General features: G+C 64.1%; 39 protein-coding genes and 1 tRNA gene (1 of these 40 only partly in view). 22 read left to right on the top strand and 18 right to left on the bottom strand.

Translation table 11 applies throughout. The features are described from left to right. Nucleotides 1-238: 238 nt before the first annotated feature. The 5 genes from IAE34_RS20830 to plsB form a co-directional block, all read right to left on the bottom strand. Nucleotides 239-312 (bottom strand) — tRNA-Gly (locus IAE34_RS20830). Between the two features lie 190 nt (nucleotides 313-502). Beyond that, nucleotides 503-1384: an alpha/beta fold hydrolase gene (locus IAE34_RS20825; protein WP_200140835.1), complete on the bottom strand. Its 882-nt coding sequence runs from the start codon at nucleotides 1382-1384 to the stop codon at nucleotides 503-505. A gap of 209 nt (nucleotides 1385-1593) precedes the next feature. Continuing rightward, nucleotides 1594-2280 (bottom strand): DUF4197 domain-containing protein, encoded by a 687-nt coding sequence (locus tag IAE34_RS20820; protein ID WP_200140834.1) that lies wholly within the window; start codon nucleotides 2278-2280, stop codon nucleotides 1594-1596. A 32-nt stretch (nucleotides 2281-2312) separates the two neighbouring features. Beyond that, nucleotides 2313-2711: a YbaY family lipoprotein gene (locus IAE34_RS20815; RefSeq protein ID WP_200140833.1), complete on the bottom strand. Its 399-nt coding sequence runs from the start codon at nucleotides 2709-2711 to the stop codon at nucleotides 2313-2315. A 126-nt stretch (nucleotides 2712-2837) separates the two neighbouring features. Beyond that, nucleotides 2838-5324 carry a glycerol-3-phosphate 1-O-acyltransferase PlsB gene (gene plsB, locus IAE34_RS20810; RefSeq protein ID WP_200140832.1) on the bottom strand — a complete coding sequence of 829 codons (2487 nt, stop codon included), beginning with the start codon at nucleotides 5322-5324 and terminating at the stop codon, nucleotides 2838-2840. A gap of 230 nt (nucleotides 5325-5554) precedes the next feature. On the opposite strand from plsB, the gene IAE34_RS20805 reads away from it, so the two are divergent. Then, nucleotides 5555-5764 (top strand): cold-shock protein, encoded by a 210-nt coding sequence (locus tag IAE34_RS20805; RefSeq protein WP_200140831.1) that lies wholly within the window; start codon nucleotides 5555-5557, stop codon nucleotides 5762-5764. A 57-nt stretch (nucleotides 5765-5821) separates the two neighbouring features. Here IAE34_RS20805 and IAE34_RS20800 read toward each other — a convergent pair whose 3' ends face one another. The 4 genes from IAE34_RS20800 to IAE34_RS20785 all read right to left on the bottom strand — a co-directional run bounded on the left by IAE34_RS20800 (nucleotide 5822) and on the right by IAE34_RS20785 (nucleotide 10906). After that, nucleotides 5822-6196 carry a hypothetical protein gene (locus tag IAE34_RS20800; RefSeq protein WP_200140830.1) on the bottom strand — a complete coding sequence of 125 codons (375 nt, stop codon included), beginning with the start codon at nucleotides 6194-6196 and terminating at the stop codon, nucleotides 5822-5824. Nucleotide 6197: 1 nt separating this feature from the next. After that, on the bottom strand, nucleotides 6198-7028 hold the full coding sequence (locus IAE34_RS20795) for a putative RNA methyltransferase (RefSeq protein WP_200140829.1): 831 nt from the start codon (nucleotides 7026-7028) through the stop codon (nucleotides 6198-6200). Continuing rightward, on the bottom strand, nucleotides 7028-8179 hold the full coding sequence (dapE, locus tag IAE34_RS20790) for a succinyl-diaminopimelate desuccinylase (RefSeq protein ID WP_200140828.1): 1152 nt from the start codon (nucleotides 8177-8179) through the stop codon (nucleotides 7028-7030). The genes IAE34_RS20795 and dapE overlap by 1 nt, the downstream gene beginning before the upstream one ends. Nucleotides 8180-8314: 135 nt before the next feature. Next, nucleotides 8315-10906, bottom strand: coding sequence for a glycosyltransferase (locus IAE34_RS20785; RefSeq protein WP_200140827.1), 2592 nt, complete (start codon nucleotides 10904-10906; stop codon nucleotides 8315-8317). A 276-nt stretch (nucleotides 10907-11182) separates the two neighbouring features. On the opposite strand from IAE34_RS20785, the gene tcdA reads away from it, so the two are divergent. Next, a complete protein-coding gene (gene tcdA, locus IAE34_RS20780; protein ID WP_200140826.1) occupies nucleotides 11183-11992 on the top strand; it encodes a tRNA cyclic N6-threonylcarbamoyladenosine(37) synthase TcdA in 810 nt (269 codons plus the stop codon). Between the two features lie 39 nt (nucleotides 11993-12031). On the opposite strand, the gene IAE34_RS20775 is transcribed toward tcdA, so the two are convergent. From IAE34_RS20775 to IAE34_RS20750, 6 genes are all read right to left on the bottom strand, one after another. Continuing rightward, nucleotides 12032-12442 carry a SufE family protein gene (locus tag IAE34_RS20775; RefSeq protein WP_200140825.1) on the bottom strand — a complete coding sequence of 137 codons (411 nt, stop codon included), beginning with the start codon at nucleotides 12440-12442 and terminating at the stop codon, nucleotides 12032-12034. Then, nucleotides 12439-13644: an aminotransferase class V-fold PLP-dependent enzyme gene (locus tag IAE34_RS20770; RefSeq protein WP_200140824.1), complete on the bottom strand. Its 1206-nt coding sequence runs from the start codon at nucleotides 13642-13644 to the stop codon at nucleotides 12439-12441. Before IAE34_RS20770 ends, IAE34_RS20775 begins: the two co-directional genes overlap by 4 nt. Before the next feature lie 105 nt (nucleotides 13645-13749). Further along, a complete protein-coding gene (dapD, locus tag IAE34_RS20765) occupies nucleotides 13750-14784 on the bottom strand; it encodes a 2,3,4,5-tetrahydropyridine-2,6-dicarboxylate N-succinyltransferase (RefSeq protein ID WP_200140823.1) in 1035 nt (344 codons plus the stop codon). Nucleotides 14785-14820: 36 nt separating this feature from the next. Next, nucleotides 14821-15168 (bottom strand): ArsC family reductase, encoded by a 348-nt coding sequence (locus IAE34_RS20760; protein ID WP_200140822.1) that lies wholly within the window; start codon nucleotides 15166-15168, stop codon nucleotides 14821-14823. Nucleotides 15169-15396: 228 nt separating this feature from the next. After that, nucleotides 15397-15702, bottom strand: a complete 306-nt coding sequence (locus tag IAE34_RS20755; protein WP_200140821.1) for an ArsR/SmtB family transcription factor — start codon at nucleotides 15700-15702, stop codon at nucleotides 15397-15399. A gap of 251 nt (nucleotides 15703-15953) precedes the next feature. Next, entirely contained in the window at nucleotides 15954-17078 is a 1125-nt protein-coding gene (locus IAE34_RS20750) for an alkene reductase (RefSeq protein WP_200140820.1), read from the bottom strand. A 381-nt stretch (nucleotides 17079-17459) separates the two neighbouring features. On the opposite strand from IAE34_RS20750, the gene IAE34_RS20745 reads away from it, so the two are divergent. After that, a complete protein-coding gene (locus tag IAE34_RS20745) occupies nucleotides 17460-19106 on the top strand; it encodes a Na+/H+ antiporter (protein ID WP_200140819.1) in 1647 nt (548 codons plus the stop codon). 6 nt (nucleotides 19107-19112) lie between these two features. Here IAE34_RS20745 and dapC read toward each other — a convergent pair whose 3' ends face one another. From dapC to map, 3 genes are read right to left on the bottom strand one after another with little or no spacing between them, the layout of a single operon-like run. Beyond that, the gene (gene dapC / locus IAE34_RS20740; protein ID WP_200140818.1) at nucleotides 19113-20312 is read right to left on the bottom strand and encodes a succinyldiaminopimelate transaminase; all 1200 of its coding nucleotides are present in this window, start codon (nucleotides 20310-20312) and stop codon (nucleotides 19113-19115) included. Between the two features lie 21 nt (nucleotides 20313-20333). Next, the gene (locus IAE34_RS20735) at nucleotides 20334-23033 is read right to left on the bottom strand and encodes a [protein-PII] uridylyltransferase (RefSeq protein WP_200140817.1); all 2700 of its coding nucleotides are present in this window, start codon (nucleotides 23031-23033) and stop codon (nucleotides 20334-20336) included. A 23-nt stretch (nucleotides 23034-23056) separates the two neighbouring features. After that, complete coding sequence (gene map, locus IAE34_RS20730; protein WP_200140816.1) at nucleotides 23057-23839, bottom strand: type I methionyl aminopeptidase; 783 nt, start codon at nucleotides 23837-23839, stop codon at nucleotides 23057-23059. 272 nt (nucleotides 23840-24111) lie between these two features. Here map and rpsB point away from each other — a divergent pair, with 272 nt between their 5' ends. The 19 genes from rpsB to IAE34_RS20635 all read left to right on the top strand — a co-directional run. Continuing rightward, nucleotides 24112-24849: a 30S ribosomal protein S2 gene (gene rpsB, locus IAE34_RS20725; RefSeq protein WP_039579597.1), complete on the top strand. Its 738-nt coding sequence runs from the start codon at nucleotides 24112-24114 to the stop codon at nucleotides 24847-24849. Between the two features lie 184 nt (nucleotides 24850-25033). Continuing rightward, the gene (gene tsf, locus IAE34_RS20720; protein ID WP_200140815.1) at nucleotides 25034-25897 is read left to right on the top strand and encodes a translation elongation factor Ts; all 864 of its coding nucleotides are present in this window, start codon (nucleotides 25034-25036) and stop codon (nucleotides 25895-25897) included. 178 nt (nucleotides 25898-26075) lie between these two features. Next, nucleotides 26076-26819 (top strand): UMP kinase, encoded by a 744-nt coding sequence (gene pyrH / locus IAE34_RS20715; RefSeq protein ID WP_200140814.1) that lies wholly within the window; start codon nucleotides 26076-26078, stop codon nucleotides 26817-26819. Beyond that, entirely contained in the window at nucleotides 26816-27373 is a 558-nt protein-coding gene (frr, locus tag IAE34_RS20710; RefSeq protein WP_200140813.1) for a ribosome recycling factor, read from the top strand. Before pyrH ends, frr begins: the two co-directional genes overlap by 4 nt. A 16-nt stretch (nucleotides 27374-27389) precedes the next feature. Beyond that, nucleotides 27390-28145 (top strand): polyprenyl diphosphate synthase, encoded by a 756-nt coding sequence (gene uppS, locus IAE34_RS20705; RefSeq protein WP_200140812.1) that lies wholly within the window; start codon nucleotides 27390-27392, stop codon nucleotides 28143-28145. After that, entirely contained in the window at nucleotides 28145-28960 is an 816-nt protein-coding gene (locus tag IAE34_RS20700; protein ID WP_200140811.1) for a phosphatidate cytidylyltransferase, read from the top strand. The genes uppS and IAE34_RS20700 overlap by 1 nt, the downstream gene beginning before the upstream one ends. Further along, nucleotides 28957-30147: a 1-deoxy-D-xylulose-5-phosphate reductoisomerase gene (ispC, locus tag IAE34_RS20695; protein WP_200140810.1), complete on the top strand. Its 1191-nt coding sequence runs from the start codon at nucleotides 28957-28959 to the stop codon at nucleotides 30145-30147. The genes IAE34_RS20700 and ispC overlap by 4 nt, the downstream gene beginning before the upstream one ends. Nucleotides 30148-30192: 45 nt before the next feature. Beyond that, entirely contained in the window at nucleotides 30193-31545 is a 1353-nt protein-coding gene (gene rseP / locus IAE34_RS20690; protein WP_200140809.1) for an RIP metalloprotease RseP, read from the top strand. A 76-nt stretch (nucleotides 31546-31621) separates the two neighbouring features. Beyond that, a complete protein-coding gene (gene bamA / locus IAE34_RS20685) occupies nucleotides 31622-33970 on the top strand; it encodes an outer membrane protein assembly factor BamA (RefSeq protein ID WP_200140808.1) in 2349 nt (782 codons plus the stop codon). Between the two features lie 44 nt (nucleotides 33971-34014). Then, nucleotides 34015-34518: an OmpH family outer membrane protein gene (locus IAE34_RS20680; protein WP_200140807.1), complete on the top strand. Its 504-nt coding sequence runs from the start codon at nucleotides 34015-34017 to the stop codon at nucleotides 34516-34518. Between the two features lies 1 nt (nucleotide 34519). Further along, nucleotides 34520-35575 (top strand): UDP-3-O-(3-hydroxymyristoyl)glucosamine N-acyltransferase, encoded by a 1056-nt coding sequence (gene lpxD, locus IAE34_RS20675; RefSeq protein ID WP_200140806.1) that lies wholly within the window; start codon nucleotides 34520-34522, stop codon nucleotides 35573-35575. Nucleotides 35576-35689: 114 nt separating this feature from the next. Next, on the top strand, nucleotides 35690-36130 hold the full coding sequence (gene fabZ / locus IAE34_RS20670) for a 3-hydroxyacyl-ACP dehydratase FabZ (RefSeq protein ID WP_200140805.1): 441 nt from the start codon (nucleotides 35690-35692) through the stop codon (nucleotides 36128-36130). Next, the gene (lpxA, locus tag IAE34_RS20665; RefSeq protein ID WP_200140804.1) at nucleotides 36127-36903 is read left to right on the top strand and encodes an acyl-ACP--UDP-N-acetylglucosamine O-acyltransferase; all 777 of its coding nucleotides are present in this window, start codon (nucleotides 36127-36129) and stop codon (nucleotides 36901-36903) included. Before fabZ ends, lpxA begins: the two co-directional genes overlap by 4 nt. A 1-nt stretch (nucleotide 36904) precedes the next feature. After that, nucleotides 36905-38032, top strand: coding sequence for a lipid-A-disaccharide synthase (gene lpxB / locus IAE34_RS20660; protein WP_200140803.1), 1128 nt, complete (start codon nucleotides 36905-36907; stop codon nucleotides 38030-38032). 1 nt (nucleotide 38033) lies between these two features. Next, nucleotides 38034-38657 carry a ribonuclease HII gene (gene rnhB / locus IAE34_RS20655; protein ID WP_200140802.1) on the top strand — a complete coding sequence of 208 codons (624 nt, stop codon included), beginning with the start codon at nucleotides 38034-38036 and terminating at the stop codon, nucleotides 38655-38657. A gap of 101 nt (nucleotides 38658-38758) precedes the next feature. Further along, on the top strand, nucleotides 38759-42283 hold the full coding sequence (dnaE, locus tag IAE34_RS20650) for a DNA polymerase III subunit alpha (protein WP_200140801.1): 3525 nt from the start codon (nucleotides 38759-38761) through the stop codon (nucleotides 42281-42283). Nucleotides 42284-42387: 104 nt separating this feature from the next. Beyond that, complete coding sequence (gene accA / locus IAE34_RS20645) at nucleotides 42388-43338, top strand: acetyl-CoA carboxylase carboxyl transferase subunit alpha (RefSeq protein WP_200140800.1); 951 nt, start codon at nucleotides 42388-42390, stop codon at nucleotides 43336-43338. 124 nt (nucleotides 43339-43462) lie between these two features. Beyond that, nucleotides 43463-44746, top strand: coding sequence for a tRNA lysidine(34) synthetase TilS (gene tilS / locus IAE34_RS20640; RefSeq protein ID WP_200140799.1), 1284 nt, complete (start codon nucleotides 43463-43465; stop codon nucleotides 44744-44746). A 269-nt stretch (nucleotides 44747-45015) separates the two neighbouring features. After that, nucleotides 45016-46409, top strand: the 5' portion of a protein-coding gene (locus tag IAE34_RS20635) for a CTP synthase (protein WP_200140798.1). It continues 235 nt past the right edge of the window; the window shows 1394 of its 1629 coding nt (coding positions 1-1394); it begins with the start codon at nucleotides 45016-45018; its stop codon lies beyond the right edge, outside the window.

Here is a 46409-nt window from a genome sequence, read left to right as displayed (position 1 = left end):
CGGAGGGAGTGGCAGGGGTATCGGATGAGCTTTTTGGGATTTATTGGGCGGCAGCAAGCTGGAGGTCTGCTCATCGATTCGTCATTTCGGACAACGTCGACGGTGCACCAAAATTTGGTGACTCTAGGTGGCTTCTGGTGAGGTTTGGGTAGGGATTTGGATGCTGGGGGAAGAGATTGTGATGGGGGGCTGGGATCGGGGAAATCCCCTAGAGGGCCCGGAAATACTGGCTAGAAGCTGGAGCGGGTAGAGGGAATCGAACCCTCACCGATTGCTTGGGAAGCAATAGTTGTACCATTCAACTATACCCGCTTATCTCGTCTCGGCGGTGCACCAAAGTGGCGTGTCCAATAAGAACCCTCAACTAAAGCTTGGGAAGCTTTCGTTTTGCCACTAAACTATACCCGCTTCGCAGCCCAACTTTTTACCAGAAGCCAAGGCTCATTGAAAGGCCGAACGTTAAAAACTTTGCGGATATCTGGCTGCAGGGTGTTCCGGCTGCTCACCCCGCCAGCGCCCGATGCTCCGCCATCCCCCATTCGCACTGCCAGCGCCCAGTGGCAGGCTCGAGAAAATCCAGCATCGCCCTGCGGGTGTCATCGCACGCCGCCTTGTGCTCCATGTCCAGAAAATGTCCGGCATTGCTGATTACGCTGAACTGACTCCTGCGCACATGTCGGGCGAATTGTCGCGCATCCTCGGCCGTGGTGTACTCGTCGCGCTCGCCGTTGACGAACAGCACGGGAATGGCGATGTTGCGCGCGCGCTCCAGCGCCCGTGGCAGGTCGTGACCGATCACCTGTTCGATATGAAAGTGCATCTGCGCGTACTCGTGACTGTCCAGGCTGCTGACGTGACGATAATTGAAGCGCTTGACCAGCGATGGCAGGTGTTTGCCGATGGTCTCGTTGACCAGATTGCCCACCCGCGGGCGATCGCAGGCCGACAGGTGCAGGCTGCCGCGCTCCAGGTAGTCACGCATCGGTCCGTTGATCACCGGCGAGAACGAACCGATGATCGCCCGGCTCACCCGCTGCGGCTGGTAGGCCAGGGCCAGCAGCGTGCAGGCCCCACCCCAGGAAAACGACAGGACGTGATCGGCCTGGAAGTGCTCGATCAGCTCCAGCAGGATGTGCGCCTCGGTTTCCTTGCTGATCAGCCGCTCATGGCGATTATGCGGCTTGGACTTGCCGGCGTAGGGCTGGTCGTACAGCACCACGTTGAGCTGCGGATGCAGGTTGCGCACCGTCTGCGCGAACGACGCCGTCGTCGCCAGGGATCCATTGACCAGCACGACCGTGTGCTGCGCCGAGGCTGCGCGATGGAACTGCGTGTACACCCGGTACTGACCTTGAATATCGAGTACGGCGATTTCTGGCCTCATGTCATCGACTCCTGGCCCTAAGAAGGGCATTCGCGTTGTCACCAGCGCTGTCGAACAGGCTGCGCGGACCCTCAGGATGCAGATGCGATGTGACAGCCAGGCGTTCGCCTGTGGAGGCGGTATCCTCCCGGACAAGCCTCCATGGCGAAGGCCCTGTCGCACCGAAGCCCACACCCGACGGCAGGGCAAGGGCTTCGGCCGCTAGGGCGTCAGAGCGCGCCGAAGACTTTCTTGGCCAGGCTGGTGGCCGCCTGTGCAGGATTTTCGCGAATGCTCTGCTCCTGCTTGGCGATCATCTCGAACAGACCGTCCAGGGCTTTCTCGGTCACGTAGTTCTCGAGGTTGGCGTCATCCTTGATCAGGCCCAGCCCCTTGGCCTGGCCGGCGAAGCTGTTGTACTGCTGGGCCAGGCCGACCTTGTCGGTGGCCTGCTTGACGATGGGCAGGAACTTGGCGCGGATCTGCTCGCGGCTGCTCTTGTCCAGGTATTGGGTCGCGGCCTCCTGGCCACCGCTCAAGATGCCCTTGGCGTCGGTCACGGTCATCTTCTTCACCGCGTCCACCAGAATGGCCTGTGCCTGGGGCACCGCCGCTTCGGCCGCCTTGTTCATGCTGGTCTCGAGCGCCTGGACCTGATCGCCCTTGCCGAACATCTTCATGGCCTGGGCGGCCTTGCCCAGCTTGCCGGGCAGCTCGATGCGCACGTCGGGGTTGTCGCTGAAACCGCCCGGCGTGCTCAGTTGCTTGACGGCGATCTGCGCGCCCTGGGTCAGGGCATCCTTGAGGCCGCCGGCGGCGTCCTTCTGGGACAGGTCGCCTAGCGACAGGGCGAAGGCACTGGCCGACAGCACCAGGCCGGCGCACAGGGTGGTCAAGCGCAGGGAATGACGGGTCATGGGAAATTCCTTGTGGGCAGAGTGAATCGGAGTCAGCGAACCGGATCGACCTTGATCCGCACGGGCTGCGGATCCTTGCCGTCGAGGTTGACGCCGTGGTGCTCGGTGTTGATGAACAGCAGCCGGCCATCGAGTTCGATGCGTGCGCTCACGGCGTAGCGATGGCCGGGCTGCAGCTCGCGGGGGTCGTACTGGAGGTGGAAGGGCAAGGGCACGTTGCCCTGTACCGGACCCGATTGCCTGGCCAGGATGCGCGCCGGGGCATCGGCCAGCGATACGTCCTGCAGGCTCACCTCGAGGGTGGCGGCAGGCGGCAGTGCCATGCGTTGCAGGTAGAACACTTCACCGTCCAGATGCGCGGGGGTGGGTGTCGTCGAGTGGCTGCAGGCCGCGAGCAGCATGGAGGCGCACAGTGTGGCGAGGGTTTTCATGGCGGTTTCGCTATCCTAGGCGTGGCACAGGGCCGATTTCACGACTTTAGCGCAATGCCCGGGCGAGAAGGAAACCCAGGCCGTAGGCCTTTTCGCGAACTTGCTCGGCGAAAAGGCCACACTGGCTCAGACGATGGCCATCTCGCCGGTCTCGTCCTGATGCAGCGCAACCTGGCGGATCGACAAGCGCAGCTCGGCCGACAGCACCCGCTTGGCGACACCTTCGGACAGCTCGCCAAGCTTGTCGTGGTAACCCAGCTTGCCGCGTTCGTCGGGGTGCAGCACGCCTTCGCTGATCAGCGTCTGGATGAAGTGGCGGAACAGGGTCTTGTCGAAGAACTCCGGGGCATTGAGGCCATGCAGGATCGACAGGCGCTGGGCCATGGTCACGCACAAGCCTTCCAGTTCCTCGGCATCCAGGCTGTGCTGCCCACTGTTGAGCAGCAGGGAGGTGGCCATGTAGAACCGTTGCAAGGTCTGGGTGATGGCCCGGGCCAGCAGGGTGAGCATGACGAACTGGCGCGAGCTGGGCGCCGGACGCAGGTACACCCCGTCCTCCTGACGCAGTAAACCTTGCTCCACCAGCGCCGCCAGCCACTGGTCGATCGCCTCGTCGAGCTGCTCGGGCGTCCAGCGCAGGAACAGTTCGGCCTGCAGGTACGGGTACAATGCCATCACGTACTGGCCCAGCAGCTCGCGGTTCATCCGCGCACTGCTCATGAAGAAGCTCGCCAGCAGCGCCGGCAAGGCGAAGATGTGCAGGATGTTGTTGCGGTAGTAGGTCATCAGCACCGCATTGGCTTCGTCCAGATACAGGATGCGGCCCAGTGCGTCCTTCTGCTCGGCGAGCAGTTCCATGCCCCGCACGTGCTCGATCAAGGTGCGACCGTCGCCCTCGGGCAGGGTGATGTGCGAGGAGTAGGGCACCTGGCGCAACAGCGTCAGGTACAGGTCCAGCACGCGGATCAGCGCCCGCTCGTCCAGCGCCAGGCGGCTGGTGGACAGCAGCGCCAGGGCCACCAGGTTGACCGGATTGATCGCCGCCGCGCCGTTCAGGTGGCGGGCCACCGTCGCCCCAAGGCGGCTGGTGGTTTCGTTGAGCCAGGCCGGCCGGAATTGCGGTGCCAGTGCCTGTTCGCGCCAGTCCGGCTGCTGCTGGTCGAGGAAGGCCGCCAGGTGGATGGGTTCGCCGAAGTTGACGTACACCTCGCCGAAGCGCTGACGCAGCGCGCCGATGACCTTGAAGATGTCGAAGATCGACTCTTTCTTCTTGCTCGCACCGCGCAGCTCGCCCAGGTAGGTGCGGCCCTCCAGCACCCGCTCGTAGCCGATATACACCGGCACGAAGACGATCGGGGTGCGCGAGGAACGCAGGAAGCTGCGCAAGGTGATGGCCAGCATGCCCGGACGCGGTTGCAGCATGCGTCCGGTGCGCGAGCGTCCACCCTCCACGAAGTACTCCACCGGGAAACCCTTGGTGAACAGGGTGTGCAGGTACTCGTTGAACACGGCGGTGTACAACGGGTTGCCCTTGAACGTGCGGCGCATGAAGAACGCGCCGCCACGGCGCAGCAGGCCGCCGATCACTGGCATGTTGAGGTTGATGCCAGCGGCGATGTGCGGGGGTGTCAGGCCGTTGCGAAACAGCAGGTAGGACAGCAGCAGGTAATCGATGTGGCTGCGATGGCACGGCACGTAGATCACTTCGTGACCCGGGGCGATTTCCTGCACCTGCTCGATGTGGTTGACCTTGATGCCGTCGTAGATCTTGTTCCAGAACCAGCTGAGCACCACTTCCAGGAAGCGGATCGCGGTGTAGGTGTAGTCCGAGGCGATCTCGTTACCGTAGTGCAGGGCCTTGGCTTCGGCCTTGGCATAGGGGATCTTCTCGCGGTCGGCTTCCTCGCTGATGGCCTGGCGCACCAGCGGATCGTGGACCAGACCCTTGACCAGGTTGCGGCGGTGCGAGATGTCCGGCCCGATCACGGCGGTGCGCAGGTTGCGAAAATGTACGCGCATCACCCGCTGGGCCATGCGCACGGTGCGCTCCTGGCCTTTGTTGTGCTGCACCAGCTCACGCAGGTGGATCGGCGCGGAAAACTGCACACGGGTCTTGCGGCCCAGGATCAGTACGGTCAGCAGGCGGCGCAGGCGTCCGGTGACGGCCCAGCTGTCGGCGAACAGCAGCTTCCACGGGCTGTTCTCGCTGGCCGGGGTCTGGCCCCAGAACACGCTCACCGGAATGATCTGCGCGTCTTCCTCGGCGTGCTGGCCGAGCGTAGCCACCAGACGCTCCAGAGTAGGCGGCGCGCCGCTTTTGTCCTGGCGCCCGAGCCAGTCCGGATCGGGAGTGAGGTAGAAGAAGGCCGCCGGCTCGTGCAGGGGGCCTACGGCCACGGGCAGTACGGGACGCGGCAGCCCCGCCTTGGTGCATTCGCGGTCGAGCACCGCCAGGTCGGTGAGCGAGGGCGAGGGCAGGGCATAGAACACCGGCCTGCCACGATCGAGGTTGAGGGTCAACGACGACTGGTTGATGGTTTCGGAGCGCACCCACAGGTACAGGACGCGACGCAGGGCACCGAAGATCAGGCGGCGCAGGGGAGAACGGGTCATGGGGTGTTTGCCCTGGAAAGAAGAATCAGGAGATAGACCAGCACGTTAGGCTGCCGTATCGGCATAAGTTCAGCTAAAAGCATCGTCGAGGCGCTGTCATCATATTTTTTTGTCGCCCGTCATGGAGTCGGTCCGCACCTTGCAGGAAATTTCCGCGAGCTGCGTAGGTAGAGGCTGGAGATCCTCTGCCTTCACAGTGAATTCGAAAATAAAAACCTGGAGTGCTGCAGATGTCGTCTCGTGAGACTGGGAACGTGAAGTGGTTCAACGATGCCAAGGGTTTTGGCTTCATACAGCGTGACGGTGGGGCGGATGTGTTCGTTCACTACCGCGCGATCCGTGGCGAGGGCCATCGTACCCTGGCCGAAGGACAGCAGGTGGAGTACTCCCTGATAGAGGGTCAGAAGGGCTTGCAGGCCGAGGATGTGGTCGGGCTCTGAGCAGGGGATTGAGTGACTAGCTACTAGAGGCTAGTAGCTAGCGGCTCGCGCCTGCGCTCAGGTGCGCCAGGTGATTTCCTCTTCACCGTCGGCGCTGATGCGGATCCAGCGGTCGGCGTCTTCTTCGCCGTCTTCCTCTACCCAGCTACCCGGCGCGCAGCGCACTTCCACGTTCAGTGCGGCGAACGCGGCCCTGGCGCAGGCGACGTCATCGGCCCAGGGCGTCTGGTCGCTTTCCAGGTACAGGCTGTTCCATTTCCCTACAGCCTTGGGTAACCAGGTGACCGGAATGTTACCGGCCGTGCATTTGTAGGTCTGGCCCTTCTGTGCCCATTCGCTGCACGGGCCCAGGGCCTGGGTCAGCCAGGCGGCGATCCGCTGGTGATCGACGTCGGCGTCTTTGAGGTAGATCTCGATATCGGGTTGGCGCATCTCAGGTCTCCGGGTGCGCGTCATCGTGGCGCACGAAATAGTCATAGCGCATGGAAACCGTGACTTCGAGCGCGGCTGCCTGTTCGACGACCCGCGCGCGCTTCTCGGCGCTGGCGCGCCAGCCGTGCGGGGTCATGGCCAGCAGGTCCGCGCGAGCCTGGGCTTCGCGCAACGTCAGGGTGAATTCCAGCACCTCGCCGTGGGCATGCTGCATGCCCTGCGGTACCAGGGCCAGGTGCTTGTCGTCGGCATAGGGACGTACCTCGTCGTACAGCAGGCGGCGAAGCTCCATCAGGTGGCCGCTGGTAGGACCGACGCGCATCAGACCGCCCCCTGGCGCCAACAGGCGTCTGGCTTCCTGCCAGTCCAGTGGGCTGAACACGCTGGCGATGAAGCCGCAACTGGCATCGGCCATGGGCACCCGTGCCATGCTGGCGACCATCCAGGTCAACTGCGGCGCGCGGCGGCAGGCGCGCTTGACCGCTTCGCGCGAAATATCCAGGGCATAGCCGTCGGCGGCAGGCAGGGCCTGACCGATCTGCGCGGTGTAGTAGCCTTCACCGCAGCCGATGTCCAGCCACGTCCGGGGTGAGTGTTCGGCCGCCAGCTGCGCCAGGCGCGCGGCCACCGGCGCGTAGTGCCCGGCGTCGAGGAAGTCGCGGCGCGCCTGGACCATCGCCTGGTTGTCGCCAGGATCGCGGCTGTTCTTGTGCTGCACCGGCAGCAGGTTCAGGTAGCCCTGGCGGGCGCGGTCGAAGCGATGACCGGCCGGGCAGGCCACGCCTGTGTCGAGCGGCGCCAGGGGCGCCTGGCAGAGAGGGCAGGCGAGCATCAGGCGAGCAACCGCACCAGGGTCTGGTAGTAGATTTCGGTCAGCAGGTCCAGGTCGCTGGCCAGGATGCGCTCGTCCACCTGGTGGATGGTGGCGTTGACCGGACCGAGTTCCACCACCTGGGTGCCCAGGGTGGCGATGAAGCGGCCATCGGAAGTGCCGCCACTGGTGGAGGGCCGGGTTTCACGCCCGGTGACCGCCAGGATGCTCGACGACACGGCGTCGAGCAGCTCGCCCGGTTCGGTGAGAAACGGCAAGCCCGACAGGGCCCAGTCGATCGACCAGTCCAGCTGGTGCTTGTCTAGGATGGCCGCGACTCTACCCTGCAGGCCCTCGACCGTCGACTCGGTGGAGAAACGGAAGTTGAACAGGGCGGTCAGCTCGCCGGGTACCACGTTGGTGGCACCGGTACCGGCATTGAGGTTGGAGATCTGGAAGCTGGTCGGCGGGAAGAAGGCGTTGCCCTCATCCCAGTGCTCGGCGGCCAGTTCCGCCAACGCCGGTGCCGCCAGGTGAATCGGGTTGCGCGCCAGGTGCGGGTAGGCCACATGACCCTGCTTGCCGCGCACGGTCAGCTGGGCGCCGAGCGAGCCGCGTCGGCCGTTCTTGACCACATCGCCCAGCAGGTCGGTGCTCGAGGGTTCGCCGACGATGCACCAGTCCAGGCGTTCGTTGCGCGCCTTGAGCCGTTCGATCACCGCCTTGGTGCCATGGTGGGCCGGGCCTTCTTCGTCGCTGGTGATGAGGAAGGCGACCTTGCCGCGGTGGTCGGGGTGATCGGCCACGAAGCGTTCGCAGGCGACCACCATCGAGGCCAGGCTGCCTTTCATGTCGGCAGCGCCTCGACCGCAGAGCATGCCGTCGGCATCGATCAGCGCATCGAACGGTTCATGCTGCCACTTCTGCACGGGACCGGTGGGCACCACGTCGGTATGTCCGGCGAAGCACAGCACCGGCCCATCCTGGTTGCCATGGGTGGCCCAGAAGTTGTCGACGTCCTCGATGCGCATTGGCTCGAGCTGGAAGCCCACGGCGCCCAGGCGCTTCATCATCTGGGTCTGGCAGTCGGCGTCGAGCGGGGTCACCGAGGGGCGACGGATCAGGTCGCAGGCCAGTTGAAGGGTAGGCGAGAGCTCGGCTGGGGCCGTCATGGGGTACTCCGGGCAAGGCAGGGCGGAAAATGCGAGGGGCGTTATCTTATATCAAGTTGCGGGTTCGGGCATGGCGGATTGGGCCGATCGCCGGACCGCCCTGCCTTACGGCAGGGCTCGTCCAGCCACCTTCGCTCAGGCCGCCTGGGTCTGCACGCCCGTTCCGACCGGTTTGGGCCGCGACGACAGCAGGGCCATCACCAGCGCCGCCAGGTAGGGGAGTGACTGCACCAGCAGCATCGCCACCCAGAAGCGCATGTCCGAACTGGGCAGGCCCTGCACCAGGCAGATGCCCGCCGCAGCGCTCCACAGCAACAGCATGATGAAGAGCTCCTCCCGGGCTTCGGAGAGCGCCACCAGCAGGCCATGGCTGTCGGCGTTCTTCGGTGTGCGGAAGAATGGCATACTGCTGGTGAAGAAGCCGTACAGCACCGCCTTGGCGATGGTGTGCGACAGCGCCAGGCCCGCCAGGGCCGCCGCGAAGGCATCGCGCAGGTCCACGCCCACTGCCCGACGATAGAGGAACACGATCTTGCCGACCTTGAAGAAGAACAGCGCCAGTGGTGGGATGGCGAAGATCATCAGTGGCGGATCGACGCGGTGCGGCACGATGATCATCGCCGCCGACCAGAGCAGTGCGCCGACGGTGAAGAAGATGTTCATGCCATCGGCGATCCACGGCAGCCAGCCCGCCAGGAAGTGATAGCGCTGGCCACGGGTCAGTTCGCTGCCCTTGCCGCTGAGCAGGGCGCTGGCATGGTGCTTGATGATCTGGATGGCGCCATAGGCCCAGCGGAAGCGCTGCTTCTTGAAGTCGATGAAGGTGTCGGGCATCAGGCCCTTGCCGTAGCTGTTGTGGGCGTAGGCGGCCGACAGGCCTTTCTCGAACACCCGCAGACCCAGCTCGGCGTCTTCGCAGATGCACCACTCGGCCCAGCCCAGCTCCTCCAGCACACTGCGCCGGGTCATGGTCATGGTGCCATGCTGGATGATCGCATCACGGTCGTTGCGGGTGACCATGCCGATGTGGAAGAAGCCCTTGTACTCGCTGTAGCACAGTTTCTTGAAGGCGCTTTCGTGCTGGTCGCGGTAATCCTGGGGCGATTGCACCACGGCGATCTTCGGATCGGCGAAGTGCGGCACCATGTGCTTGAGCCAGTTGCGGTCCACGCAGTAGTCCGAGTCGATCACCGCGATCACCTCGGCGTCCTTGGCCGTGTGCGGAATCAGGTAGTTCAGGGCGCCGCCCTTGAACCCGGCCAGGGGCGCGACGTGGAAGAAACGAAAGCGCTCGCCGAGCTTTTCGCAATGGGCCTTGAGCGGCTCCCAGACGGCCGGGTCCTTGGTGTTGTTGTCGATCACCAGCACTTCGTAGTCGGGATAGTCCAGGGCCGCGAGCGCGTCCAGGGTCTGTTTGACCATCTCGGGCGGCTCGTTGTAGCAGGGTACGTGCACCGACACCTTCGGCCTGTAGGCCGTGTCGCCTTGCACTGGCAGGAATTCGCGTCGACGCTTGTGGGTCCACACCGCTTCAGCCAGCTCATGGGCTTCGGTGAGCAACACGATGAACACCCCCAGCGCGCCCAAGGCCAGCAGCACGCCCACGGTGAGGCTGAACCAGGTGCTGTACTGCTGACTATAGTCATAGGCGATCCACACCAGGACCGAACCGCACAGGAACGTGATGAAGGTCAGGAAGGTCCGGCCACGCTGGCGCAGCGCCGAGCCATCGATCAGCAGCACCGTCAGGGCGATCATCGCCAGCACCACCGAGGCCACCGCCAGGGCGCGCCACTGTGGAATGGCCACCACCGGGCCTTCGAAGTTGAATTTTTGCTGGCGTTCGGCATTGAACACGCCCCAGTAGGCGCCCACCGAACCTTCGTCACTGGCCTTCCAGGGTTGGTCGTAGGCTTCGATCACGAAGTAGTTGAAGCCGCGACGGTTCAAGGTATTGACCAGCGTGCGCAGGTAGATCGCCTGATCGGCCTGGGTCGCATCGGCGCCGCCACGCATGCGGCCATTGCTCGGCCAGCCGACCTCGGACAGCAACAGCGGCTTGCGCGGGAACTGGTGACGCAGGTCGCGGGCGCGGTCCAGCACGAATTGCACCGAGTCGCCCACAGGCACGAATTCCCAGTAGGGCAGGATGTGCGCGGCGATCAGATCGACGTGCTTGGCCAGCTCCGGGTGGGCTTTCCAGATGTGCCACTGCTCACTGGTGGTCACCGGCACCTTCACCGCCGCGCGGACCCGATCCAGGTACTGGATCATGGCTTCGGGGGTGACCTCCTCGCGGAACAGCGCTTCGTTGCCCACCACCACGCGCACCACACTGCGCGAACTGTTGGCCAGGCCGATGGCCTTTTCGATTTCGCGCTCGTTGCGTTCCAGGTCGTTGCTGATCCAGATACCGAGCGTGAGCCGCAGGCCCAGCTCCTCGGCCAGGTGCGGAATTTCCGCCTGGGTGCCTTCGACGGTGTAGATGCGAATGTTGTCGGTGAGCTTGCTCAGTTGCTCCAGGTCCTGACGCATTTCGTCTTCACTGGGGTACTGACCCTTTTGCGGACTTTCGCCCAGCCGAAACGGCGAATAGGAAAAACCGGAGATCTGCTCCGGCCAGGCGGGCGCCGACACCGGGCGATTGATCAGCGCCCAGAAGCCGGTGAACAGCGCGGCGATGGCCAGGACCACTACCAGGTTGAGGCCGAGTTTGCGTGAGGACATAGGTGCTAAAGCTTCCAAGCGTGAGGCCGGCCAATGCCGGGGCGATTCCAGGTTCGGGCGATGAGCGTCAGTGCCCGAGTCACAATTTGACATTAAAGCAGGGTCGATAGTTATGCCAGTCGAGTGAGTGTCTTTGCTGGCAAGACGCACCAGGGCGGGGTCACCAAGTCACCTTCGAGGGACTGCGCAGCTGCTCAGCAGGCCCGGACGTCAACCGGCGCCCACCCTTGGCTGTGCTTGCCCTATAATATGGCCCGGTTTTTTCGGGGCAACAGCATGAGTACAGAAGATCCACGCTTCGCCGGCGTCGCCCGGCTGTACGGCGACCTGGGCCTGCAACGCCTGCGCCAGGCCCACGTCGCCGTGGTCGGTATCGGTGGCGTGGGTTCCTGGGCAGCGGAAGCCCTGGCTCGCAGCGGCGTGGGCGAAATCAGCCTGTTCGACCTGGACGATGTGTGCGTCAGCAACACCAACCGCCAGGCCCATGCCCTGGAGGGGCAGGTCGGGCGGCCCAAGGTCGAGGTCATGGCCGAGCGCTTGCGCGCGATAAATCCAGCCTGCAGCGTGCATGCGGTCGCCGATTTCGTCACCCGCGATACGTTGGCCGAGCTGATCACCGAGGAGATGGACTGCGTCATCGACTGCATCGACAGCGTCCAGGCCAAGGCCGCGCTGATCGCCTGGTGCCGTCGCCGCAAGATCGCCATCGTCACCACCGGTGGTGCCGGTGGGCAGATCGACCCGACTCGAGTCCAGATCGCCGACCTGAACAAGACCTTCAACGACCCGCTCGCCTCGCGGGTGCGCTCCACCCTGCGCCGCGACTACAACTTCTCGCGCAACGTGAGCCGCAACTACGCGGTGCCGTGCGTCTTCTCCAGCGAGCAACTGCGGTATCCCAAGGGGGACGGCAGCGTGTGCCTGCAAAAGAGTTTCGTCGGCGATGGCGTACGGCTGGACTGTTCGGGTGGCTTCGGTGCGGTGATGATGGTGACCGCCACTTTCGCCATGGCGGCGGTCAGCAAGGCGGTGGAAAAGCTGGTCGCGGGCGCGCGACGCCCGTCGGAGCGGGTCAAGCCGGAGTGATGGCTTGCCGGACCTGCCGTGTAAAGCAGGCCCGGCGTATCACGGCTGGCGGATAAGCTCGGCCATGCGCTGCAACACAGCGTGCAAGCCGTTGCTGCGCGAAGGCGATAGCTGTCGCTCCAAGCCCAGCTGGGTGAACCATTCGCGCAGGTCCAGCCCGGCTAGCTGCTCCGCAGTGAGGTCCTGCACGCGTGCCAACAGCAGCGCCAGCAGCCCGCGCAACACGCGCGCATCGCTGCTGGCCCTGAACTGCCAGTGGTCGCCGACGCGCTTGGCCACCAGCCATACCCGACTTTCGCAGCCATGCACCCGATTGGCCTCGCACTGGTCGGCCTCATCCAGCGGCTGAAGCCGTTCGCCCCACTGCATCAGCAGGCGCGCACGCTGTTCCCAGCCCTTGGTCTCGGCGAAGCTGGACAGTGCCTCCTGGGCGGATACCGGCAGGCTCATCGCAGCAGCTCCAGGCCCTGGTCCAGTGCATCGAAGAAACGCTGCAGATCGTCACTGTCGTTGTACAGGCCTAGCGACACCCGCAATGCGCCCTCCAGCCCCAGCCCGTTCAACAGCGGCATGGCGCAGTGATGACCGGCGCGCACGGCGATGCCCTGTTCAGTGAGCAGATGGGCCAGGTCGGCGTTGTGCACGCCCTCGACGACGAAGCTGGCCAGCGCCGCCTGCGGTGCGCCGAGCACGCGCACACCCGCGCGCGCTTCCAGGCCTTGCAGCAGTTGACGATGCAGCAGCGCTTCATGGGCCGAGATCGCGGCCGGGTCGAGACTGGCGAGGTAGTCCAGGGTCGCCCCCAGGCCGATCACGCCGGCGATCGGCGGGGTACCGGCTTCGAATCCCAGCGGGGCCGGACGAAAGCTGGCTTCGTGATAGTCGGCCAGGTGCAGCATTTCTCCGCCGAATTGCCAGTGGCGCAGTTGCCGCAAGGCGTTGCTACGGCCGTAGAGCACGCCGACGCCATCAGGCCCGTAGAGCTTGTGGCTGGAAAATACGTAGAAATCGCAGCCCAGATGCTGCACGTCGGGGCGGCCATGAACCACCCCTTGGGCGCCATCCACCACACTGAGGGCACCCTGGGCCCGAGCATGGGCGAGCAGCCCCGCCAGCGGCTGCCAGGTGCCGAGCACGTTGGACAGTTGGCTGACGGCTAGCAGGCGGGTGCGCGGACCGATCAGTTGCATGGCCTGATTCAGGTCGATCTGCCCCTGGGCGTTCACGGGCAGGATCACCAGGCGCAGTTGGCGGCGCTGGGCCAGTTGCTGCCACGGCAAGAGGTTGGCATGGTGCTCCAGTGCGCTGACGGCGATCTCGTCGCCGGCTTCGAAGCCGTGCTCGAGCCCGTAGGCCAGCAGGTTCAGCGCCGAGGTGGCGCCCTGGGTGAAGATGATCTGTGCACTGTCAGCTGCGTTGATCCAGGCGCCGACCTTCGCCCGACTGGATTCGAAGGCCTGGGTCGCCAGCGCGCCTGGCAGATGCTGGGCACGGTGCACATTGGCGGCCCCGCTGAGGTAGTACTGGTTCAGCGCGTCGAGCATTGCCTTGGGCTTCTGCGTGGTAGCAGCGCTGTCCAGGTAGGTCTGGTGCTGACGTTGCAGCGCGTCGATGGCAGGAAAGTCGGCGCGCCAGGGAGAAGGCTGGAACATGAGTGCGAGGCCTGGAATGAAAAACGGGTCTGGCAGTGACTGCCAGACCCGATCTTAGCATTTCGAACCCATCGGGTTCGCTGGTGTGGGCCTGTCGCCCGTCACTCAGTTGTGGGCATGCAGCGCCTCGTTCAGCTCGATGGCAGACTTGTGGGTCTTGCACTCCACGGCGCCGTTGAGCGAATTGCGGCGGAACAGCAGGTCGGTCTGGCCTGCCAGGTCCCGGGCCTTGACCACCTTGACCAACGCATTGTTCTCGTCGAGCAGGTTCACCTTGGTGCCCGCAGTGATGTACAGGCCTGCTTCGACGGTGTTGCGGTCGCCCAGCGGAATACCGATGCCGGCGTTGGCGCCGATCAGGCAGCCTTCGCCGACCTTGATGACGATGTTGCCACCGCCGGACAGGGTGCCCATGGTCGAGCAGCCGCCGCCCAGGTCCGAACCCTTGCCGACGAACACGCCGGCCGAGACGCGGCCCTCGATCATGCCCGGGCCTTCGGTACCGGCGTTAAAGTTGACGAAGCCCTCGTGCATGATGGTGGTGCCTTCGCCGATGTAGGCGCCCAGGCGCACCCGCGCGGTGTCGGCGATGCGCACGCCGCTCGGTACCACGTAGTCGGTCATCTTCGGGAACTTGTCCACGGAAATGACTTCCAGCAGCTCGCCCTTGAGGCGAGCTTCGAGCTGCTGTTCGGCGAGTTCGGCCAGGTCGATGGCGCCATGGTTGGTCCAGGCGACATTGGGCAGCAGCGGGAAGATGCCGGCCAGGGAGACACCGTGCGGCTTCACCAGGCGGTGCGACAGCAGGTGCAGCTTGAGGTAGGCCTCGGGCGTGGAGGCGAGCGCGGTGTCCTCGGCGATCAGCGTGGCGACCAGCGGCTTGTGGCTCTCGGCCAGGCGGGTCAGCAGCGCGTGCTGGGCCACGTCGATGCTGCGCACGGCGTCGGCCAGCTGGGCGGCCTGGGCCGGGCTGAAGGCGAGGGCCTGGTTGCCGCCTTGGTAGCCGAGGATCGGGCTGATCGCGGCGACCAGTTCGGCGCTCGGGACGATCAGGGGTTGAGCGTAGAAAACTTCCAGCCAGGTGCCTTGGCGGTTCTGGGTGCCGACACCGAAGGCCAGGCTGAACAGGGTGGTGGACATGGGATTACCTCGTGCAGAAAGGGGTATGGAGCGAATTCAGGTGAGCGCCGCGGCGTACTGGTCCGGCTTGAAGCCGACCAGCGTGCGGTCGCCCAGATCCAGCACCGGGCGCTTGATCATCGACGGCTGGGCCAGCATCAGTTCGATGGCCTTGGCCTGATCCAGGTCGGCCTTGCTGGCCTCGTCGAGTTTGCGGAAGGTGGTGCCAGTGCGGTTGAGCACGACCTGCCAGCCATGCTCGTCGCACCAGCGTGTCAGGCTGTCACGGTCGATGGCCTGGGTCTTGTAGTCGTGGAAGGCGTAGCCGATGGCGTGGTCATCCAGCCAGGTACGGGCCTTCTTCATGGTGTCGCAGGCTTTGATGCCGTAGAGCGTATATGCCATTGAATGCCAGGGCCGTCGGCGGTGCCGTGCCGACCCTCTACTCCTTGAGGAATGGGTTGGCCGATTATGCGGCAACGCTGCCCTTGGCGCCACGGCTGGCTGCCCACCGGATTGGAACGCTTTGTGTCATACCCGCATCAGTGACATGCGCCGCGTCGACCCGACGGTGTGCGCCGCTAACTGAGCGACACGGCTGGCGCACACCCCGCGCCGTGCCCACGGCGAGCTTCAGATGGTGCCGGACAATCGCTCCAGGAATGCGGCGATGTTACCTTCGTCCCGCTTGTAGTAGGTCCAGGGCCCGATTCGCTGCGATGTCACCAGGCGAGCTCGCTGAAGGGCGGTGAGATAGAGTGAAATGGTCGACTGGGAAAGCCCTACGCGCGCCTGAATGATGCTGACGCACACACCCACCTCATCGGGGTCGACTTCTTGCTCGGGGAAACTTTTGCGAGGCTCTCGGAGCATCGACAGAATCTGCAGACGCTTGGGGTTGTCGAGCGCTTTCAGGGCTTCGCTCAGTTCTACGCTCATCTTGCACACTCCAGGGTTCATCCAGGCTGGTCGATTCGATCCGTGACCCGCCTCGATGAAGAGCTAGCCCACGGGCTTTTCACGCGACGGTCTCGCATCCTCATCGGCAGCGACCGTGGTCGAAAAGGCGGTTATGAAATCCATGCTATAGCAATATTTAGATATGTCATGTTTTCGCTGCCGCCTGCCGTGAGCAGCCTGAGAAGTGGCCTGGCCTTCACGGCCTCGTGCAGGCACCCCTGGGCACTGCTTCAGGCGTTGTAGGTGGGGTAGTCGGTATAGCCCTCGTCGGTGCCTCCGTACATGCTGGGGGGGTCGACGGGGTTGAGCGGCCAGCCATTGGCGATGCGCTCGGGGAGGTCTGGGTTGGCAATGAAGGGACGACCGAACGCGATCAGGTCGCCCCACCCTGAGTCGATGACTCGCACCGCACGCTCGGCGGTGTATTTGCCCGCGTACAGGATGCGACCTTCGAAGGCGCGACGAACATCATCACGGAACGCTTCGGGCAGTTCGGGCGCATTTTCCCAGTCCGCCTCGGCGAGGGACAGGTAAGCGATGCCGATTTCCTGCAGCACCTTCACTGCTTCGAGGTAGGTCTGGTGAGGGTCGTCTTCCACAAGGCCCAGGTACACGCGGTCTTCGTCGGTGGTCTCGAACAGCGGCGCGAAGCGAACACCGGTGCGGTTCTTTCCCACCACATCGGCGACGGCCTGGGTGACCTCACGCAGGAAGCGCAGGCGATTGCTCAGGGAACCACCGTATTCGTCCTCACGCCGATTGGAGTGCGCCGAGATGAACTGGTTGACCAGGTAGCCGTTCGCGCAGTGGATCTCCACACCATCGAAGCCCGCATCGAGCGCGTTACGTGCCGCCTGGGCGTAAAGCTTCACCAGCTCCTTGACTTCAGCCGTGGTGAGCGCACGGGGCATGGAGGGGGCGGCCAGCGTCCCTGCGCCTGGGCCGGTTTCGATGAACACCTTGACGCTGTCGGCAGCGATGGCCGAGGGCGCTACCGGCGCCTGTGCATTGGGCTGCAGCGAAGTGTGGGAAACCCGACCGACATGCCACAGCTGGGCGAAAATGATGCCACCCTGCGCATGCACGGCATCGGTGACTTTTCGCCAGCCCTGGATTTGCTCAGGGCTGTGAATACCTGGCGTCCACGCATAACCCTGGCCCCGCGGCTCGATTTGAGTTCCCTCGGTGACCATGAAGCCTGCTCCGGCGCGTTGCCGATAATAAGTTGCCATCAGGTCGTTCGGAATGTTGCCCGGCTGACTGCTGCGAGAGCGAGTCAGAGGCGGCAGCACGATGCGGTTCTTCAGGGTGTAGGGGCCTAGGTCGGTGGGGGTGAACAACACGGAGTCTTTCAATTTGAAATACCTATATATCTAGAAAAACAGATTCAAAGCGGCCTGTTGCGCGTGAGGTGACGCCCAGCAGCTGCGTCATCTGGCGCTCGCCAAGCTACGTCCCTGTGCCTCATTCGCGATGGACGGACCCGCCGCAGCGCCTGTCTGGCGTCAGGTGTGAAGGGCTGAAGAATAATTTCAATATCGAGATATGTCAATATCGTGATTTTTATATGTTGACTTAGTCATCGTGGTTTTGGCTGAGCGGCTATGTATCAACCCACGCCCCACATTCCAGGATCGTACGCTCGCGCGATTTCGCTTTAACATATTGTTTCAAAGGGCGACATCGCTCTATGCGATCTCGCCACGCTGTACTTCAATCCCGAGGAGCCCTGTCGTATGCAGTCAGCCTATACCGTCCTGATCCTGCTGATGCTCGTGAGCGTCTCCAAGCTGGTCGGACGGGTGCTCCCTGTTCCGTTGCCACTGGTACAGATTGGCGCAGGTGCGCTGCTGGCCTGGCCGACCCTGGGCCTGCACGTGGCGCTGGACCCGGAACTGTTTCTTTTCCTGTTCCTGCCGCCGCTACTGTTCGCCGACGGCTGGCGCATGCCCAAGCGCGAGCTGTGGCGGCTGCGCGGTCCGGTCGTGGGCCTGGCGGTGGGCCTGGTGCTGTTCACCGTGGTCGGCGCGGGCTACTTCATCCACTGGATCCTGCCGAGCATTCCATTGCCGGTCGCCTTCGCCCTGGCGGCGGTGCTGTCGCCGACCGATGCGGTCGCGGTCTCGGCGATCACTCAGGATCGCCTGCCCAAGCCGCTGATGCACATGCTCCAGGGTGAGGCGCTGATGAACGACGCCTCGGGCCTGGTGACTTTCAAGTTCGCCCTGGCGGCGGCTATCACCGGGGTATTTTCCCTGGCCGACGCCAGCCTGAGCTTCGCCTTGGTGGCCATCGGCGGCCTGGCCGCAGGTGTGGCGCTGAGCTGGCTGGTCGGGCGCCTGCGCGCCTGGATGATCGCCCGCGGCTGGGACGATCCGGCTACCCACGTGGTGTTCATGCTGCTGCTGCCATTCGCCGCCTACGTGCTCGCCGAGCGCCTGGGCGTGTCGGGCATTCTCTCGGCCGTGGCAGCAGGGATGATGCAGAGCTGGCTGGACTTGCTGCCGCGCCAGACCAGCACGCGACTGCTCAACCGCAGCGTGTGGTCGCTGCTGGAATTCGCCTTCAACGGGCTGATCTTTCTGCTGCTGGGTCTGCAACTGCCGGACATCGTCAAGGCGGTGGTCAGTCACGAGACGTCCCTGTGGCCCACGTTGGCCTGGCGCTGCCTGGACGTGATCGCGATTTTCGTGGCCTTGGTGCTGCTGCGGTTCATCTGGGTGCAGAGCGTGTGGCGTGCGATCGGCGCGCTGCGGCGCTGGCGCGGCAAGCCCGCCTTGGTGATGGTGCCCAGCGCACGCTCCTGCTGGCTACTGACCCTGGGTGGCGTACGCGGCGCGGTGACACTGGCCGGCGTCATGTCGGTACCCTTGCTGATCAGCGCCGGTCATGCCTTTCCCGAGCGCGACCTGCTGATCTTCATCGCGGCCGGGGTGATCCTGTTGTCGTTGATCAGCGCCTGCATCGCCCTGCCGCTGTTGCTGCGCGGGGTCACCCTGAGCCCGGACGAGCGCCTGCACGAGGAGGTGAAGGAGGCGTGGCGCCGCACGGCCGAAGCCGCCGTGCACGCGCTGGAAGCGGAGGACGTAGTGGATGCCGATGCTGCCCAGGATGCTGCCCTGGCCACTCAGGCGGTCGAGCTAAAGGCGCGGCTCATGGCCGAATACCGCGACCAGTTGCAACGCTACAACGACAGCGCGGAAGCGCGCGCCCTGGCCGAGCAGATGAACCTGCTGGAGCGGCGCCTGCGCCTGCGTGCGCTGCGCGCCCAGCGCCTGGAACTGTACAGCCTGCATCGCCAGCACCTGGTGGGCGATGACGTGGTGCGTCAGGTGCTGGGTGAGCTGGACATGAACGAGGCGAACCTGGGCGCAGTGCGCTGATGGTGCTCAGCCATGCGCCTGGAGGAAGCCGCGAATCCGCTCGGCCGCCTCGATGCACTCGGCCAGCGATGCCACCAGCGCCATGCGCACGCGCCCGGCGCCGGGGTTGACGCCCTCCACTTCGCGCGACAGGTACGAGCCCGGCACCACGGTGACGTGCTCGGCCTGGAACAGGTCGCGGGTGAACTGGGCATCGCAGCCCGGCACCTTGGCCCACAGGTAGAAGCTGCCGTCCGGGCGCTGCACGTCCATGACCGGTTGCAGGATCTGCAACACGGCATCGTACTTGGCACGGTACTGGTCGCGGTTGGCCCGCACGTGGGCTTCGTCCTGCCACGCGGCGATGCTGGCCAGCTGGGTCTGCAGGGGCATCGCGCAGCCATGATAGGTGCGATACAGCAGGAACGGCTTGATGATCTCGGCGTCGCCGGCGACGAAGCCCGAGCGCAGGCCCGGCAGGTTGGAGCGCTTGGACAGGCTGTGGAACACCACGCAGCGCTTGAAGTCGCTGCGGCCCAGCTCGGCGCAGGCGCTCAGCAGTCCTGGAGGTGGCGCGTCCTCGTCGAAGTACAGCTCGCTGTAGCATTCGTCGGCGGCGATGACGAAATCGTACTGGTCAGCGAGCGCGATCAGTTGCTTGAGGGTTTCCATCGGCACCAGCGCGCCGGTCGGGTTACCTGGCGAGCACAGGAACAGGATCTGGCAGCGCTTCCACACCTCGGTCGGCACGGCAGCGAAGTCGGGGTTGAAACCGTTGTCTTCCAGGCAAGGCAGGTAATGCGGGGTGGCGCCGGCCAGCAGGGCCGCGCCTTCGTAGATCTGGTAGAAGGGATTGGGGCTGACCACCAGCCCGTCGTCGCTGCGCTGCACCACGGCCTGGGTGAAGGCGAACAAGGCTTCGCGGGTGCCGTTGACCGGCAGGATGTGGCGCTCGGCATCCAGCCACCCCTGTGGCACGCCGAAACGACGTTCGCACCAGTGTCCAATCGCCTGGCGCAGGGCGGGAAGCCCCAGGGTGCTGGGGTAGACCGCCAGCTTGTCGAGGTTGTCGGCCAGGGCCTGGGCGACGAACGCCGGGGATGGGTGCTTCGGCTCACCGATCGACAGGGCGATGGCGCGCTTGCCCGACGGCGGCTCGACACCGCCCAGCAGGGCGCGGAGCTTTTCGAAAGGGTAGGGCTGAAGCTGGGTCAAGGCATGGTTCATCGGCGCAAGGTCTCGTAATCGTCAGAAGGTCACGCGGGTGGCGCTGGTGTCGTTGGCCTGGCCGGCCTGCAACTGCTGGACGATGGCCTCTTGCAGGCGGCGACACAGGTTGGGGTCGGACAACGGCTGGTTGTCGGCGTCGGTGATGAAGAACACGTCTTCCACGCGCTCGCCCAGGGTGGCGATCTTGGCGTTCTGCAGCGACAGGTCGAACTCCAGGAAGATCCGCCCCAGGCGTGCCAGCAGGCCGGGACGGTCCGGAGCGGTGATCTCGAGGATGGTCACCGGACGCTGTGCATCGTTGTGGATGGTCACCTGGGGCGGGAAGTTGAAGTGCTTCAGTTGGCGCGCAACGCGGCGCTGGATGATGGTCGGGTAGTCTTCGGGGTTGCGCAGCGCTTCGGTCAGGCCCTGGCGGATCTGCTTGACGCGCTGCGGATCGTCACCGATCGAGCCGCCATCGTTATCCAGCACGATGTAGGTGTCGAGAGTGAACTGGCTGCTGGAGGTGATGATGCGCGCGTCGTGGATGTTCAGGTTCAGCTGCGCCATCGCCGCCACGGTCACGGCGAAGAAGTCATGCTGGTCGGGTGCATAGATGAAGATCTGCGTCCCGCCTTCGAATTCGCGCTGGGTGGTTTCCTTGATCAGCACCAGCGGCCCGCCGTCGGCCGGCTGCTGCAGGATCGCGTCGCTGTGCCAGGCCACGTCGGCGGCGGTGTGCTTGAGGAAGTAGTCATCGCCCAGTTGCGACCAGAGCTGCTCGACGTCGTCCGGGTCGGTGCCCTCGCGCACCAGGATGTCCAGCGCAGCGCTCTGGGTCTGGCGAATCTGCTCTTCGCGGTCCAGCGGGTTTTCCAGGCCACGGCGCAGGGCACGCTTGGTCTCGGTGTACAGCTGACGCAGCAGGCTGGCGCGCCAGGAATTCCACAGGCTGGGATTGGTGGCGTTGATGTCGGCCACGGTCAGCACGTAGAGATAGTCCAGGCGCGTCTCGTCACCGACGTGCAGGGCGAAATCGTGGATCACCTGCGGGTCGGAGAGGTCCTTGCGCTGGGCCGTGGTGGACATCACCAGATGATTCTGCACCAGCCAGACGATCAGTCGCGAATCCCAGGCCGGCAGCTGGTGGCGCTCGCAGAAGGCGCGGGCATCCACGGCGCCGATATCGGAATGGTCGCCCTGGCGGCCCTTGCCGATGTCGTGATAGAGGCCGGCCAGGTAGATCAGCTCGGGTTTGGGCAGGCGGCCCATGAGCTTGCTGGCCAGCGGGAATTTCTCCGACACCGGTGTGTACTGCAGCTTGCGCAGGTGCTTGATCAGGTTGAGGGTGTGCGCATCGACCGTATAGATGTGGAACAGGTCGTGCTGCATCTGCCCCACGATCAGGCCGAACTCCGGCAGGTAGCGACCCAGGACGCCATAGCGGTTCATGCGACGCAGGTTGCGGTGGATGCCGACTTCGCACTTGAACAATTCGATGAACAGGCTGGTGTTACGAATGTCGTGGCGGAACTTGTCGTCGATCAGGTGGCGCTGCTCGCGCAGCTGGCGCACCGTGTCGGCGCGTACCCCCTTGATTTCCGGGTGCTGGGCCATCAGCACGAACATTTCCAGCATGGCGAAAGGCGTGCGCTTGAACACGGTGGCGCTGACCGCTTCGATGTAGCCGTCATGGACCCGGAAGCGCGCATTCAACGGCTGGGTGCTGCCGCTGTCGTCGGCCAGGATCACTTCCTCGAAGTGCTGGATGATCAGGTCGCACAGTTGGCTGATGCTCATCACCACCCGGTAGTACTGCTGCATGAACTGCTCGATGGTGCGCTTGGGACTCTCGTCGCCGTAACCTAGCAGGGTGGCGACGCTGCGCTGGTGGTCGAACAGCAGGCGGTCTTCGGCGCGGCCGGCGAGCATGTGCAAGGCGTAGCGCACCCGCCAGAGGAAGGCCTGGGAGGAGGCCAGCAGTTCGTTCTCGCTCTCCAGCAGGAACCCCTCGCCAGCCAGTGCATTGAGGTTGAGTGTGCCGTACTGGCGACGCGCGACCCACAGCACGGTCTGGATGTCGCGCAGCCCGCCGGGCGAGCCCTTGACGTTGGGCTCCAGGTTGTACTCGGTGTCGTTGTACTTGTGGTGGCGGGCCTGGAGTTCGGCGCGCTTGGCCAGGAAGAACGCCTTGCCCGGCCACATGTGCGAGGTGCCGGTGACCTCCAGCATGCGCTCGCGCAGGCGTTCGGGGCCGGCCACCGTGCGGCTCTCCATCAGGTTGGTGATCACCGTCAGGTCGGCGCGTGCCTGTTCGGCGCATTCTTCCACGCTGCGCACGCTCTGACCGACTTCCAGGCCGATGTCCCACAACAGCGTCAGGAAACGCTCGATGGCCTCGCGGTATTGCTCATGGTCGGCGCGTTCCAGCAGGATCAGCAGGTCGATGTCCGACCAGGGATGCAGCTCGCCACGGCCGTACCCGCCGACCGCCACCAGGGCGATACCACTGAGGTCGCCCCAGTCGAACTGCCCCCATGCCTGCTGCAGGATATTGTCGACGAACCACGCGCGATCCTCGATCAGGCCGCGGATCTCGGCGCCTTCCCTGAAACGCCGGTCGAACACCTCGCCGGCCTGGCGCAAGGCCTTCTTGAAGGCGGGGATGGGGCTTGCCTTGAGCGCCAGTTCCGCCTGGAACTGGCCACGGTCGAACAGCTCTGGGTCCACCTGGGGCATCGGGTCGCCTTCCTGAGTTCGAGTCACGCCGAGGTACGGGGGATGGTGTCGTCTTTGCGCAGGGTGAAGATCTCGTAGCCGGTGGCGGTGACCACCAGGGTGTGCTCCCACTGGGCCGACAGCTTGTGGTCCTTGGTCACGGCGGTCCAGCCGTCGCCCAGCACCTTGGTGTCGGCCTTGCCCTGGTTGATCATCGGCTCGATGGTGAAGGTCATGCCTTCCCTGAGCTCCATGCCCGTACCGGCCTTGCCGTAGTGCACGATCTGCGGCTCTTCGTGGAACACCCGGCCGATGCCATGGCCACAGAACTCGCGAACCACCGAGAAACCGTTCTTCTCCGCATGCTTCTGGATCACTTCGCCGATGTCGCCCAGGCGGCAACCTGGCTTGACCAGCTCGATGGCCTTGTACAGGCATTCCTGGGTCACCTGGGACAGGCGCTCGGCCCAGGGGGCGACGCTGCCGACGTGGAACATGCGGCTGGTGTCGCCGTGGTAGCCGTCCTTGATGACGGTGACGTCGATGTTCAGGGTGTCGCCATTCTTCAGCGGCTTGTCATTGGGGATGCCGTGGCAGACCACGTGGTTGATCGAGGTGCAGATCGACTTGGGAAAGCCCTTGTAGTCCAGCGGTGCCGGAATGGCCTGCTGCACGTTGACGATGTAGTCGTGGCACAGGCGATTGAGGGTCTCGGTGGTCACGCCAGGCTTGACGTGCTCCTCGATCATTTCCAGGACGTCGGCGGCCAGGCGGCCAGCGATGCGCATCTTCTCGATGTCTTCTGCGGTCTTGATGGTAACGGTCATACAGGCTCTCTACGGCGCGACGTTGCGCGCGACAAAACGGGAAAGGCGCCATTCTACCAGAGCTGGGGGCAGCGGGCTGCATGGTCTGCCAGCACAAGCTGCTTCCTCCTTTCGCAGCCCTGTGGTATAACATGCGCCGCTTTCGGGGGTGTCCCCGCGAGCACCAACCCACACACGTGTCGACACGATGGCCTGGGTGCCCGGGATCTATGGATCCGCGGGTTGGTCATTGGGATACGTGGAGGCCCAACCCGACTTATCAAGGAACTATCATGTCCCAAGTCAACATGCGCGATATGCTGAAGGCCGGTGTGCACTTCGGCCACCAGACCCGTTACTGGAACCCGAAAATGGGCAAGTACATTTTCGGCGCGCGCAACAAGATCCACATCATCAACCTGGAAAAAACCCTGCCGATGTTCAACGACGCGCTGTCGTTCGTCGAGCGCCTGGCCCAGGGCAAGAACAAGATCCTGTTCGTCGGCACCAAGCGTTCGGCCGGCAAACTGGTCGCCGAGCAAGCGGCTCGTTGTGGCTCGCCTTACGTCGACCACCGCTGGTTGGGCGGCATGCTGACCAACTACAAGACCATCCGTGCTTCGATCAAGCGTCTGCGCGACCTGGAAACCCAGGCCGACGATGGCACCTTCGCCAAGCTGACCAAGAAAGAAGCCCTGATGCGTTCGCGCGATCTGGAAAAGCTGGATCGCAGCCTGGGCGGCATCAAGGACATGGGCGGTCTGCCTGACGCGCTGTTCGTCATCGACGTCGATCACGAGCGCATCGCGATCACCGAAGCCAACAAGCTGGGCATCCCGGTCATCGGCGTCGTCGATACCAACAGCAGCCCGGAAGGCGTCGACTACATCATCCCAGGCAACGATGACGCCATTCGCGCCATCGAGCTGTACATGACTTCGATGGCCGATGCCGTCATCCGCGGCCGCAACAACGTTGCCGGCGGCACCGAAGTCTACGCTGAAGAAGCGGCGGCACCAGCGGCCGAGTAATTGCCGCCTGGCGTCTACTTGGCACGCGAAAAGGGGGCTTGGCCCCCTTTTTGCCACCTGAAATCCTTCTGTCAGCCGGCATGCGCCACACTCGCCGGGCAGAAGCGATGACAGGGAACCACCGATTTGAACGCCCGTGTTGCACGGGTGGAATGGTTGAAAAACTTTCCAAGAGGATTTTGAAATGGCAGCAATTACTGCAGCGCTGGTCAAAGAACTGCGCGAGCGTACCGGCGAAGGCATGATGGATTGCAAGAAGGCCCTGGAAAAGGCCGGCGGCGACATCGAAAAAGCCATCGACGACATGCGCGCCTCGGGCGCCATTAAGGCCGCCAAGAAAGCCGGCAACGTCGCTGCCGAAGGCGCCATCGCAGTCAAGACCGACGGTAAATCCGCCGTCCTGCTGGAAGTGAACTCGCAGACCGACTTCCTGGCCCTGCAAGACGACTTCAAGACCTTCGTTGCCGAAAGCCTGGAAGAAGCCTTCGCCCAGAAGCTGACCGACGCCGCTCCGCTGATCGCTTCGCGTGAAGCCGCTCGCGAAGCGCTGGTCGCCAAGGTTGGTGAAAACGTCAACATCCGCCGCCTGGTGCGTGTGGAAGGCGACGTGGTCGGTGCCTACCTGCACGGCAACAAGATCGGCGCCGCGGTCGTTCTGAAAGGCGGTGACGTCGAGCTGGCCAAGAACATCGCCATGCACGTCGCTGCGTCCAACCCCGAGTTCCTGGACTCGTCGGAAATTTCCGCCGAAGCCATCGAGCGCGAGAAGAATGTCTTCCTGCAACTGAACGCCGACAAGATCGCCGGCAAGCCGGAAAACATCGTCGAGAACATGATCAACGGCCGTATCACCAAGTTCAAGGCAGAGGCCTCGCTCAAAGAGCAGGCCTTCGTCATGAACCCTGAAGTCAAGGTGGGCGAACTGGCCAAGAAAGCCGGTGCCGAAATCGTCTCCTTCACCTACTTCAAGGTAGGCGAGGGCATCGAGAAGCCGGTCGACAACTTCGCTGAGGAAGTGGCCGCCCAGCTCGCCGCCGCCAAGCAGTAAGACGGACTCGTTCGTCGCCCCGAAGAGGCTGCCCGCTCACGCGCGCAGCCTCTTTGTCAAAGCGGCCGCGGTTTATCCAACCGCCATCCGCTGACGCAGACGCTGCGTCACGCTAGAGTTACGCGCAGGCTGAAACAGCCCGCCAGATTTTTTACAAACGCCGCAGGAGAGATTCGCAATGGCTCAGCAGGGCAGTGGTCATCAGGCTCGCTATAAACGCATTCTACTCAAACTTAGCGGCGAGGCCCTGATGGGCTCGGAAGAGTTCGGGATCGACCCGAAGGTTCTGGATCGCATGGCGCTGGAAGTGGGCCAACTGGTCGGTATCGGCGTCCAGGTGGGCCTGGTCATCGGCGGCGGCAACCTGTTTCGCGGCGCGGCGCTCAGTGCAGCCGGCATGGATCGGGTCACCGGCGACCACATGGGCATGCTGGCCACCGTGATGAACGCCCTGGCGATGCGCGACGCGCTGGAGCGAGCGAACATCACCGCCATCGTCATGTCGGCCATTTCCATGGTCGGGGTGACCGATCACTACGACCGCCGCAAGGCCATGCGCCACTTGAACGCCAAGGAAGTGGTGATCTTCGCGGCCGGTACCGGCAACCCGTTCTTCACCACCGACTCCGCCGCCTGCCTGCGCGCCATCGAAATCGATGCCGACGTGGTCTTGAAAGCGACCAAGGTCGATGGTGTATACACTGCAGATCCATTCAAGGACCCGCATGCCGAGAAGTTCGATCATCTGTCCTACGATGAAGTGCTGGATCGCAAGCTGGGCGTGATGGACCTGACGGCAATCTGCCTCTGCCGTGATCACAAGATGCCGCTGCGCGTCTTCAACATGAACAAGCCCGGCGCCCTGCTGAACATCGTGCATGGTGGTGCTGAAGGAACTCTGATCGAGGAAGTTCAAAAATGATCAACGAAATCAAGAAAGACGCGCAGGAGCGCATGAAGAAGTCCCTGGAGTCGCTGAATCACGCCTTCGGCCAGATCCGTACCGGCAAGGCTCACCCCAGCGTCCTGGGCAGCGTGATGGTGCCTTACTACGGTGCCGACACCCCGCTGACCGGCGTGGCCAACGTCACCGTGAAGGACAACCAGACCCTTCAAGTGGTGCCGTTCGAGCGCAATATGCTGGCGGCCATTGACAAGGCGATCGGCAGCGCCGGCCTGAACCTGAACCCGACCAACCTGGGCGAGCTGCTGCTGATCAAGATGGCCCCGCTCACCGAGGAAACCCGCAAGGGCTTCACCAAACAGGCGCGTGCTGCGGCTGAAGATGCGCGCGTGGCCGTGCGCAACATCCGTCGTGATGCGCTGGGCGACCTGAAGAAGCTGTCCAAGGACAAGGAAATCAGCGAAGACGAAGAGCGTCGCGCCAGCGCCGACATCGACAAGCTGATCAAGGATTTCGAAGCGCAGATCGCCAAGGCGACGGAAGAAAAAGAAAAGGACCTGATGGCCTTCTGAGGGTCAGGACGTTTTCATGGACAAGACCAAGCAGACTGTACCCTCCGTGGTGCCGCGTCACGTGGCGATCATCATGGATGGGAATAATCGCTGGGCGAAGAAGCGCTTCATGCCCGGCGTCGCCGGGCACAAGGCGGGTGTCGATGCGGTGCGCGCCGTGATCGAAGTGTGTGCCGAGGCCAAGGTCGAGGTGCTGACACTGTTCGCGTTCTCCAGTGAGAATTGGCAGAGGCCGGCGGATGAAGTCAGTGCCCTGATGGACCTGTTCTTCAAGGCGCTGCGTCGCGAGGCCAAGCGCCTCGACGACAACGACATCAGCCTGCGCATCATCGGCGACCGCTCACGCTTTCATCCAGAGCTACAGGCCGCCATGCGCGAGGCCGAGGCGGCGACCGCAGGCAGCAACCGCTTCATCCTGCAGATCGCTGCCAACTATGGCGGACAGTGGGACATCGCCCAGGCCGCCCAGCGCCTGGCGCGCGAGGTGCAGGCCGGTCATCTGCGCCCGGACGACATCACGGCGGACCTGTTGCAGACCTGCCTGGTCACCGGCGACTTGCCATTGCCCGACCTGTGCATTCGTACCGGCGGTGAGCATCGCATCAGCAACTTTCTCCTCTGGCAGCTGGCCTACGCCGAGCTGTACTTCTCCGACCTCTACTGGCCGGACTTCAAACACGAGGCCATGCGCACTGCGCTGGCCGATTTCGCTTCGCGCCAACGCCGCTTCGGGAAGACCAGCGAGCAGGTCGAGGCTGGAGCCCGTGCTTAATGCTTAAACAACGCATCATTACTGCGCTGATCCTGCTGCCGATCGCGCTGTGTGGTTTCTTCCTGCTCGGCGGTGCCGACTTCGCCCTGTTCATCGGCTTCGTGGTCACCGTCGGCGCCTGGGAGTGGGCGCGCCTGGCCGGGCTGACCGCCCAGCCGCTGCGTCTGGCCTACGCGGCCGTGGTAGCCGGGGCGCTGATGCTGCTCTACCTGATGCCCGATCTGGCGCCCTGGGTGCTGGGCGGCTCGGTGATCTGGTGGGCGCTGGCGACCTGGCTGGTGCTGACCTATCCACGCAGCAGCGAGTTGTGGAGCAGCGCGGCCTGCCGCCTGTTGATCGGCCTGCTGGTGTTGCTGCCGGCCTGGCAAGGGCTGGTGCTGCTCAAGCACTGGCCGTCGGGCAACGGGCTGATTCTCTCGGTCATGGTGCTGGTGTGGGCGGCGGACATCGGCGCCTATTTCTCGGGCCGAGCCTTCGGCAAACGCAAGCTGGCGCCCCAGGTGAGTCCTGGCAAGAGCTGGGAGGGTGTCTACGGCGGTCTGCTGGTGAGCCTGCTGATCACCCTGGTGGTCGGTGTGGTGCGCGACTGGGGTCTTGGCCAGATCCTGCTGGGCCTGATCGGTGCTGTGGTGGTGGTGATGTCGTCGGTGGTCGGTGACCTGACCGAGAGCATGTTCAAGCGCCGTGAAGGCATCAAGGACAGCAGCAACCTGCTCCCGGGCCACGGTGGCGTGCTGGACCGTATCGACAGCCTGACGGCGGCCATCCCGATGTTCGCCGTGCTGCTGTGGGCTGCCGAATGGGGTGTACTGTGACGGCCCTGCAGCGCATCACCGTGCTCGGGGCGACCGGCTCGATCGGCCTGAGCACGCTGGATGTCATCGCGCGTCACCCCGAGCGCTACGAAGTCTTTGCACTGTCGGGCTACTCCCGGCTGGATGAGCTGCTCGGCTTGTGCCTGCGCCACCGCCCGGTTTATGCCGTGGTGCCCGATGCCCCGTCGGCCGAGCGCCTTCGTCAGGCGCTGGCCGCGGCCGGCAGTCGCTGCCAGGTGCTGGAAGGGGAAGACGGCCTGTGCCAGGTCGCTGCGGCCAGCGAGGTGGACGCCGTGATGGCGGCCATCGTCGGCGCTGCGGGCTTGCGCCCGACGCTCGCGGCGGTGCGCGCGGGCAAGAAGGTGCTGCTGGCCAACAAGGAAGCGCTGGTGATGTCCGGCGCCCTGTTCATGGAAGCGGTGCGCGACAGCGGGGCCGTGCTGTTGCCCATCGACAGCGAGCACAACGCGATCTTCCAGTGCTTGCCAGGAGACTATGCCCGCGGCCTGGCCCCGGTTGGCGTACGGCGCATCCTGCTGACCGCTTCGGGCGGACCCTTCCGGGAAACCTCGGCGGCCGCGCTGGAGAACGTGACCCCGGAGCAGGCGTGCGCGCACCCGAACTGGTCGATGGGACGCAAGATCTCGGTCGACTCGGCGAGCATGATGAACAAGGGGCTCGAGCTGATCGAAGCGTGTTGGCTGTTCGATGCGGCGCCCTCGAAGATCGAGGTGGTGGTGCATCCGCAGAGCGTGATCCATTCGCTGGTCGACTACGTCGACGGGTCGGTACTGGCCCAGCTGGGCAATCCCGACATGCGTACGCCGATCGCCCATGCGTTGGCCTGGCCGCAGCGCATCGACTCCGGCGTCGCGCCCCTGGACCTGTTCGCCATCGCCCGCCTGGACTTCCAGGCCCCTGACGAACAGCGATTTCCGTGCCTGCGCCTGGCCCGTGCCGCCGCTGAAGCAGGCAACAGCGCGCCTGCCGTGCTCAATGCCGCCAATGAGGTGGCCGTCGATGCCTTCCTGCAGGGGCGTATCCGCTTCCCGGAGATCGCAGGTATGATCGAGCAGGTGCTGGAGCGCGAGCCGGTGATCGCGCTGGACTCGCTGGAGGCGGTGTTCGCCGTCGACCAGCGTGCGCGCACGCTGTCCCAGGATTGGTTGAGGCATCACGACCGCTGACCTTTGTCGGTCTGCGGCCCGGCTGAACGTCGTTCGGAGAGAGATATGACAGCGCTCTACATGATCATCGGCACCCTGGTGGCATTGGGTGTACTGGTGACCTTCCATGAATTCGGCCATTTCTGGGTCGCACGGCGCTGCGGCGTCAAGGTGCTGCGCTTTTCGGTCGGCTTCGGCACGCCGTTGCTGCGCTGGCACGATCGGCACGGCACCGAGTTCGTGGTCGCAGCCATCCCCCTGGGCGGCTACGTGAAGATGCTCGACGAGCGGGAAGGGGAGGTGCCAACTGCGCTGCTCGGCCAGTCGTTCAATCGCAAGCCGGTCGGTCAGCGCATCGCGATCGTCGCAGCGGGTCCGATCGCCAACTTCCTCCTGGCCATCCTGTTCTTCTCGGTGGTCGCCATGCTCGGCAGCCAGCAGGTGCGTCCGGTCATCGGTGCGGTCGAGTCCGGGAGCCTGGCGGCAGCGGCCGGCCTGGCCCCAGGCCAGGAAATCGTGTCCATCGATGGCAAACCGACCAACGGCTGGTCAGCGGTCAACCTGCAACTGGTGCGTCGCCTGGGTGAGAGCGGGACCTTGCGCGTGGGCGTCACCGATGAGGGCGCTACCCTGGAGCGTCAGCACGACATCGCCCTGGACCACTGGCTCAAGGGCGCCGACGAGCCCGATCCGATCCAGTCCCTGGGACTGCGCCCTTGGCGCCCGGCATTGGCGCCGGTACTGGCCGAGATCGATCCGAAAGGGCCGGCCGCCGCAGCGGGCCTGAAGACCGGCGATCGCTTGCTGGCCCTCGACGGCGTCGCGCTCGGCGACTGGCAGCAAGTGGTGGACCGCGTGCGCGCTCAGCCGCAGGCCAAGGTGCAGGTGCGTGTCGAGCGCGACGGCGCGCAGCTGGAACTGCCCGTCACCCTGGCCAGCCGCGGAGAAGGCAAGGCGGCCAGCGGTTACCTGGGCGCCGGGGTCAAGGGTGGCGAATGGCCGCCAAGCATGCTCCGCGAAGTCAGCTACGGGCCGCTCGAGGCCGTCGGCGAAGGGCTTGCGCGCACCTGGAACATGAGCGTCCTCACCCTTGAATCGCTGAAGAAAATGCTCTTCGGCGAGCTCTCGGTAAAAAACTTGAGCGGACCGATAACCATTGCTAAAGTGGCGGGCGCTTCAGCCCAGTCGGGCGTTGGGGATTTCCTGAATTTCCTGGCCTACCTGAGCATAAGCCTGGGGGTTCTTAACCTGCTGCCCATTCCGGTACTGGATGGGGGGCATTTGCTGTTCTACCTGATCGAATGGGCGCGCGGTCGTCCGCTTTCCGATCGGGTACAAGGTTGGGGGATCCAGATCGGTATCAGTTTGGTCATCGGCGTGATGTTGCTCGCCCTGATCAACGATCTGGGTCGACTTTAACACTTCGCTCTATTGCGAACCTGCCGCCGCGTTGCGCTGGCAGGTTGTTTATTGCCAGTTGGAATAAAAGGACTTCATGAAACGTCTGCTGCTAACTGCGGTGCTCTCCGCACTGATGATCGCTGAAGTTCACGCCGAGTCCTTCACCATCTCCGATATTCGCGTCAACGGCCTGCAGCGGGTATCCGCCGGCAGTGTGTTCGGCGCGTTGCCGTTGAACGTGGGCGACCAGGTCGACGACCGCCGCCTGGTGGAGTCGACCCGCTCGCTGTTCAAGACCGGTTTCTTCCAGGACATTCAGCTGGATCGCGACGGCAATGTCCTGATCATCAATGTGGTCGAGCGCCCGTCGGTCTCGAGCATCGACATCGAGGGCAACAAGGCGATCAGCACCGAAGACCTGATGAAAGGTCTCAAGCAGTCCGGGCTGGCCGAAGGCGAGATCTTCCAGCGCGCGACCCTCGAAGGCGTGCGTAACGAGCTGCAGCGCCAGTACGTCGCCCAGGGTCGCTATTCGGCCGAGGTAGACGCCGAGGTCGTGCCCCAGCCGCGCAACCGCGTCGGCCTGAAGATCAAGATCAACGAAGGCACGGTCGCTGCCATCCAGCACATCAACGTGGTGGGCAACACCGTGTTCGGTGACGATGAGCTGACCCAGCTGTTCGAGCTCAAGACCACCAACTGGCTGTCGTTCTTCAAGAACGACGACAAGTACGCCCGCGAAAAACTGTCCGGTGACCTGGAGCGCCTGCGTTCCTACTACCTGGACCGCGGCTACATCAACATGGACATCGCCTCTACCCAGGTGTCGATCACCCCGGACAAGAAGCACGTCTACATCACCGTCAACGTCAACGAGGGCGAGAAGTACACCGTCCGTGACGTCAAGCTCTCCGGTGACCTCAAGGTGCCGGAAGACCAGGTCAAGTCGCTGATGCTGGTGCAGCCCGGCCAGGTGTTCTCGCGCAAGGTCATGACCACCACGTCCGACCTGATCACCCGTCGCCTGGGCAACGAAGGCTATACCTTCGCCAACGTCAACGGCATTCCGCAGCCCAACGACCAGGATCATACCGTCGACATCATGTTCGTCGTCGATCCGGGCAAGCGTGCCTACGTCAACCGCATCAACTATCGGGGCAACACCAAGACCGAGGACGAAGTGCTGCGTCGCGAGATGCGCCAGATGGAAGGCGGTTGGGCTTCCACCTACCTGATCGACCAGTCCAAGACGCGTCTGGAGCGCCTGGGCTTCTTCAAGGAAGCCAACGTCGAGACCCCGGCGGTGCCTGGCACCGATGACCAGGTCGATGTCAACTATGCGGTCGAGGAACAGGCTTCCGGTTCGATCACTGCCAGTGTCGGTTTCGCCCAGAGTGCGGGCCTGATCCTCGGCGGTTCGATCAGCCAGAGCAACTTCCTGGGTACCGGTAACAAGGTCTCAATCGGTCTGACCCGCAGCAAATACCAGACCCGCTACAACTTCGGTTTCGTCGACCCCTACTTCACGCCGGACGGCGTCAGCCTGGGCTACAACGCCTTCTACCGCAGCACCAACTACGACGACCTCGACGTCGACGTGGCAAGCTACGCGGTCGATAGCCTCGGTGCCGGTGTCAGCCTCGGCTACCCGATCAGCGAAACCTCGCGCCTGACCTATGGCCTGACCGTACAGCAGGACAAGATCAAGACCGGCCGCTACACCGTCGACGAGATCTTCGATTTCCTCGAGAAGGAAGGCGACAACTTCCTGAACTTCAAGGCGTCCATCGGCTGGTCCGAATCGACGCTGAACAAAGGTGTACTGGCGACCCGGGGTCATTCCCAGAGCTTGACCCTGGAAACCACCGTGCCCGGCAGCGACCTGTCGTTCTACAAGCTCGACTACCGCGGCCAGCTGTTCAAGCCGATCACCAACGACTACACCCTGCGTCTGCACACTGAGCTGGGCTATGGCGATGGCTTCGGCAGCACCTCGGGCCTGCCGTTCTACGAGAACTACTACGCCGGTGGCTTCAACTCGGTCCGTGGCTTCAAGGACAGCACGCTGGGTCCGCGCAGCACGCCGAGCACCGGGGTCAATCCCGGCACCATCCGCGACCCGGACCAGGACCCGCTGCCCTTCGGTGGCAACGTGCTGATCCAGGGCGGTGCCGAGCTGCTGTTCCCGCTGCCGTTCGTCAAGGATCAACGCTCGTTGCGCACCTCGGTCTTCTGGGACGTGGGTAACGTGTTCGACACCAACTGCGGCAGCAAGCCCGATTGCACCAAGGTCGGTTTCTCCGACATGGCCAGCTCCGTGGGTCTGGGTGTGACCTGGATCACTGCACTGGGCCCGTTGAGCTTCAGCCTGGCAATGCCGGTCAAGAAGCCGAAAGATGCCGATACTCAGGTGTTCCAATTCTCTCTGGGCCAGACTTTCTAAGCGCGGCCCTCGCTTAACGACAACGGTTTATCCAGGAGTGCATCGTGCGTAAGTTGACTCAACTGGCCGTAGTGGCCGCGGCGCTGGTCGCCACCCCGGCTTTCGCCGAAATGAAAGTTGCCGTGCTGAACTATCAGATGGCGCTGCTCGAATCCGACGCCGCCAAGAAGTACGCAGTCGACGCCGAGAAGAAGTTCGGTCCTCAGCTGAACCAGCTCAAGACGCTGGAAAGCAGCGCCAAGGGCATCCAGGATCGCCTGATCAAAGGCGGCGACAAGATGCAGCAGCCCGAGCGCGAGCGCCTGGAGCTTGAATTCAAGCAGAAAGCGCGCGACTTCCAGTTCCAGTCCAAGGAACTGAACGAAGCCAAGGCCGTGGCCGACCGTGACATGCTCAAGCAACTCAAGCCCAAGCTCGATGGCGCGGTCGAGGAAGTCATCAAGAAGGGCGGTTACGACCTGGTGCTCGAGCGTGGCGCGGTAATCGATGTCAAGCCTCAGTACGACATCACCCGCCAGGTCATCGAGCGCATGAACCAAGCGCGTTGATATGACCGTGTCCATCACCCTCGGTCAACTGGCCGAAACCCTCGGGGCCACACTCAGTGGCCCCGAGTCGCTTGCGATCACGGGCCTTGCCACCTTGCAGGAGGCGGGTCCCGGGCAGCTGAGCTTCCTGGCCAACCGCCAGTACCGTAAATTTCTCGACGACAGCCAGGCGGCGGCGGTCCTGATCAAGGCCGAAGATGCCGAGGGCTTCGGCGGGCATGCCTTGATCGTGGCCGATCCTTACCTGGCCTATGCGCGTATTTCCCATCTGTTCGATCCGAAGCCCAAGGCTGTGGCGGGAATCCATCCCAGCGCCGTGGTGGCCGACGACGCCCAGGTGGATCCCAGCGCCAGCGTCGGAGCGTTCGCGGTCATCGAAAGCGGTGCGCGTGTCGATGCCCACGTCACCGTCGGGGCGCATTGCTTCATCGGTGCACGATCGGTCATCGGTGAGGGTGGCTGGCTGGCGCCGCGCGTGACCCTGTATCACGATGTCACCATCGGCAAGCGGGTGGTGATCCAGTCCGGCGCGGTGATCGGCGCGGAGGGCTTCGGCTTCGCCAACGAGAAGGGGGTGTGGAACAAGATCGCCCAGATCGGCGGCGTGACCATCGGCGATGACGTCGAGATCGGCGTCAACACCGCAGTGGACCGAGGTGCGCTGTCCGATACCTGCATCGGCAATGGCGTCAAGCTCGACAACCAGATCCAGATCGCCCACAACGTCCACGTCGGTGATCACACCGCCATGGCCGCCTGCGTCGGCATTTCCGGCAGCACCCACATCGGCAAGCACTGTATGATCGCGGGCGGCGTCGGGATGGTGGGTCACATCGAGGTCTGCGACAACGTGTTCGTGTCGGGCATGACCATGGTCACGCGCTCGATCACCGAGCCGGGCGGCTATTCTTCCGGAACCGCCATGCAGCCGCTGGCCGAGTGGCGCAAGAGCGCGGCCCGCATTCGTCAGCTCGACGACATGAGCAAGCGACTGCAACAACTTGAAAAACGTGTCGACACCGTGACCTCAGGCGATCAGCCGGCATCACAAGGCTGATACCATTTCCTGAGCAAGAGTGAACAGTCGCTCGCTGGCTCCTCTTTTGATTGCAAAAGGAGCGTGTGGTCAGCACCTGCGCTCCCTATTCTTATTACAGGCTTCCCCCCCGAAATGATGGACATCAACGAGATTCGCGAATACCTGCCTCACCGTTACCCGTTCCTGCTGGTGGACCGGGTCACGGACCTGGATTTCGAGGCTCAGAGCATTCGTGCCTACAAGAATGTCAGCATCAACGAACCGTTCTTCAACGGTCACTTCCCGGCGCACCCGATCATGCCGGGCGTGCTGATCATCGAGGCGATGGCCCAGGCCGCCGGAATTCTCGGTTTCAAGATGCTCGATGCGAAGCCTGCCGACGGGACGCTCTACTATTTCGTCGGTTCCGATAAACTGCGCTTCCGTCAGCCCGTGCTGCCGGGCGATCAGTTGGTGCTCGAAGCCAGGTTCCTGAGCCGCAAGAGCATGATCTGGAAGTTCGAGTGCCGTGCGCTGGTCGACGGCAAGGCCGTGTGTTCGGCCGAGATCACCTGTGCGGAACGCTCCCTATGAATTCGATTGATCCGCGGGCCATCATCGACCCTTCGGCCAAGCTGGCCGAAGGCGTCGAGGTCGGCCCCTGGTCGATCGTAGGCCCCGACGTCGAGATCGGGGAGGGCACCGTCATCGGCCCGCACGTGGTGCTCAAGGGGCCCACGCGCATCGGCAGACACAACCGTATCTACCAGTTCAGCTCCATTGGCGAGGACACGCCCGACCTCAAGTACAAGGGAGAGCCGACGCGCCTGGTCATCGGCGATCACAATGTGATCCGCGAAGGTGTCACCATCCATCGCGGCACCATCCAGGACCGCTGCGAGACGACCCTGGGCGACCACAACCTGATCATGGCCTATGCCCACATCGGCCACGACAGCGTGATCGGCAACCATTGCATCCTGGTCAACAACACCGCGCTGGCCGGGCATGTGCACGTCGGTGACTGGGCGATCCTGTCCGGGTACACCCTGGTGCATCAGTACTGCCACATCGGTGCCCATGCCTTCTCCGGCATGGGTACGGCCATCGGCAAGGATGTTCCCGCCTTCGTCACGGTGTTCGGCAGCCCCGCCGAGGCGCGCAGCATGAACTTCGAAGGCATGCGCCGGCGTGGCTTCAGCGACGAGGTCATCCAGAACCTGAGGCGCGCCTACAAGATCGTCTACCGCCATGGCCTCACCGTCGAGGACGCGGCCAAAGAGCTGGATGAGCTGGCTGGCCTGCACCCGGAAGTCGAGTTGTTCCGTCAGTCGATCATCAACTCCGCCCGCGGCATCACGCGCTGACATGGCCGCACTCTGCGTAGCGCTGGTGGCAGGCGAGGCCAGCGGCGACATTCTTGGCTCCGGCTTGATGCGTGCACTGAAGGCGCGCCACCCAGAGGTGCGTTTCATCGGGGTAGGCGGCCCGCTCATGGAAGCCGAAGGCCTGCAATCCTATTTCCCCATGGAGCGGCTGTCGGTGATGGGCCTGGTCGAGGTGCTGGGGCGCCTGCGTGAGTTGCTCAAACGACGCAAGGCGCTGATCCGGACGCTGATCGACGAGCGACCGGACGTGTTCATCGGCATCGACGCCCCGGACTTCACCCTCAACATCGAGCTCAAGCTACGCCAGGCCGGGATCAAGACCGTGCATTACGTCAGCCCCTCGGTCTGGGCCTGGCGGCAGAAGCGTGTGCTGAAGATCCGCGAGGGCTGCGACCTGATGCTGACGCTGCTGCCCTTCGAAGCGAAATTTTACGAAGAGCAGGGCGTGCCGGTTCGTTTCGTCGGCCACCCTCTGGCCGATAGCATCGAGCTGCACGCGGACCGCGCAGCGGCGCGGGCAGCGCTGGGGCTTGGCGAGGGGCCCGTGGTGGCACTCATGCCGGGAAGCCGGGGAGGCGAGGTCGGCCGCCTGGGCGAGCTGTTCCTGGACACCGCGGCGCGTATTCGGCAGGCGATCCCCGGGGTGCGTTTCGTTTGCCCGTGCGCCAACCCATCGCGTCGCGCCCAGCTCGAACAGATGCTGCAAGGTCGCGATCTGCCGCTCACGCTGCTCGACGGCCAGTCGCACCTGGCGTTGGCAGCCTGCGACGCCGTGCTGATCGCCTCCGGTACGGCAACCCTGGAAGCCCTGCTGTACAAGCGGCCGATGGTGGTCGCCTATCGCCTGGCACCGCTGACGTTCTGGATCCTCAAGCGCATGGTGCGTAGTCCTTACGTGTCCTTGCCCAACCTGTTGGCCCAGCGCCTGCTGGTCCCCGAGTTGTTGCAGGATGCGGCTACACCCGATGCGCTGGCCGCCACCCTGGTGCCACTGCTTGCCGATGGCCACCAGCAGACCGACAGCTTCGACCAGATTCACCAGACCCTGCGCCGCGATGCCTCCAATCAGGCGGCCGACGCGGTGCTGGCCTTGCTGGGGGATCGATGACATGCAGATGGGACTGGATTTCACACTGGTCGAGGCCTTGGTGGCCGGAGTCGATGAAGTCGGTCGCGGCCCCTTGTGTGGGGACGTGGTCACTGCGGCCGTGATCCTCGACCCCAGTCGGCCGATCCTCGGCCTCAACGATTCGAAGAAACTCACCGAAACCCGCCGCGAAGCGCTGTTCGAGGAAATCTGCGAAAAGGCCCTGGCCTTCTGCATCGCGCGCGCTTCAGTGGAGGAAATAGACCGGTTGAACATTCTGCACGCCACCATGCTGGGCATGCAGCGTGCGGTCGAGGGGCTGAGCATCCTGCCCAGGCTGGCGCTGATCGATGGCAACCGCTGTCCCAAGCTGGCGGTACCGGCCTCGCCCGTGATCAAGGGCGATTCACAGGTGCCGGCTATCGCTGCGGCATCGATTCTGGCGAAGGTCACCCGTGATCGGGAGATGAGCGCCTTCGAGCTGATCTATCCTGGCTATGGCATCGGTGGGCACAAGGGCTACCCTACGCCGGTGCACCTCGAGGCCCTGGCGCGGCTTGGGCCCACGCCCATTCATCGGCGTTCGTTCGCGCCAGTGCGTGCCGCCTGGGACGCCCGCCTGGGCGTGAGCGACGCATTGTTCTGAGCCACATCCGTCCAGATCACGCCTGTCCGTCGGGCTGCGCGATGCAGTCGGGTTAGGCTACAATCCCGCGCTTGTCGTTCAGCACTGCTACAGGAATTTCCATGCCGGTTCCCTTCGTTCACCTGCGCGTGCACTCCGAATTCTCGCTGGTAGACGGCCTGGTGCGAATCAAGCCGCTGGCCAAGGCCCTGGCCGGGATGAACATGCCGGCGGTGGCGATCACCGACCAGAGCAACATGTGCTCGCTGGTCAAGTTCTACAAGTCGGCCATGGGGGCTGGTATCAAGCCGATCTGCGGCGCCGACCTGTGGTTGGCGGGCGCCGAGCCCGAAGCGCCGCTGTCGCGCATCTGCTTGCTGGCGATGAACCCGGAAGGCTATCGCAACCTCACCGAATTGATCTCCAAGGGGTGGACCGACGGCCAGCGCAACGGCCTGGTGATCATTCAGCGTGACTGGATCGCCCCCGCCAGTGCCGGCCTCATCGGCCTTTCCGCCGCGCGTGAAGGCGACATCGGCATGGCGTTGCTCGGCGGGCGTCACGACGAGGCGCAAGCGCTGCTGCAGGACTGGATGCAGATGATGCCCGACCGGTTCTACGTCGAGGTGCAGCGTACCAATCGCCCTGGCGACGAGGAGTACGTGCACGCAGCGGTCGCCTTGGCCGACCGACTGGGCGCGCCGCTGGTGGCGACCAACGACGTGCGCTTCATCAAGCAGTCCGATTTCGATGCCCACGAAACACGCGTCTGCATCGGCGAGGGCTGGACCCTGGACGATCCACGGCGGCCGCGCCTGTACAGCGACCAGCAGTACTTGAAGTCTGCCGAGGAGATGACCGAGCTGTTCAGCGATCTGCCGGACGCCATCGCCAACACGGTGGAAATCGCCAAGCGCTGCAACATCACCGTGCAACTGGGCAAGTATTTCCTGCCCGACTTTCCCACGCCCAACGGCATGGGCATCGACGATTACCTGCGCCATGTGTCCCACGAAGGCCTGGAAGAGCGGCTCAAGGTGCTCTGGCCCAAGGACACCACGCCCGATTACGAACAGAAGCGCCAGACCTACCTGGATCGCCTGAAGTTCGAGCTGGACATCATCATCCAGATGGGCTTCCCCGGCTACTTCCTCATCGTCATGGACTTCATCAAGTGGGCCAAGAACAACGGCGTGCCGGTCGGCCCGGGCCGTGGTTCGGGTGCCGGCTCGCTGGTGGCTTATGTGCTGAAGATCACCGACCTCGACCCGTTGGCCTATGACCTGCTGTTCGAGCGCTTCCTCAACCCCGAACGGATCTCCATGCCCGACTTCGACGTCGACTTCTGCATGGACGGCCGCGACCGCGTGATCGACTACGTGGCCGAGGCCTATGGCCGCAACGCCGTCAGCCAGATCATCACCTTCGGCACCATGGCCGCCAAGGCCGTGGTACGCGACGTGGCACGGGTCCAGGGCAAGTCCTACGGCCTGGCCGATCGCCTGTCGAAGATGATCCCGTTCGAAGTGGGCATGACCCTCGAGAAAGCCTACGAACAGGAAGAGATCCTGCGCGATTTCCTCAAGGGCGACGAAGACGCCCGCGAAATCTGGGACATGGCGCTCAAGCTCGAAGGCGTCACGCGAGGCACCGGCAAGCACGCCGGCGGCGTGGTGATCGCGCCGACCAAGCTCACCGATTTCTCGCCCATCGCCTGCGATGAAGAGGGCGGCGGCCTGATCACCCAGTTCGACAAGGATGACGTCGAGGCGGCCGGCCTGGTCAAGTTCGACTTCCTCGGCCTGCGTACCCTGACCATCATCAAGTGGGCGATGGAGATCATCAACCGCGAGCAGGCCAAGCACGACCTGCCCGAGGTCAACATCGACTTCATCCCGCTGGATGACCGCAAGACCTACGAACTGTTGCAGAAGGCCGAGACCACGGCCGTGTTCCAGCTCGAATCGCGCGGCATGAAGGAGCTGATCAAGAAGCTCAAGCCTGACTGCCTCGAAGACCTCATCGCCCTGGTCGCACTGTTCCGTCCGGGGCCGCTGCAATCGGGCATGGTCGACGACTTCATCAACCGCAAGCACGGCCGCGCCGAGCTGGCCTACCCGCACCCGGACTATCAGTACGATGGCCTGCAACCGGTGCTCGCCCCGACCTACGGCATCATCCTCTATCAAGAGCAGGTGATGCAGATCGCTCAGGTGATGGCCGGCTACACCCTCGGCGGCGCCGACATGCTGCGCCGGGCCATGGGCAAGAAGAAGCCCGAGGAAATGGCCAAGCAGCGCGGCGGTTTCATCGAAGGCTGCGCCAACAACGGCATCGATGGCGATCTGGCGGGCAACATCTTCGACTTGGTGGAAAAGTTCGCGGGCTACGGCTTCAACAAGTCGCACTCGGCCGCCTACGGCCTGGTGTCGTACCAGACCGCCTGGCTCAAGACTCACCATCCCGCGCCGTTCATGGCGGCCGTGCTGTCGGCCGATATGCACAACACCGACAAGGTGGTGGTGCTGGTGGAGGAAGTGCGCAGCATGAAGCTGCGCCTGGACGCTCCGGACGTGAATTTTTCCGATTTCAAGTTCACCGTCAACGATGACGGTCGCATCGTCTATGGCCTGGGTGCGATCAAGGGGGTGGGGGAGGGGCCGGTCGAGGCGATCGTCGAGGCACGGGCCGACGGTGGGCCGTTCAAGGACCTGTTCGATTTCTGCGCGCGCGTGGACTTGAAACGCATCAACAAACGCACCCTCGACGCGTTGATCCGCAGCGGTGCGCTGGACCGTCTCGGGCCGCACTTCCATGACGAGATCAAGGCCTACCACGCCAACATCGACCGTAACCGTGCCGTGCTGCTGTCGGCGCTGGAAGAGGCGATCAAGTCGGCCGAGCAGACCGCACGCAGCGCCGACAGTGGCCATGTCGACCTGTTCGGCGGCCTGTTCGTCGAGGAAGATTCCGATGTCTACGCCAACCATCGCAAGGCCCGTGAGCTGACCCTCAAGGAGCGCCTGAAGGGCGAGAAGGACACCCTGGGGCTGTACCTCACCGGTCACCCGATCGACGAATATGAAGTGGAGATCCGCCGCTTCGCCCGCCAGCGCATCGTCGACCTCAAGCCTTCGCGCGAGACCCAGACCATCGCCGGGATGATCATCGCCCTGCGCGTGATGAAGAACAAGAAAGGCGACAAGATGGGTTTCGTTACCCTGGACGATCGCTCCGGGCGCATCGAGGCCTCCCTGTTCGCCGATGCGTTCATGGCCGCCCAGGCGCTGCTGCAGACCGACGCCATGGTGGTGGTCGAGGGTGAAGTGAGCAACGATGATTTTTCCGGGGGGCTGCGCCTGCGCGTCAAGCAGGTGATGACGCTCGAGGACGCGCGCACCAAGCTGGCCGAAAGCCTGCGCCTGAAGGTTGCGGTGGAGGCGCTCAAGGGCGACCGCCTGGCCTGGCTCGGCGAGCTGATCACCCGCCATCGAGGCGGCTGCCCCATCACCCTCGAATACACCAGCAGCGACGCCAAGGCCATGCTGCAGTTCGGCGACCAGTGGTCCATCGACCCTGCCGATGGCCTGATCCAGGCCCTGCGTGACCAGTTCGGACGTGAGAACGTCTTCCTGCAATACCGTTGAAACGACGTATTTTAATCTCGACCTGAACGCGCCACTTCCGTAAGGTATGGCGCCAAACGGATCAACCGGCCGGCCGCCTGGCCGTAGACCCAAGACGGATGCCTATGAACCCGAATTTTCTCGATTTCGAACAGCCGATTGCCGACCTGCAAGCCAAGATCGAAGGCCTGCGCCTGGTCGGCAACGACAATTCGCTGAACATCAGCGATGAAATTGCCCGTCTGCAAGACAAGAGCAGCACTCTGACCGAAAGCATTTTCGGCAACCTGACCAGCTGGCAGATCGCGCGCCTGGCTCGCCATCCGCGCCGTCCGTACACCCTGGACTACATCGACCACATCTTCACCGAATTCGAAGAGCTGCACGGCGATCGCCATTTCTCCGACGATGCCGCCATCGTCGGCGGGACCGCGCGCCTGGACGGCAGGCCGGTGATGATCATCGGTCACCAGAAGGGTCGTGAGGTGCGCGAGAAGGTGCGCCGCAACTTCGGCATGCCGCGTCCTGAAGGCTATCGCAAGGCCTGCCGTCTGATGGAGATGGCCGAGCGCTTCAAGATGCCGATCCTGACCTTCATCGACACCCCGGGCGCCTACCCGGGCATCGATGCCGAGGAGCGCAACCAGAGCGAGGCCATCGCCTGGAACCTGCGGGTCATGGCGCGCCTGAAGACTCCGATCATCGCCACCGTGATCGGTGAAGGCGGCTCGGGCGGCGCGCTGGCGATCGGCGTGTGCGACCAGTTGAACATGCTGCAGTACTCCACCTATTCGGTGATCTCGCCCGAAGGCTGCGCCTCGATCCTGTGGAAGACGGCCGACAAGGCCGCCGACGCCGCCGAGGCCATGGGCATCACCGCCGAGCGCCTGAAGAGCCTGAACATCGTCGACAAGGTCATCGGCGAGCCGCTGGGCGGCGCGCACCGCGATCCTGCCGCCATGTCGGCCAGCATCCGCGCCGACCTGCTCGAGCAGTTGGACATGCTCGGCAAGCTCGACAACGACGCGCTGCTCAAGCGTCGCTACGATCGCCTGATGAGCTACGGCCTGCAGTAAGCCCGCAGGCGAGGCCGCGCCCGTCCTGGCTCGCCCCTGATGCGGTGCTCGGCCGGGTACGGCGGCCTGGTGTCGCGAATGGGGCGCATGGCGCCCCTGGCTACTCCCTCCCTGTGAGGCCACGATGCTCAACCTCACCCCCTGGCTGAACGCCCCTGCCTGGTACGTCGCCTTCTCTGGAGGCCTCGATTCCACGGTCCTGCTTCATCTGTTGGCCGAGTATCGCCGCCACCATCCCGCGCCGCCTTTGCGCGCCTTGCATGTCGACCATGGTCTGCAGGCCGCTGCCGAGCACTGGCCACGGCATTGTCGCGCCGTGTGCGAGGCCTTGGGCGTGGAGTTGGAGATCATCGCCATTGCCGTGCCGGCGAGGGCCAGCCTGGAACAGGCGGCGCGCGAGGCACGCTACGCGGCTCTGGCCAGCCGCCTGGGCGCTGGCGAGGTGCTGTTCACCGCACAGCACCAGGACGATCAGGCCGAAACCCTGCTGCTCAGGTTGTTGCGCGGCGCTGGCTTGCGCGGCCTCACTGCGATGCCTTCTGTACGGGCGCTGGGCCAGGGGCGCCTGGTCAGGCCGTTGCTGGCGGTGCCACGCGAGCGCCTGGAGGGTTATGCAGAGGCGGCGCGACTTTCCTGGGTCGAAGACCCTTCCAACCAGGACACACGATTCACCCGCAACTATCTGCGCAGCCAGGTGATGCCGCCGCTGCGTCAGCGCTGGCCGCACATGGCTCGGCAGCTGGCTCGCACTGCCGAGCACCTCGGCGAGGCGCTCGGGCTGCTCGAGGAACTGGCTGGCGACGATCTCGCAGACGCTGCGAAGGGAGCACCTCATCCCTGGTTGGGGCTGGACTCTCTGGATCTGCAGCCCCTCAGAGCGCTGTCGCCAGCGCGCCAGCGCAATGCCCTGCAACATTGGCTCAGCCCGCGCACCCGCCTGCCGGATGCGCGTCACTGGGCGGGCTGGGACGCGCTGCGCGACGCCGTCCCGGACGCGCAGCCGATCTGGTCGCTGACCGACGGCGCGCTGTTGCGCAGCCATGAGCGCCTCTGGTGGCTCAGCGGCGACTGGCTGCAACCGGCAGGCGGTCAGTGGCCCTGGGCCGATCCGCGGCAGCCGTTGGCGCTCCCTGGCAACGGCAGGGTGCGCCTGGAAGGTCCGCCGCCGCCCGATGGGCTGCGCATCGTCTATCGCCAGGGCGGCGAGCGTCTGGTGCTGCCGGGTCGTGGCGAGCGCGACCTCAAGCGCCTGCTCAACGAGCGCCAGCTCCCGGCGTTCGTCCGCTCGCGCCTGCCGCTGCTGTACCAGGGCTCGCGTCTGCTGGCGGTGGCCAACCTGTCGGAGCTGGCCCAGGCCGACTGGCGCCTGCATTGGCAGCCGCCGGAGTGTGCGCAAGGTTTGAGGTGAGGGGGAGATTCCGGTAGACTACCCTCCCTTCTTGATACAACTTCTGTGGCTTCTTCGAAATCACGGCAGTTGCCGATTACCAAGCAGTTTTTTGCTGGGCTGATTCTTAAAATGACGAGCGAACTCCACACTGGGGATACCCCCGGTCTGTACAGACGCGGCAGTTGTTCGAGATGCACTGTGATTGACGCAGGTGATCGGGGGCTTCGGCCTTCCTTCGCTTTCTCCGGCGGCGCTGACCGCCTTAACGCAGACTTCTAGGGTTTTTCATGACGCGCTACATATTCGTCACGGGCGGTGTTGTTTCTTCATTGGGGAAAGGCATTGCCTCGGCTTCCCTGGCGGCCATCCTGGAAGCGCGGGGGCTCAAGGTCACCATGCTCAAGCTGGACCCGTACATCAACGTCGATCCGGGCACCATGAGCCCGTTCCAGCACGGTGAAGTGTTCGTCACCCAAGACGGCGCCGAGACCGACCTCGACCTGGGCCACTACGAGCGGTTCATCCGCACCACCATGACCCAGAACAACAACTTCACCACCGGCCGCATCTACGAGCACGTACTGCGCAAGGAACGTCGTGGTGACTATCTGGGCGCGACCATCCAGGTCATTCCGCATATCACCGACGAGATCAAGCGTCGCATCATCAAGGGCGCCGGCGATGCCGACGTGGCCCTGGTGGAAATCGGCGGCACCGTCGGCGACATCGAGTCGCAGCCGTTCCTCGAGGCCATCCGCCAGTTGCGCGTCGAGGTGGGCTCCAAGCGCGCCATGCTGATGCACCTGACCCTGGTGCCGTACATCGCCACCGCGGGCGAAACCAAGACCAAGCCGACCCAGCACTCGGTCAAGGAACTGCGTTCGATCGGCCTGCAGCCCGACGTGCTGATCTGCCGTTCCGATCATCCGGTCGACGCTTCGTCGCGCCGCAAGATCGCCTTGTTCACCAACGTCGAAGAGCGCGCGGTCATTTCGCTCGAAGATGTGGACACCATCTACAAGATTCCAGGCGTCCTGCACGCCCAGGGCCTGGACGACTTCGTCACCGAGCGCTTCGGTCTGCAGTGCAACAGCGCCGATCTGTCCGAATGGGACAAGGTGGTCGACGCCAAGCTCAACCCCGAGCATGAAGTCACCATCGCCATGGTCGGCAAGTACATGGAGCTGCTCGATGCGTACAAGTCGCTGATCGAAGCGATGAGCCACGCCGGTATCACCAACCGCACCAAGGTCAACCTGCGCTACATCGATTCCGAAGACATCGAGAACCAGGGCACCAGCCTGCTCGAAGGCGCCGACGCCATCCTGGTGCCGGGCGGCTTCGGTCTGCGTGGTGTCGAGGGCAAGATCAAGGCCGTGCAGTTCGCCCGCGAGAACAAGGTGCCGTACCTGGGCATCTGCCTGGGCATGCAGGTCGCGGTGATCGAGTTCGCCCGCAACGTGATGGGCTGGACTGACGCCAACTCCACCGAGTTCGACCGTAACAGTGCGCATCCCGTGGTCGGTCTGATCACCGAGTGGGCCGATGCCACGGGCGCCGTCGAGACCCGTACCGAAGCTTCCGACCTGGGCGGCACCATGCGCCTGGGCGCCCAGGACTGCCAGTTGGCGGCGGGCTCCAAGGTCCACGACTGCTACGGCCGCGACGTGATCACCGAGCG

This window comes from Pseudomonas sp. S30 (assembly GCF_016518545.1).
Taxonomy (GTDB): Bacteria; Pseudomonadota; Gammaproteobacteria; order Pseudomonadales; family Pseudomonadaceae; genus Aquipseudomonas.
Note: the sequence above shows the minus strand (reverse complement) of the source record. Positions and strands in the feature narration are given on the sequence as shown.

Coding starts and splice junctions, on each gene's coding strand:
- IAE34_RS20825 (WP_200140835.1), bottom strand. CDS start 1,384: ATGAGGCCAGAAATCGCCGTACTCGATATTCAAGGTCAGTACCGGGTG.
- IAE34_RS20820 (WP_200140834.1), bottom strand. CDS start 2,280: ATGACCCGTCATTCCCTGCGCTTGACCACCCTGTGCGCCGGCCTGGTG.
- IAE34_RS20815 (WP_200140833.1), bottom strand. CDS start 2,711: ATGAAAACCCTCGCCACACTGTGCGCCTCCATGCTGCTCGCGGCCTGC.
- plsB (WP_200140832.1), bottom strand. CDS start 5,324: ATGACCCGTTCTCCCCTGCGCCGCCTGATCTTCGGTGCCCTGCGTCGC.
- IAE34_RS20805 (WP_200140831.1), top strand. CDS start 5,555: ATGTCGTCTCGTGAGACTGGGAACGTGAAGTGGTTCAACGATGCCAAG.
- IAE34_RS20800 (WP_200140830.1), bottom strand. CDS start 6,196: ATGCGCCAACCCGATATCGAGATCTACCTCAAAGACGCCGACGTCGAT.
- IAE34_RS20795 (WP_200140829.1), bottom strand. CDS start 7,028: ATGCTCGCCTGCCCTCTCTGCCAGGCGCCCCTGGCGCCGCTCGACACA.
- dapE (WP_200140828.1), bottom strand. CDS start 8,179: ATGACGGCCCCAGCCGAGCTCTCGCCTACCCTTCAACTGGCCTGCGAC.
- IAE34_RS20785 (WP_200140827.1), bottom strand. CDS start 10,906: ATGTCCTCACGCAAACTCGGCCTCAACCTGGTAGTGGTCCTGGCCATC.
- tcdA (WP_200140826.1), top strand. CDS start 11,183: ATGAGTACAGAAGATCCACGCTTCGCCGGCGTCGCCCGGCTGTACGGC.
- IAE34_RS20775 (WP_200140825.1), bottom strand. CDS start 12,442: ATGAGCCTGCCGGTATCCGCCCAGGAGGCACTGTCCAGCTTCGCCGAG.
- IAE34_RS20770 (WP_200140824.1), bottom strand. CDS start 13,644: ATGTTCCAGCCTTCTCCCTGGCGCGCCGACTTTCCTGCCATCGACGCG.
- dapD (WP_200140823.1), bottom strand. CDS start 14,784: ATGTCCACCACCCTGTTCAGCCTGGCCTTCGGTGTCGGCACCCAGAAC.
- IAE34_RS20760 (WP_200140822.1), bottom strand. CDS start 15,168: ATGGCATATACGCTCTACGGCATCAAAGCCTGCGACACCATGAAGAAG.
- IAE34_RS20755 (WP_200140821.1), bottom strand. CDS start 15,702: ATGAGCGTAGAACTGAGCGAAGCCCTGAAAGCGCTCGACAACCCCAAG.
- IAE34_RS20745 (WP_200140819.1), top strand. CDS start 17,460: ATGCAGTCAGCCTATACCGTCCTGATCCTGCTGATGCTCGTGAGCGTC.
- dapC (WP_200140818.1), bottom strand. CDS start 20,312: ATGAACCATGCCTTGACCCAGCTTCAGCCCTACCCTTTCGAAAAGCTC.
- IAE34_RS20735 (WP_200140817.1), bottom strand. CDS start 23,033: ATGCCCCAGGTGGACCCAGAGCTGTTCGACCGTGGCCAGTTCCAGGCG.
- map (WP_200140816.1), bottom strand. CDS start 23,839: ATGACCGTTACCATCAAGACCGCAGAAGACATCGAGAAGATGCGCATC.
- rpsB (WP_039579597.1), top strand. CDS start 24,112: ATGTCCCAAGTCAACATGCGCGATATGCTGAAGGCCGGTGTGCACTTC.
- tsf (WP_200140815.1), top strand. CDS start 25,034: ATGGCAGCAATTACTGCAGCGCTGGTCAAAGAACTGCGCGAGCGTACC.
- pyrH (WP_200140814.1), top strand. CDS start 26,076: ATGGCTCAGCAGGGCAGTGGTCATCAGGCTCGCTATAAACGCATTCTA.
- frr (WP_200140813.1), top strand. CDS start 26,816: ATGATCAACGAAATCAAGAAAGACGCGCAGGAGCGCATGAAGAAGTCC.
- uppS (WP_200140812.1), top strand. CDS start 27,390: ATGGACAAGACCAAGCAGACTGTACCCTCCGTGGTGCCGCGTCACGTG.
- IAE34_RS20700 (WP_200140811.1), top strand. CDS start 28,145: ATGCTTAAACAACGCATCATTACTGCGCTGATCCTGCTGCCGATCGCG.
- rseP (WP_200140809.1), top strand. CDS start 30,193: ATGACAGCGCTCTACATGATCATCGGCACCCTGGTGGCATTGGGTGTA.
- bamA (WP_200140808.1), top strand. CDS start 31,622: ATGAAACGTCTGCTGCTAACTGCGGTGCTCTCCGCACTGATGATCGCT.
- lpxD (WP_200140806.1), top strand. CDS start 34,520: ATGACCGTGTCCATCACCCTCGGTCAACTGGCCGAAACCCTCGGGGCC.
- fabZ (WP_200140805.1), top strand. CDS start 35,690: ATGATGGACATCAACGAGATTCGCGAATACCTGCCTCACCGTTACCCG.
- lpxA (WP_200140804.1), top strand. CDS start 36,127: ATGAATTCGATTGATCCGCGGGCCATCATCGACCCTTCGGCCAAGCTG.
- lpxB (WP_200140803.1), top strand. CDS start 36,905: ATGGCCGCACTCTGCGTAGCGCTGGTGGCAGGCGAGGCCAGCGGCGAC.
- rnhB (WP_200140802.1), top strand. CDS start 38,034: ATGCAGATGGGACTGGATTTCACACTGGTCGAGGCCTTGGTGGCCGGA.
- dnaE (WP_200140801.1), top strand. CDS start 38,759: ATGCCGGTTCCCTTCGTTCACCTGCGCGTGCACTCCGAATTCTCGCTG.
- accA (WP_200140800.1), top strand. CDS start 42,388: ATGAACCCGAATTTTCTCGATTTCGAACAGCCGATTGCCGACCTGCAA.
- tilS (WP_200140799.1), top strand. CDS start 43,463: ATGCTCAACCTCACCCCCTGGCTGAACGCCCCTGCCTGGTACGTCGCC.